Here is a 55,700-nt window from a genome sequence, read left to right on the forward strand (position 1 = left end):
CGATCGGGAAGAGCCGGCGCGGCAAACCATCACGCTGTGTCAGCGCGTGTCAATGCCGTCGTCCGCGGACCCCGGCGAAAACCGCAGTTCATCACCGGGTCGGGTGACGTCGGCGCTCCGTGCACCGATCGCACCGCGACGGACGGTCACGGCTCGGAAGTGCGGCCTCTCCACGACCGGGCCCCTGGCTCCGCGCCGGGTGGCGGCTCGCCGGCCGGGCGTCGGTCAGTCGGTGCCGGACTCCATCGCGGCGTTGTCGAGGGTCTCGTCGGCCGGCTGCGCCTCGGCCTGCGGGTTGGCGGCGATGAGCTCGGCGCCGCCGGCGACCAGGCCGGACTCGAGCTCGCCGAACAGGTAGGCCCGGCCGACCGGGATCCCGGCCCGGGCGGCGTACTGCTCGAGCTTGGCGCGGGAGTCGGCGATGTCGAGGTTGCGCATGGTCAGCTGGCCGATGCGGTCGACGGGGCCGAACGCGGCGTGCTCGACGCGCTCCATCGACAGCTTGTCGGGGTGGTAGGACAGCGCCGGGCCGCGGGTGGCCAGCACGGAGTAGTCCTCCCCGCGCCGCAGCCGCACCGTGACCTCGCCGGTGACCAGGGAGGCGACCCAGCGCTGGATGGACTCGCGCAGCATGAGCGCCTGCGGGTCCAGCCAGCGGCCCTCGTAGAGCAGGCGGCCCAGCCGGCGGCCCTCGGCGTGGTAGTTGGCGATCGTGTCCTCGTTGTGGACGGCGTTGAGCAGGCGCTCGTAGCCGATCCACAGCAGGGCCATGCCGGGTGCCTCGTAGATGCCGCGGGACTTGGCCTCGATGATCCGGTTCTCGATCTGGTCGGACATGCCGAGCCCGTGCCGGCCGCCGATCGCGTTGACCTCGTCGACCAGCGCGACCGGGTCGTCGTAGGCGCGGCCGTTGACCGCGACCGGGCGGCCGGCCTCGAAGCGGAGGGTGACGTCCTCGGGCTCGACGACGACGGCCGGGTCCCAGAAGCGGACGCCCATGATCGGCTCGACGGTCTCCAGCGGGACGTCGAGGTGCTCGAGGGTCTTCGCCTCGTGGGTGGCGCCCCAGATGTTGGCGTCGGTGGAGTACGCCTTCTCCTTGCTGTCCCGGTAGGGCAGGTCGTGCTCGACGAGCCACTGGCTCATCTCGGCGCGGCCGCCGAGCTCGCGGACGAAGTCGGCGTCGAGCCACGGCTTGTAGATCCGCAGGCCCGGGTTGGCCAGCAGGCCGTACCGGTAGAAGCGCTCGATGTCGTTGCCCTTGAAGGTCGAGCCGTCGCCCCAGATGTGGACGTCGTCGGCCTGCATCGCGCGGACGAGCATCGTGCCGGTCACGGCGCGGCCGAGCGGGGTGGTGTTGAAGTAGACCCGGCCGGCCGACCGGATGTGGAAGGCACCGCACGCGAGGGCGGCCAGGCCCTCCTCGACCAGCTCCCGCCGGCAGTCGACGGCGCGGGCGATCTCCGCGCCGTACTGCACGGCGCGGCCGGGGACGCCGGAGATGTCGGTCTCGTCGTACTGGCCGAGGTCGGCGGTGTACGTGCAGGGGACGGCCCCCTTGGCACGCATCCAGGCCACCGCCACCGAGGTGTCGAGACCCCCGGAGAAGGCGATGCCGACGCGCTCGCCGACCGGGAGGGCGGTCAGGACCTTGCTCACTCGTACTCCGTCCCCTGGGCGTGGCGCCGTCCCGAGGATGGTGTCATCCCGCCCGTCGGGGCCCGTCGGCGGCACGAGTCCCCCCTGGCGGCGTTGCAGGCGGTGCTGGCGGCTCTGGTGGAGGGGTTGGACGGGCCGGCGGAGCTCGTCAACGACCTCGCCTTCTTGCAGCTGGACCCGCGGGACGACGAGTTCCGGGCGCACGCGGTGACCCGTGCGCGCTGCACCGAGGCCGGGATCGCCTCCCTGCTGCGGGCCGCGGTGGAGGCCGCCGAGCTCCGCGAGGACGTCGACGTCGACCGGCTGGCGGGCGCGGTCCACACGGCCTACAACGGCGCTCTGGTCCTGTGGCCGCTGACCGGGGAGGGGTCGCTCCCCGACGCGCTGCGCGCGGCGGTCGACGCCGTCCTCTCCCCCCACCGATCCACCGAGGAGTGATCTGGCGCAGGAGCGGGTGGCTGACGGGACCTTGACGCATGCCGATATGGGTATACGTTGTGCGTCATGGCACGGGCCGCGACGACGTCGGACGTCTTCAACGCGATCGCCGAGCCGCAGCGCCGGGAGATCCTGGCGCTGCTGCGGGCGGGTGAGCGGCCGGTGACCGAGGTGGCCCGGGAGCTGGGGATGGCCCAGCCCGGGGCGTCGAAGCACCTGCGGGTGCTCCGGGAGGTCGGGCTGGTGCGGGACCGCAAGGCCGGCAAGCAGCGCCTGTACGGCCTCGACGCCCGTGGGCTTCGACCGGTGCACGAGTGGACCGGCGGGTTCGAGCGGTTCTGGAGCGCCGGCTTCGACCGGCTGGACGCGTACGTCCAGGACCTCAAGCAGGAGAGGCAGGAGGACTAGCGGATGAGCACGACGGGACGAGGAGCGGCGGCGCCGTCCGCGGAGGCCGACCGGGAGATCGTGATCTCCCGGGTCATCGACGCCCCGCGGGAGCTGGTGTTCGAGGCGTTCACCGAGGTGCGCCACCTGTCGCGGTGGTGGGGGCCGGAGGGGTTCACCACCACCACGCGGTCCTTCGAGTTCCGCGTCGGCGGGGAGTGGGTCTTCGTGATGCACGGGCCGGACGGGACGGACTACCAGGAGTGGATCTCCTGGACCGAGATCGTCCCGCCGGAGGTGATCGGGCTGCTGCACGGTGAGTTCCGCGGCGACCCGAACGCCTTCGAGTCGGTCCTCACGTTCGCGCCCGAGGGAGCGGCGACCCGGCTCGAGATGCGCACGGTGTTCCCCACGAAGGAGCTGCGCGACGAGGCGGTCGAGAAGTACCACGCGATCGAGGGCGGCCGGCAGACCCTGGGCAACCTGGCCGCCTACCTGGCCGAGACCGTTCGGACGGGGGCCGACGGCTGATGGCCGGGAAGGTGTTCTTCAGCGTGTCGATGTCGCTGGACGGGTTCATCGCGCCCGGGTCCCCCGAGGAGCTGATGGGGCGGCAGTGGGTGGAGCTGCAGCGGTGGGTCTTCCCGCAGCGGTTCTTCCGGCAGAACCTGAAGCTCGGCGAGGGCGGCGAGGAGGGGCGCGACAACGACATCCTGCGGGAGACGTTCGAGCGCACGGGCGCGAGCGTGATGGGCAGGCGCATGTTCGACGCCGGCGAGCAGGCGTGGCCGGAGGAGGCGCCGTTCCACACGCCGGTGTTCGTCGTGACGCACGAGGAGCGCGACCCCTGGGAGCGGCCGGGCGGGACCGCCTTCCACTTCGTGAACGACGGCATCGAGGCCGCGCTGGACCGGGCTCGCGCGGCCGCCGGGGACCGGGACGTCCGCATCGCGGGCGGCGGCGCGACGATCCTGCAGCACGTGAACGCCGGCCTGGTCGACGAGTTCACGATCGCCCTGTCGCCCGTGCTGTTCGGCACGGGGATCCGCCTGTTCGAGGGCGTGGACGCGGGCCGCGTGGCCCTCGAGCCGGTCCGCGCCGAGCCGACGCAGCGGGTGACCCACCTGACCTACGCCGTCCGGGAGCGAGCGCGTCCCTGACCGCAGCTGGGGTGGCCAGGGGGCGACGGACGCGTCGGCCTGTACGCCGGGAACCGTGATGCCTGTGTCGACCATTGTCGACAATGATTGAACAAGACGTTTGAGCAGCACCTATGCCGTTGACGGTATACGGCTGGCGATGACTGTTTTCGGTCGAGTTGCGGACTCTGTGCGGACTGCGGCGCCGCCGGCGACGACCGCGCCCTGCGCGCGCCGGCAGCAGAGCAATGGCCAGCCGTCCCTCAGGCCGCATGACGGCGCACTCGGCGAGCGGCTCACACCGAGGCCTGGCCATGGGTGCCGATCCTCGATGCAGCGCGGTCAGCGGTCGCTACCGGAGCTCGCGCGGAGCTGGCTGGCCTGCAGGTGTCCCTCGACGAGGTCGTCGGCGAGGTCGTCCGCGGTCCGGCCTGCCGCGTAGGCGTAGCCGCGGAGGACCGCGAGCGCGTCCGGCGCTGATAGCTCCAAGGCGACCATCAGCATGCCGACGGCCATCCACAACCGTCCCCGCAAGCGGGCAACGGCCGTGTCCGACCACGCCGGCAGCTCGTCCAAGGTCCACACCGACCAGTCGGCGGAGAGCTCGAGGTGGTCAGAGACGACTTCGGCGACGCGCCGGGCGTCGAAGACGTCGACGGTCGTGGCTCCGGCAGGGTCGGTGAAGAACGTGTCCATGCCACCGACCCCCCGAAGACGTCCCGGCAGGGCAAGTGCCAGCACGCTGCGCAGCGGCGTCTGGGTGACCAGCAGGTCGTGGTAGGCCGGCCAGCGGTGTGCGAGAACCTCCTGGCTGGCGAACACGGGGAGCTGGGAGTCCGCGGTTTCCAGGCACGGCCCGCTGCCGACGGTGAACTGCAGCCGCTCGGCCGTGGATGCGACCTCGCTGCTGGCTGCGAGCGGTGTCCGCCGCCCGGACCCTCCGTGGATGCTCAGCCCCACGCCGTCGGCAGGGAGCACGGCGGCCGCGGCACGGACCAGCCGCACCGGCAGCAGATCTGGATCGTCGCCGTCGGCTGCGTTGGCGTCGAGTGCGTCGACGAAGCGGATTGCGATGTCCACGGCTGGCCCCTCGGCATCCCGGTGTGGCGCCGGAGCAAGGCGCAGTCGGACCTGCCGACTTCCCTGCCCGCGCTCCCCCACGGCAAACCAGGTTCACGCAGCCCCCGCCCTGCACCGCGGAGGGCGCATGCCGTAGCGGCACCTGCTGTGGGGCTACGGCAGGGCCCGGCGCGCGTCTCCGCTGAGCCACTCGAGGACGACGATGCTGGCGTCGTCCTGCAGCTGATCGGCCTGGTGGTCCATGACCCCGCGGATGAGGCGGCGCACCGTCTCCGGGGCGGGCTTGCCGGCAGCGACGGCCGCGCTGATGACATCGGCCAGGCGCTGCTCGCCGAAGAACTCCCCGGCGGGCGAGCGGGCCTCGGTGATGCCGTCGGTGTAGAGCAGCAGCCGGTCGCCTGGCTCCAGCCGGAACTCGCAGCAGACCGGCTTGCCTTGCTGGAGGCCCAGAGGGCGGGCCGGCGGGCAGGGCGGCGGGTGCACCAGCGACGAGCCGCGCAGGATCAGCGGCTCGGGATGACCGGCGTTGATCCACCGCAGCCGGCCGGTGTCCAGGTCCAGACGAGCGAGCACGGCGGTGGCGAACTGGCTGCCGCCGATCTGGGTGGCGATGGCGGCGTTGACGGCGGCGGCGATGTCAGGCAGGTCGAGTGAATTGCGGCGGGCGTGCCGGTAGGCGTTGATCGCGACGCTGGCCAGCACCGCGGCTGGCAGTCCGTGGCCGACCGAATCGATGACCAGCAGCTCCGCGCTGCTGCCGTTGACGGCGTAGTCGAAGGAGTCGCCCCCGATGTCGTAGGCCGGTTCCAGACCGCCGGTGATGACCACCCGGTCGGTGCCGAAGGTCAGCGGCGGTAGCAGCTCCCACTGCATCTCCGCGGCCAGCGAGAGCGTCTTTCGGCGGCGTAGCCGCGCGAACACGTCGGTGTAGGCGTCGCGCACCACGAGCAGCTCGGTGACCAGGCTGACGAACGCCAGCAGGACTTCGCACTGGTCGCCGTCGGGTTCGGCCGCCAGCAGCAGCTCGCTGACGCCGACGCGCTCCAGTCCGTCCAGCAGCGGCAGCCACATCCGGTAGCCGTGCTCGCCGGCGTTCCCGACCACCTCGATGCGCCGGAACGCCTGACCGGCCAGCGTGCCCTCGATCGACAGCTCCTGGCGCTCGGGAACGCCCGCCCCGGGCAGCGGCAGCAGGGTGGCCTGCCCGTAGTCGGCGAGGTAGAGCACCATCTCCTGCGCGCCCAGCTCGGCGGCGTGGGCGGCGACGGTCGCGGCGAAGTCGTCCGGCGGCAGCAGATGGCAGGCGTGCAGCAGCGACCTGAACGCATCGGTCACCGCGTCCGTCCCTCCACACCTCGGCTCGACAGTTGCGCGGGACGTTACCCACTTCGCCGCGCATGAGACCGGGACCACCCGTGACCGAGCCCGCCTGTGCCGACCAGTCGACTCCGTTGCTGGTGGCCGTCGCAGCTGCGCCGCTGCCCTGGGTCGAGTCGCTCGGCATCGAACGCCGCGGTCAGCAGCCGCTCGATCACGTCCGTCATCTGCTGATGCACCCGAAATCCTCGCTCACGCTGTCTTCAGAGCCGCCCTCACGGCTTGCAGGCCGGATGTCCCAGCGGCCCACTGTGGAACAGCCGACAAGTCATCGACGGCGAGCCCGGTGTCCGAGCTGCAGGACCTGAGCAGCCGAGGCCCGACCTACCCGGGCCGTCCGTGCGAGCAGTGTTGCTCCTCGTTCTTCGAGCAGCGCCCTGGTCGTCAGCGTCCTCGGAAGTGTGGCCGCGTGCCGCCGTCGTAGGCGGCGCTTCTCGCGGGCGCGGGCGCGGTCTCCATGACGGCCGGCGTCGGGATCTACCTCGTCCGTGAGCTAGGTCGTCGCCCGTAGCGGCCCTTTCAGGGATACATCGTTCACCCGGACGGCCAGATGTCAGCCGCTCAGGGTTGCAACGAGAAGTTCTGCCTCTCAGGGTGCCGTGAATCCCTGCTGTCACGCGAAGGCTGAGCAGAAGACCCAGGCGGCTGAGGCCTTCAGGAGGCCGGCAAGTGATAGGAGTAGAAGCGATCCCAGTGCGCGATAGGCATCGGGACTGCATCAAGAAGAGCCCAGGGATCACTCGAACGAGTCGTCGAGCGGGGGTGCCGGATGAATGAGCGCCAGGGGCCACAGGATCCGCCAGGGCCCGGTGACGCACACGTGCTGGACCTCCTCGAGAAGCTGTCCAGTCCCGAACTGGTGGTTCTACTGCGCGGAAGATTCCGAGTCAGCGAAAGAGAAGCAGTCGCGCTGGCTCTTGCAGATCTGGTGGCTCTCGACGTGCTTGGACTGCGCGACGACGTCTTCATGGACGGTGCAAACCCGCGGCTGCCCCTGCGTCCTCCGCTGCGGACCGTCGCCGCGGTTTACCACGACACCGTCCCGCTCACCAACGAGGGCAAGCCCTGGTGGAAGCAGCAAGGTGTTGTGGGAACGAAGCTCGAGGACGGAACAACGGGGGTCCATGGAGTGATCCTCGCCGAGGCTGTCTTTGAGAAGTACATGTCGTCGCGCTTGCATATGCGACTCATCCGAGGTGGGTACATCACGCGCGAGGTTCTTCCGTCACTTCTTGCACATGGCCTGATCTTCGGGCGGCGACTGACCGCAGAGGGCGAGAACGCCCGACACGTCTGGCACACCCTTGCGGAGCAGGGTGTTGTTCTCAGCGACCAGCAATTGCTGACCAGCGTTCCAAGCCGCATATGGAAGTATGTAGCTGAGGGGTGGTCTTTGTCGGAAGTCCCGTAGGTGCTACGGATTTGCGCGCGTGCTCGGAGCAGTGGCGGGTCCGAGGAGACGTCCAGTTCGGCAAGCTCCCATGTCCGCGCCCGCAGTGAAATCAGCGGCCAACCAGCGGGATGGGGAGCGGTGTCCCTGACCCCGCCCCTAGAGACAGTTGCCTTCATGTCTGGGGCTCACAACGGGCCTGAGCGCCGTGCCCAAGGTCACCGTGAATGGCGGCCCTCGCCGATTCCGCTCCGTCCAGCTCAGGACCCGACCGAGGAACCGGCGATGCGGCGTCCGGTCGAACGGACAGGCCCTTCAGCCGGTCGCCGTGGCGCGGCGGTGACGGACCCGCACAGCGAGGATGGCCAAGGCAGTGCCCACGACACCCCAGGCGACGACGACCCAGATCCGGGGGGGCGCTGTCGGCGGCGTTGAAGTAGACGATGCGGCGGAGGGCGTCGACGCCGGCGCCGTTGCCCTCGTCACGCAGCTCTCCCTCGACCTGGCGCCCGCCACCGTGGGAGTCGTCCACCGCATCCTCGCGGGGATCTTCAAGTCCGCCGTCCGCGACCGCCGGGTCGTCGCCTCCCCGTGCGAGGGCACCAAGCTGCCGAAGACCCATCGCCGCCGCATCGAGCCGCTGGCGCTCGAGGCGGTCGAGGCGCTGACGGAGGCCGTGCCGGACGGGTACCGGGCGCTGGTCACCCTCGCGGCGGGCGCAGGGCTCCGGCAGGGTGAGGCCTTCGGGCTCACCGTCGACCGCATCGACTTCCTGCGCCGGCAGCTCACCGCGGCCGTCTGGCGACCCGCGGTGCGGCGTGCCGGGCTCAGCGGCGTCACCATGCACTCGCTGCGGCACTTCTACGCGAGCCTGCTCGTCCGGCACGGGGAGTCGGTGAAGACCGTCCAGGCCCGGCTGGGCCACGCGAGCGCGGCCGAGACGCTCGACACCTACAGCCATCTCTGGCCTGACTCGGACGACCGAACCAGGGCCGCGGTCGACTCCGTGCTCGGCCGAGTTGCGGCTCCGTGCGGACTGCCGCCCCCCGCTGACCGCATAAGTGCTGGTCAGCGGGGAACGACGGACGAGTCGGCCTGTACGCCGGGTTCTGTCCTCGGGCGCCTCGCGGCCTCCCGATGGGCGGTCATCCATCTAGGCCTGCCGTTGCCGGCAGGCTCGAGCGGTCCACCCGCAGGCTCGGGCGGGCAGCCCTCGATCGCCTGCGCAGGACGGCGGCGAGCCGCCGTCCCTCTCGACCTTGCTCCGGGTGGGGTTTACCGAGCCACACCGGTCACCCGGTGTGCGGTGGTCTCTTACACCGCCGTTTCACCCTTACCAGCGGCGAACCGCTGGCGGTCTGTTCTCTGTGGCACTGTCCCGCGGGTCACCCCGGGTCGCCGTTAGCGACCACCCTGCCCTGTGGAGCCCGGACGTTCCTCGGCGACGGGGTCTCCCCCGCCGACGCGACCGCCCAGCCGACTCGTCCGTCGTGGTGACCAGTCTAGTTCGGCGCTCAGAACGGCGGCGCGTCCGTGGTGGCGACGAGGCCGGACGGCGTGGTGACGGTGAGCGTGCCCGCCGCGTCGAGCGCGTGGTCGAGGCCGGGGGCCTGGTGCTTGCCGCGGTGGTCACCGGTGCAGAAGCCCACCAGGTTGCCGACGTCGGTCGGCCCGTCGGGCCAGCGGATCCGGTGGTCGAGCTCGCCCGCCGCGACCGGACGGCGGCACCCCGGGAACCGGCAGCGGCGGTCGCGGCGCCGGACGAAGCGGTCGAGCTCCGCGCCCGGACGGTAGCCGTCGGTCGGCTCCGGGGCACCGAGCGGCTCCCCGGCCGCGGCCGCGCGGCGCAGGCCCGGCAGGTCGGTGAGCGACACGAGCGTGCCGGAGAGGGCGTCGACCAGGGCGATCCGCGGGCGCTCCAGCAGTCCTCCCCCACCGGTGCGCACCAGCAGGTCGCCGAGCGCGGCCCGGTCGGCCGCGGCCGCGGCACGCAGTGCCCCCAGGGCGTCGGCCGCGGCGGTCACCCGTCCCGCCGGCGAGCGCTGCCAGGCCGCCTCGTCGGCGCGATCGGCGAGCTCGGCGGTGTGCACCAGGTCGCGGGCGCGCACCAGCGCCGCCTCGGCGTCGCCGAGGATCCGTTCCGCCTCCTGCACCGCTCGATCGGCCGACCTCCACCACGTCCCGTCCTCGGGCGGGTCCGTCCCGGCCGGCCCGTCGGCCGGCGGCGGGTCGGGGTCGGGGTGCAGCCCCGCCTCGAACTCCGCCCACCAGCGGTCGTCGGCGTCGGCCATCTCGCGCTGCAGCTCCAGCCAGCCCTCGTCGAGCGTGCGCTCGGCGGCGGCCACGACCTCATCGGCGGTCAGCGGGTCGGGGTCGTCGAACTCGCCGGCCTCCAGGCGGCGCTCCCAGTCGGCCTCCCACTCGGCGTGCGCGGCCCGCATCCGCTCGGTCCAGCCGGAGTCGTCGAGGCCGAGATCGGGGAACTGCTCGTCCTCGCCCAGGTCCGCCGCCGGTGGCTCGTCGGCCGGCGCCCCGGGCCCGGCGCCGGCGAGGGCGTCCAGCAGCCGGCGGGCCACCTCGGCGGGGACCACCTGGCCACCGAGCTCGGCCGGGGCGTCCCCGCCCAGGACCGTGCTCACCGGCGCGACGAGGGTGAGGGCCACCTGCACCGGCGGGAGGTCCGACGACCCCCGGCGGAGCACCAGGTCGAGCAGGACGTCGGCCATCTTCTCCCCGCGCGACCGGGTGTCGGCCGGATCGGCCGGCAGCGCACCGGCGAGGGCCTCCAGGGTGGCGACCAGTGCCTGCGCCTCGGGCACGGTGAGCCTGGCGAAGACCGCTGCCATGCCGGCGGTCTTCTCCGGCTGCAGGTGCACCCCGCGGCGCTTCACCGCCCTGGCCAGCTCGTCGGCGACGTCGCGCAGGTTGCGCCGAGCCAGCACGCGCAGCACCTTGTCGCGCAGCTGCGGCGGCGTGGTGATGGTCCGCCGGGCGGCGCGATCGGCGACCCAGCCCAGCACCTCCGTCTCGACCTCGGCCCGCACCCGGTCGTCGACGACGGTCGCGACGTGCTCGAGGAGCGGCCACCGGTGCGCCTCGGTGAGCATTCCGGCCTCCAGCGCCGCCAGGGTGCCCGGGAGGCGCTCGACGAGGAGCAGCGACTCGGACAGCAGGGCGTCCGCCCGCGACCGCGTGCAGGTGAGCCCGATCGAGAGCTCCGGGGTCGCCCACTCGCTCACCGGCTTCAGCTCGTCCGGCCGGGCCGCCCACCGCGCGGCGCTCATCGCGCCCGGCTCCCCCTGGGCCCGGTCGGCCGACGCCGGCCGGGAGGCGGCGAACTCCGCCAGGGCCCGCGCCCGCACCGCGGTCTGCCGGGCGATCTCGCGGTCCGCGGCCTGCACCACCCCCAGCGGACCGGCGGCGAGGCCGGTCTGCGCTGCGTAGGCGGGAGGCTGGTCCACGTGTTCGATCATACGTTCGATCGGAACGCCGCGGCAAGGCCTGTGGACGATGAAAGCGCTGGTCAGCGTGTCGGGCGTGTCATCCCCAGTACAGCGTGAAGCCCACCCGCCGACCGCCGTCCTCGCCCAGTGTCGCCATGTCGATCTGCTGCCTCGCCTGCTCGTCGACCGGCACGTCGGAGAGCACCTCGAGGTACCGCCGGTGCTCGCTCAGCGACGCCACGGCCGGCTCGACCCCCTCGCTCACGTCGACGACGTGCGGCGCCTCGCCGCCGAAGACCTGCACGGCGATGTACTGCACGCCCGACCACGGCTCCTCCGCCAGGTCGGGGAAGATCCACTCGTTGGCGGCGTCGGCCACCGCGTCGAGCACCGACCGGGTCAGCGCGCGGTGGTCGGCCGAGTTCAGCGCGGCCGGCGAGACGCCGGGCGGGGTCCACGTGTCCCCGCCGTGCATCGTGACCACCAGCTCCGGCCGGTGGCGCCGGATCGCACCGGCGAGGTCGCGGCGCAGGGGCGGCCCGTACTCCAGGACGCCGTCCCGGTGGTCGAGGAACTCCACCTCCCGGACGCCGACGACGGCGGCCGAGCGCCGCTCCTCCTCCTCGCGCAGCGGGCCGGCCTCGGCGGGCGGCATCCCCGCGATCCCCGCCTCGCCGCGGGTGGCCAGCAGGTAGTGCACCTCCTTGCCGGCCGCCGTCCACACGGCCACCGCGGCGGCCGCGCCGTACTCGATGTCGTCGGGGTGGGCGGCGACGACGAGCGCGCGCTGCCAGTCGTCGGGCATGGGTGCTGAAGGCATGCCGCGGAGTCTGCCGGGGTGATCAACCCCGCCGGGCGGCTCGCAGCGCGGCCGCGATGAGCGGCGCCTGCAGCGGCAGCCGCACCGCGGCCACCGCGAGCGGCAGCGGGCGGCGCGGGACCACCCGGAACGTGTGCAGGTGGGCCGGCAGGAACGCGGTCAGGAGCCCGACCGCCGCCCAACCGCCGGAGCGCCGGGTCACGGGCAGGGCGAGCAGCGCCGCCGTCCCGATCTCCGCGACCCCGGTGACCGTGACCCACGTGCGCGCGTCGCCCAGCTCCGGGGCACCAGCCACTCGTAGACGGCGGGCCGGACCAGGTGCAGGACGCCGGAGCCGCCCAGCAGGGCGGCGAGTCCGGCCGTTCGCCAGGGCGTGCGCACGACCGCCACCGTAGGCTCGGCGCCCGTGTCCGCCCTCGACCTGGTCATCGCCGCGGCCGTGGCCTTCCTCGCCGGGGGCGTCAACTCCATCGCCGGCGGCGGCTCGCTGATCCTCTTCCCCACGCTGGTCGCGCTCGGCCTCGGCACGGTCGAGGCCAACGTCACCAACTCGGTCGCGCAGTGGCCCGGCTACCTCGGCGGCGTCGCCGGGTTCCGCCAGGAGTACGTCGGCCAGCGCAGCCGCCTGGTGCGCTTCGGCCTGGTCGCCGTCCTGGGCGGCATCGCCGGGTCCGTGCTGCTGCTGACCACCCCGACCGAGGCCTTCGACCTCGTCGTCCCGGTGCTCGTCCTGCTGGCCAGCCTGCTGCTGGCCGTCCAGCCGCTGCTCAACCAGCGGCTCCGGCGCGCCGAGGAGGTGGGCCGGACCCGCGACCCCGTCTGGCTCTACGTCGCCCTCTTCCTCGCCACCACCTACGGCGGCTACTTCGGCGGCGCGCTCGGCGTGATCCTCGTCGGCGTCCTCGGCCTGGCGCTGCACCGGCTGAAGCTCGCCAACGCGCTGAAGTCCGCGCTCTCCGCGGTGACCGCCACGGTCACGGTGGTCGTCTTCGGCCTGTTCGGCCCGGTGCACTGGGGCGTCGTCGCGGTCGCCGCCCCCGCCAGCCTGCTCGGCGGGTTCCTCGGCGCGCGCCTGGCCAGCCGGATCCCGTCCACCCCGCTGCGCGTGCTCATCGTGACCTTCGGCGTCGCCGTCTCGATCTACCTCTTCCTGCGGGCCGCCTGACGGTTCATCATCGCCCGCGTGAGCGCGCTGACCGCCAGCACCGACGAGGTGCCGCCGGGCAGTGCGTTCGCGTACTGGCAGGACCTCATCTGCGACACGTTCGTGCAGCTGTCCGCCGCGCCCACGACCGAGGCGCCGTTCCGCGGCCGGATCGCGCACACCGAGGTGGGCGCGGTCGAGCTCACCACGGTGCGGGCCAGCGGCCAGCACGTGCGCCGCACCCCGCGGCTGATCGCGCGCAGTTCCGAGGAGTACGTGCTGGCCAGCATCCAGGTGGCCGGGCGCGGGACGGTCGCCCAGGACGGGCGGACGGCGCCGCTGCCCCCCGGCGCCATGGCCTTCTACGACAGCACCCGCCCCTACGCGCTGCACTTCCCCGGCTCGTTCGAGCAGCTGGTCGTGCAGGTGCCCCGCCGGCTGCTGCCCGAGGGGCCGGTGCTGCACGCGACCGGGGTGGCGCTGGGCGCCACCAGCAGCGCCCGCCTGGTGGCCGACTTCTTCCGCGGACTCGCCCGCGCGCGGGCGACCGACCCGGCCGGCAGCGCGGCCCTCGCCCCGCACGCGCTGGGCCTGCTCACCTCGGCCCTCACCCTGGCCGCCGGGACGACGGCGCCGCGCGGCGACGGGGCGACGGCGGTGGACCGCGAGCGGGTGCTGGCCCACCTCGCCGCCCGCTACGCCGACCCCCGGCTGGACGCCGACCGGGTCGCCGAGGCGTGCCACCTCTCCCGCCGCACGCTGTTCCGGCTGTTCGAGGGCGAGCCCGAGGGCCTGGGCGACGTGCTGCGCCGGCTGCGGGTGACCGCCGCCCAGGACCTGCTGCGCACGCAGCCCCGGATGCCGCTGGCCGCCGTCGCCGGGCGCTGCGGCTTCGCCGGCGAGGCGCAGTTCCACCGCACCTTCCGGGCGGTCACCGGCAGCACCCCCGCGGCCTACCGGCGGGCGGCGCTCGGCGCGCCCTGAGCTGGCACCGATCGTCAGGAACGCGGCACGCACGGCGAGTCCGCCCGGCGCCGGCGGCGCCACCGTCGCAGCATGCCGCCGCGCCCGACGGCGGCCCGATCCGGGAGGTCCGCCATGAGCTCCGCCACGCGCCCAGCACAGCCCGTCCGCGTCGCCGCCGTCCAGGCCGAGCCGCGCTGGCTCGACCTGGAGGCGGGCGTGACGCAGGTGTGCGACCTGATCGCCGAGGCCGCCGGGAACGGCGCGCAGCTCGTCGCCTTCGGCGAGACGTTCGTCCCCGGCTACCCCTGGTGGATCTGGCTGGACAGCCCCGCCTGGGGCATGCAGTTCGTGCCGCGGTACGCGGACAACGCGATGACCCGCGACGGCGAGCACATGCAGCGGATCGCCGCCGCGGCCGGCCGGCACCGGGTGCACGTCGTCCTCGGGTTCGCGGAGAAGGCCGGCGGCTCGCTGTACATGTCGCAGGCCTTCCTCGACGACACCGGGGCGGTGATCGCCGTGCGCCGCAAGCTCAAGCCCACCCACGTGGAGCGCAGCGTGTTCGGCGAGGGCGACGGCAGCGACATCCAGGTGCACGAGACCCGGCTCGGCCGGCTCGGCGGCCTCAACTGCTGGGAGCACTTCCAGCCGCTCACCAAGTACGCGATGTACAGCAAGGGCGAGCAGATCCACGTGGCCTCGTGGCCGAGCTTCTCGGTCTACCGCGGCGCGGCCACCGCGCTCGGCCCGGAGGTCAACACCGCCGCCAGCCGCGTCTACGCCGTCGAGGGGCAGACGTTCGTCGTCGCCCCCTGCTCGGTGGTGGGCCAGGCGGCGCACGACCTGTTCGCCGACACCGAGGTCAAGAAGCAGCTGCTGCTGCAGGGCGGCGGGTTCACCCGCATCTACGGGCCGGAGGGCACCGAGCTCGCCGCGCCGCTGGCCGAGGACGAGGAGGGCATCCTCTACGCCGACCTCGACCCGGCGCTGCTCGCGATCGCCAAGTCCGCCGCCGACCCGGTCGGCCACTACTCGCGGCCCGACGTCTTCCGGCTGCTGTTCAACGCCCGGCCCAACCGGGCCGTGGTCACCGAGGAGGAGCTGCCCGAGCCGTCCGACCTCGTGCCCGTCGAGCCGCCGGCGCTGCAGGGGGTGTGAGCGCTACTCCCCGCCCCGCCCGGGCTCGCCGATGGCGATCATCGCCTCGACGGCGGCCCGGGCGCGGGTGGCGGTCTCCGGGTCGACGTCGACGGCGCCCTCGCCGGTGCGCAGCGTGTGCAGCAGCTTGGCCGGGGTGATCATCTTCATGTAGCGGCAGGCGGCGCGGTCGTTCATCGGGATGAACGACGTGCCGGCGTTGAGCGCCCGCAGCTGGTGCAGGATGCCGACCTCGGTCGCCACCAGCACCTCCCGCGACGACGTCCGGGCGGCCTCCTCGACCATGCCGCCGGTGGACAGCACGCGGGTCCGGTCGGCGGGCAGGTCGCCGTGGCTGACCAGGTCGAGCACCGAGGTCGTGCAGCCGCACTCGGGGTGCACCAGGATCTCGGCGTCGGGGTGCGCGGCCACCTGGGCGCGCACGTCGGAGGGGCTGATCCCGGCGTGCACGTGGCACTCTCCCGCCCACACGTGGATGTCCTGCCGCCCGGTGACCCGCTTGACGTGGGCGCCGAGGAACTGGTCGGGGCAGAACAGGATCTCCCGGTCCTCGGGGATCGACCGGACGACGTCGGCGGCGTTGGACGACGTGCAGCAGATGTCGGTCTCGGCCTTGACCGCGGCGGTCGTGTTCACGTAGCTGACGACGACGGCGCCCGGGTGCTCGGCCTTCCACTCGCGCAGCTGCTCGGCGGTGATGCTGTCGGCCAGCGAGCAGCCGGCCGCGTGGTCGGGCAGCAGCACGGTCTTGCCCGGCGAGAGGATCTTCGCCGTCTCGGCCATGAAGTGGACGCCGCAGAAGACGATCTCGCGGGCGTCGGTCTGCGCCGCGACGCGGGAGAGGTACAGCGAGTCGCCGGTGTAGTGGGCGACGTCCTGGATCTCGGGGACCTGGTAGTTGTGCGCGAGGATCACCGCTCCGCGCTCCTCGGCCAGGGCGCGCACCTCGCGCGCCCAGGCCCGGTACTCCTCGGGCGACAACGTCCGCTCGTCGCCGACGACGGCGGGGGTGGCGGGCGCGATGGTCGCGGTCACGCGGGCTCCAGGGGTCTCGTGCGGGCCGTCACACCGGGAACGCCCGCGCCGGCCTGTCATCTTCCCGCAACGGTGCCGCGGGCCGTCGGCCCCGTCGGGAGCGCGCCCTAGGATTCCGTCGTCCGCACGACCGTTCAACCCTCAAGGACCCGACATGCGCCGCCTCGCCCCGCTCACCGCGCTCGCCGCCGCCGCGCTGCTGGCGACCGCCTGCGCCCCGCAGGAGTCGTCGAGCGACAGCTCGGCGACCTCGGGATCGGCGGCCGGCGGCTCCTGCACGCCGGAGGAGCTCGAGACCCTCGAGCCCGGGACGCTGACCATCGCCACCGACCAGCCCGCGTACGAGCCGTGGATGGTCGACGACACCCCCGAGAACGGCGAGGGCTTCGAGTCCGCCGTCGCCTACGCGGTCGCCGAGCAACTGGGCTACGCCGAGGAGGACGTCACCTGGACGCGCGTGCCGTTCAACGCCGCGATCCAGCCCGGCGACCGGCCGTTCGACTTCGACATCAACCAGTTCTCGATCACCGAGGAGCGCCGGCAGGCGGTCGACTTCTCCTCGCCGTACTACACGGTCAGCCAGGCGGTCATCACCACCGCCGGCTCGCCGGCCGACGGCGCCACCAGCCTCGAGGAGCTGCGCGGCCTGCGCCTGGGCGCCCAGGTGGCCACGACCAGCCTCGACGTCCTCACCGAGACCATCGCGCCGGAGAGCGACCCGGTCGTGTTCAACACCAACGACGACGCCAAGCTGGCCCTGCAGAACGGCCAGGTCGACGGGATCGTCGTCGACCTGCCGACGGCGTTCTTCATCACCGCCGCCGAGCTGGAGAACGGCGTGATCGTCGGCCAGATCGAGAACTCGGGCGCCGGCGGCGACGAGTTCGGCCTGCTGCTGGAGAAGGACAGCCCGCTCACCGACTGCGTCAGCCAGGCGGTGGACGCCCTGCGGGAGGACGGCACGCTCGAGGAGCTCGAGCAGCAGTGGCTGTCCGACGTCGCCGACGCGCCCGTCCTGAACTGATGCACGGCGCCCTCCCGGCGCCCAGCGACCTCGAGCTCTCCCGCCGGGCCTGGCGTGCGCGCCGGGCCCGGCGGTCCACGGGCATCGCGCTGCTCTCCACCCTGCTGTTCGCGGTGGCGGCGTACCTCGCCGTCACCCGGGCGCCGGGCTGGCCGCGGGTGCAGGCCACGTTCTTCTCGTGGTCGGTGGCGGTGGACGCGTTCCCCGAGATCCTCGAGGGGCTCTGGCTGAACCTGCAGGTGCTCGCGGTCGGCGGCGTGCTGGTGGTGCTGGTCGGCCTGCTGCTCGCGACCGTGCGCACGCTGCGCGGGCCGGCGTTCGCGCCGCTGCGGATCGTCGCGACGGCCTACGTCGACCTGTTCCGCGGCATGCCGCTGATCATCGTGCTCTACCTGGTCGGGTTCGGGTTCCCGGCGCTCGGCCTGCAGGGGGTGCCCACGTCGCCGTTCGTCCTGGGGACGGCGGCGATCGTGCTCGTCTACTCCGCCTACGTCGCCGAGGTCTTCCGGGCCGGCATCGAGTCGGTGCACCCGAGCCAGCGCGCCGCCGCGCGGTCGCTGGGCCTCACCCACCGGCAGACGATGCGCCTCGTCGTCCTGCCCCAGGCGCTGCGCACGGTGACCCCGGCGCTGCTCAACGACTTCGTCGCGCTGCAGAAGGACGTCGGGCTGATCTCGGTGCTGGGCGCCGTCGACGCCGTCCGGTCGGCGCAGATCATCGTCGGGCAGACGTTCAACTTCACGCCGTACGTCGTCGCCGGGCTGCTGTTCGTGCTGCTCGCCGTCCCCTCCGCGCGGCTGGCCGATCACGTGTCGGCGCGGGCCCGCCGGCGCCAGCAGTCGGGGTCGCTCCTGTGAGCGTCCTGGAGCTGAGGAACGTGGTGAAGGCGTTCGGCGCGAACGTCGTGCTGCGCGGCGTCGACCTCGCCGTCGACGAGCACCGGGTGGTCGCGCTGATCGGCGGCTCGGGCTCGGGCAAGTCGACGCTGCTGCGCTGCGCCAGCCTGCTGGAGACCGTCGACGACGGGCAGGTGTTCCTCGACGGCGAGGACGTCACCGACCCGCGGGTCGACGCCGACCGGGTGCGCCGGCGGATGGGTGTGGTCTTCCAGGCCTACAACCTCTTCCCGCACCTGTCCGTGCTGGACAACGTGACGCTGGCGCCCACCGTCGTCCACGGCCGGCCGAAGGCCGACGTGCGGGAGGAGGCGCTGGCGCTGCTGGAGCGCATCGGCCTGGCCGACAAGGCCGCCGAGTTCCCCGACCGGCTCTCCGGCGGCCAGCAGCAGCGGGTGGCGATCGTCCGCGCGCTCGCCGTCCGCCCCCGGGTGCTGCTGCTGGACGAGATCACCAGCGCCCTGGACCCCGAGCTGGTCGGCGAGGTGCTGGCCGTCGTCCGGGAGGTGGCGGCGCAGGGCATGACGATCCTGATGGCGACGCACGAGATGGGCTTCGCCCGGCAGGTCGCCGACACGGTGGCGTTCCTCGACGGTGGCGTGCTGCTGGAGTCCGGCCCGCCGGGGCAGGTGCTCGGCGAGCCCCAGCACCCCCGCACCCGGCAGTTCCTCAGCCGGGTGATCGACGCCGGGCGGCTATGACCGGAGGTGGCTCGTGTCGTTGACGAGGCGCACCGACGCCCGCCCGTCGGACGACCAGGCCACGGTGGACAGCGAGGCCGCCTCCAGGAACACGCGGTGCACGACCTCGTCGCCGGCGCCGAGGCCGGCGGCGAGCATGAGCTTGATCGGGGTCACGTGGCTCACGACGAGCACCGTCTCCCCGGCGTGCTCCCGCAGGATCCGCTCCCGCGCCCGCGCCACCCGGGCGCTGACGTCGGCGATCGACTCCCCGCCCGGGGCCCGCACGTCGGTGCCGCCGAAGAACCGCCGCAGGGCCAGCGGGTTGCGGGCGCGGGCCTCGTCGCCGGTCAGCCCCTCCCACTCGCCGAAGTCGAGCTCGCGCAGGTCCTGGTCGACCTCCACGGACAGCCCCAGCACCTCGGCGGCGGCCTGCGCGGTCTCGCGGCAGCGCTGCAGCGGCGAGGCGAGGATCGCGTCGATGCCCCGGCCGGCCAGCTGCCGCGCGGCCGAGGTCGCCTCGGCCCGGCCGAGGTCCGACAGCGGCAGGTCGCTGCTGCCGCTGAACCGGCGCTCGGGGGTGTGCTCGGTCTGCCCGTGCCGCAGCAGGTGGGTCAGCGTGGTGACGACGGGCTTCGGCTCGGGGGCCGGCTGGACGTCGTCCTCGACGACGACGGGCTCGAGGCCGGCGTCGCGGTGCACCGGCTTGCCGTCCATGGCGCTGTTGGCGAGCGCGTCGGCCGCGCTGTTCTGGGCCCGCGGCACCCACGTGTAGCGGACCGCACCGAGCTGCCGGGCGATCTGCCGGGCCTGCAGCGCCAGCTTCTGCATGTCGGGGTGCTTGATCTTCCAGCGCCCGCTCATCTGCTCGACGACGAGCTTGGAGTCCATGCGGACCTCGACCTCAGCTGAAGGGTCGAGGTCGAGCGCGGCCTGCAGCCCTGCCACGAGCCCGCCGTACTCGGCGACGTTGTTGGTGGCCACGCCCACCGAGGCCGCCCGCTCGGCGAGCACGCGGCCGCTGCCGGCGTCGCGGACCAGCGCGCCGTAACCGGCCGGGCCGGGGTTGCCCCGCGAGCCGCCGTCCGCCTCGACGACGAGACGACGGCCGCTCACAGACCGGACTCGCCGGTGCGCACCAGGATCCGGCCGCAGTTGTCGCACCGCACGACCTCGTGCGGGTCGGCCGCGCGGACGGCGGCGAGCTCCTTGCCGAACAGCTCGATCCGGCAGCCCTGGCACTGGCGGGCCCGCAGCAGCGCCGCGCCGGTGGTGCCGGTCTGGGTGCGGATCCGGTCGTACAGCGACAGCAGCGGAGCGGGGACGCCGCCGGCCACCTCGGCGCGGGCCGCCTCGTGCCGGGCGGTGGCGGCGGCGATGTCGGCCAGCGCCTCGTCGCGCAGCTGCTCGGCCCGCTCCCGCTCGGCGCGGGCCCGCTCCACGCCCTCGCGGGCGGAGGCCAGCGCGGCGTCGGCGGTCTCCTGGCGCTCCATGAGCTCGAGCTCCTGGTCCTCCAGGTCGCCCTGCCGCCGGGCCAGCGACTCCAGCTCGTGCTGCAGCGCGGTCACCTCGCGCGCGGGCAGGCCGCCGGCCTCCAGCCGCTGCTGGTCGCGCGCCGCCCGCGTGCGGACCACCTCGACGTCCCCCTCCAGCCGCCCGACCTCGCGCTCGAGGTCGCGGGCCTCGGTCTCGGCGCGCACCAGCTGGGCCGAGAGCTCGCGCTCGGCCTCGGCCGCCGTCTCGACCGCGGCCGCCTCGGGCAGCGTCCGCTTCCGGTGGGCCAGCTGGGTCAGCGCGACGTCCTCGGCGGCGAGTGTCAGCAGCTTCTGCTGGTCGAAGTGGTCGGCCTTCACACCGCCCAACCTATCGGCGGTGCGCCGCCTCCTCCGCCACCCCCGGCGGGGCGGACGCCAGCGGGTCGGGCAGGTCGCGCACCGTCGGGTCCTCGCGCTCGGCGGTGTAGTCGGTCTCGGCCGTCCCGTCGACGCCGTCGGCGACCCGCATCGCCCGCAGCACCACGGTCACCGCGGCGGCGACGAGCAGGTTGACCAGGAGGGCGATGAAGCCGGCGTAGACGGTGGCCTCGGTGTCGAACCCGAGCTTCGACAGCGGGAAGGCCGAGCCGCCGAAGTGCTCCCGGACGACCTCGCCGTCGGGACCGACGCGCTGGATGTTGTAGAGCATCAGGATGCCGGCGCCCATGCCGGCCACCCAGCCCGCGATCAGCCCGCCGCGGTGCAGCCACCGGGTGAACAGACCGATCGCCACGGCCGGCAGCGTCTGCAGGATGATCACGCCGCCGATCAGCTGCAGGTCGATCGAGAACTGCGGCGCGATGAACAGGATCGCCGCCACCGCGCCGACCTTGACCACCAGCGACGTCACCTTGGCGACCTGGGCCTCCTCGCGCGGCGAGGCGTCCTTGCGCAGGAACTCCTTGTAGATGTTGCGGGTGAACAGGTTGGCCGCGGCGATCGACATCACCGCCGCCGGCACCAGCGCGCCGATGCCGATGGCGGCGAACGCCACGCCGGCGAACCAGCTCGGGAACATCTCCTGGAACAGCACCGGGACGACGGTGTTGCTGTCCTCGCCGATCGGCGTCACCCCGGCCGCGATGGCCATGAAGCCGAGCAGCGCGATCAGGCCCAGCGCCAGGCTGTAGAGCGGCAGCGCGCTCATGTTGCGCTTGAGCACGTCGCGGTTGGCCGCCGCCAGCACCCCGGTGATCGAGTGCGGGTAGAGGAACAGCGCCAGCGCCGAGCCCAGGGCCAGGGTGGCGTAGTTCAGCTGCGCCGGGCCGCCCAGCAGCACCCCGCCGGTGCCGGCCGCGGTGAACTTCTCCTCCGCGGCGCCGAAGATCGCCTCCCAGCCGCCCAGCTTCACCGGGATGACGATCACCGCGACGATGATCGTCAGGTAGATGAGCGTGTCCTTGACGAACGCGATGAGCGCGGGCGCCCGCAGCCCGGAGTTGTACGTGTAGAGCGCCAGGATGATGAAGGCGACGATCAGCGGCAGCTCGCCCTCCACGCCCATCGCCTTGAGCACGGCCTCGATGCCGACGAGCTGCAGCGCGATGTAGGGCATCGTCGCGACGATGCCGGTGATCGCGACCAGCAGCGCCATCGTCGGGGAGTCGAAGCGCGACCGGACGAAGTCGGCGGGGGTCACGAAGCCGCGCACGTGGCTGACCGACCAGAGCCGGATGACCACCAGGAACACCAGCGGGTAGATGACGATCGTGTACGGGACGGCGAAGAACCCGGCCGCGCCCGCGCCGAAGACCAGCGCCGGCACCGCCACGAACGTGTACGCGGTGTAGAGGTCGCCGCCGAGCAGGAACCAGGTGATCCACGACCCGAAGCTGCGCCCGCCCAGGCCCCACTCGTCGAGGTGCATGAGGTTCTCGGCCCGCCGCCACCGCGCGGCGACGAAGCCGAGCACGGTGACCAGCAGGAACAGCACGATGACGATCGTCAGCTCGACCACGTTGACGCCGTCCACGGCTCAGCCCTCCCCGCGCGCGGCGCGCTGGGCGGCGGCCCGCTCCTCGGGGCTGCGCCGGGTCATCCGGTAGACGACCACGGTGGTGAGCACGCCGAGCCCCACCAGCAGCAGCTGGAACCAGTAGAAGAACGGCCAGCCGAACAGCCGCGGCTCGTCGCGGTTGTACAGCGGCACCAGCAGCGGGACGACGATCGGGACCAGCAGCAGCCAGTTCCACGGGCTGCGGTCGCTGCGGCGCGGGGCGACGTCCTGCGCGCCGGGCCCGGCCGGCGGTGTCGAAGCGGTGGCCACTCGTCAGCTCCTCTCCTGACCCACGTGCGCGGTCCACGGGTCGGTCCGCCGGGAGGACACGATCACCTCCACCCGACCGTCGAGGTCGCGGGCGAGGGCCTCCGCGGCGACCGGCAACCAGGGCCACTCCGTGGCGAAGTGTGCTGCATCGCAGAGCGCGGCGCCTGTCGAGGCGAGCGCTTCCGAGACCGGGTGGTGCCTGAGGTCGCTGGTCAGCAGGACGTCGGCGCCGGCGGCCGTGGCGGCGGCGTGCAGCGAGCCGCCGCTGCCCCCGCAGACCGCCACGGTGCGCACCGGCCGGCCCGGGTCGCCGGCCACGCGGATCCCGCCGGCGGTGGGCGGGAGCGCCGCGGCGGCCCGCTCGGCGAACCCGGCCAGGGTGAGGCCGTCCGCCAGCCGGCCGATCCGGCCCAGGCCCTCCCGGCTGCCCGGGGCGACCGGCTCGAGCGGGACGCAGTCGACCAGGCCCAGCGCGGCGGCGAGGGCGTCGTTGACCCCGACGTCGGCGGCGCGGTCGGCGTTGGTGTGCGCCACGAACAGGGCCGCGCCGGCCCGGACCAGCCGGTGCACCACCCGGCCCTTGGGGTCGTCGGCGGGCACGCCGTGGACGGCGGTGAGCAGCAGCGGGTGGTGGGTGACCACGAGCTGCGCGCCGAGCCCGAGCGCCTCGTCGACGACCTCCGCGACCGGGTCGACGGCGAGGAGCACCCGCGAGACCGGTTCCGACCGGTCGCCGCACACCAGGCCGACGGCGTCCCAGCTCTCGGCCAGGGCCGGGTCGTAGCGGGCCTCCAGGGCGGCGATCGCCTCGCCGAGGGTCACGGTCACCCGGCGGACCCTAGGACAGCCGCCAGGCGGCGGGCCGCCTCGGCCAGCCGGTCGGGGGTGAGCGCGGCGTAGCCCAGCACCAGGCCGGGCGGACCGGGCCGCAGCCGGTGCCAGGACAGCGGCTGGACGGCGACGCCGTCCCGCGCCGCCCGCGCGGCGAGCTCGACGTCGGAGAGGTCCCGCCCCGGCCAGGTGAGGGTCAGCTGCAGGCCGGCCGCCACCCCGTGGACGACGGCGGCGCCGAGGTCGGCTCCCAGCTCGCGGCGCAGCGCGGCGAGCAGGGCGTCGCGCCGGGCGCGCTGGCGGGTGCGCACCGCGCGCAGGTGGCGGTCGAGCTCGCCGGTGGCCAGCAGGCGGGCGAGCACCAGCTGCGGCAGCACCGGGCTGCCCAGATCGGTCGCGTGCCGGGCGGCCACCAGGTCGGCGCGCAGCGCCGGCGGGGCGAGCAGCCAGCCCAGCCGCAGGCCCGGCGCCAGCGTCTTCGAGGTGCTGCCCGTGTGCGCCACCGCCGCCGGCGCCGAGGCGTGCAGCGCCGGCACGGGCGCCCGGTCGTAGCGGTGCTCGGCGTCGTAGTCGTCCTCCACCACCAGCCGCGCGTCGGCGGCCCAGTCGAGCAGCGCGCGCCGGCGCGCGGCGGAGAGGACGACGCCGGTCGGGAACTGGTGCGCCGGCGTCACGAGGACCGTCGACTCCCCCGTCGCGGCGAGCGCGGCGACGTCCAGACCCTCCTCGTCCACCGGCACCGCGGTCGACGCCAGGCCCCAGTACGCCAGCTGGTCGCGGGCGCCGCGCGAACCGGGGTCCTCCACCGCGATCGACCGCGCGCCGCGGGCGTGCAGCACCCGCGCCAGGAGCGCCAGCGACTGGGCCACCCCGCCCACCACCAGCACGTCGTCGGCGTCGGCCCGGATGCCGCGGAAGCGGGCCAGCCACCGGGCCAGCTCGGCACGCAGGGCGGGGTGGCCGCGGGGGTCGCCGTAGCGCAGGTCCGCCGCGCCCGCGTCGCGCAGCGCCGCCCGCTCGGCCCGCAGCCACGCCGCCCGGGGGAACGCGGCCAGGTCGGGCAGGCCGGGCGACAGGTCGAACTCCGCGCCGGCCGGCGGCGGCAGGGCGGGCGGCCCCCCGGCCGGGGGCGGCGGCGCCGGCGGGCCGGCCGGCGCCGGGGCCGGGGTGCGGGTGACCACCGTGCCGGCGCCGGGGCGCCCGCCGACCAGGCCCTCGTCGGCCAGCCGCCGGTACGCCTCGACGACCACGCCGCGGGAGACGCCGAGGTCGGCGGCCAGCGTCCGGGTGGCCGGCAGCGGCGCGCCCACGACCAGCCGGCCCTCGGTCACGGCCGCCCGCACCCGGCCGACCAGCCAGTCGGTGAGGGCGCCGCGCGGTACGCCCGACGGGTCGAGGGCGAGGAAGTCGGCGCCCGGCATTGGTCCACTCCTCCGCATCGGGATTGGCCCTCAACGCCGGACCAATGGCTCCCTAGCGTGCCATCCGTGACCGCGCTCGACCTCGCCCCGCCCCTCCCCCGCACCCGTCCGACCGGCGCCGTCCTCGCCGGCGCGGCGGGCATGGCCGCCGTCGGCGGCAGCGTCGCCGTCTCCGGGCTCCTGGCCGGCGGGCCGGTGCTCACCGGCCAGGCGGTGCGCTACGCGGTCGCCTGCCTGCTGCTGCTCGCCGTCGTCCGGCTCTCCGGCCGGCGGGTCCGCCGCCCGGTCGGCGCCGAGTGGCTCTGGCTGGCCGGCGTGACCGGCGCGGGGCTGGTGCTGTTCAACCTGGCGCTGATCGCCGGGTCGCGGCACGCGGAGCCGGCGGTGCTCGGGGTGGCGGTGGCCTGCGTCCCCCTGCTGCTGGCCGTCGCCGGGCCGCTGGCCGAGGGCCGGCGCCCGGCGCGGCGGGTGCTCCTGGCCGCGGCCACGGTCACCGCGGGCGCCGCGCTGGTGGAGGGGTTCGGCCGCACCGACAGCGCCGGGCTGGGCTGGGCCGTCGTCGTCCTGGCCTGCGAGGCGGGGTTCACCCTGCTGGCGCTGCCGGTGCTCGGCCGGCACGGCCCCGAGGGCGTCTCGGTGCACACCACCTGGCTGGCCGCGGTGGCCTTCGGCGTCCTCGGGCTGGTGGGCGAGGGGCCGGCGGCGGTGCTCCGCCTGGACGCCGGCGACGTGGCGGCGCTGGCCTACCTCGCCGTCGTCGTCACCGCCCTGGCCTTCGTGCTCTGGTACGGCGCGGTGCGCCGGCTGGGTGCCGGCCGGGCCGGGCTGCTCACCGGCATCGCGCCCATCGCCGCCGCGGCCGCCGGCGTCGTGCTCGGCGGCCCGCTGCCGAGCACCACGGTCTGGCTCGGCGTCGGCGTGGTCGCCGCCGGGCTCGCCCTGGGCCTGTCCCGACGGGAGGGGTAGCCGGGTGGGAAGCTCCGGGGCGTGGCGGAACGGGGGCTCCGGGCGCCGGCCTGGCTCGAGGAGCTGCTCCGCACCGAGCGCCCACCGGTCCCCTGGCGCGACGTGGTGCGCTTCGCGGTCACCGTGCCCGCGCCGCTGGCGGTGGCGGTGCTGGTGGCCGGTGGCGTCGATCCCGGTCCCGAGCTCGGGGCCGGCATCTTCGCGACGATGGGCGCGCTCGCCGCGACCCTCGCGCCGCAGGGCGGCCCGCTGCGCGACCAGGTGCGGCGGATCGTGGCCGCGGTCTGCTTCGGCGCGCTGGGCCTGCTCGCCGGGCAGTACGCGACCGGCGGCGGCTGGCAGCCGGTGGTCGTCGTCGCGGTGCTCTCCGCGGTCGCCGGGCTGATCAGCGCCATCAACTCCGCGCTCTCCCTCGGCGCCCTGCAGCTGCTGGTGTACACCGCCCTCGCCTCGGGGCTGGTCACGTCCCTGCCGGCGGCGGCCGAGATCGGCTTCTTCTTCGCCGGGGCGGTCTGGGCCGCGCTGACCACGCTCGTGCAGGCGCGCACGGAGCCGCAGGACCCCGACCGGGCCGCCGTCGCCGACGTCTTCACCGCGACCGCCGACCTGCTCGTCGCCAGCGGCACCGAGGGCAGCGACGAGGCCCGCCGGGCCCTGACGACGGCGCTCAACGCCGCCTACGACCGGGTGATCCGCAGCCGCAGCCGCATGCCGGGGCGCACCAGGGAGCTCTCCGAGCTGGCCGGGGTGCTCAACGCCGCGGCCCCGCTGGTCGAGGGCGTCGTCGCCGCCACCCGCGCCGGCCTGCCGGCCGATCCGCAGGACGTCACGGCGGTGCACGCGCTGGGCGCCGCCGTCCGCGGCGACCGCGAGCTGCCCGAGGAGCGCCCCGAGGCGCTCGAGGACGGCCCGGCGGCCCGGCGCGCGGTGCGCCACGGCATCCGGCTGGCGTGGAACGTCGTCGGGGACCCCGAGGAGCGCTCGGAGGTCGCCGTCGTCCCGCCCGATCTCGACTGGCGGACCCGCGTGCGCGACCTGGCCGACGCGACGGTCGCCAGCCCGGACAGCCGCGCGTTCGCCCTCCGCCTGGTCCTCTGCATGACGATCGCCGAGATCGCCCGCCAGCGGCTGCCCCTCGACCGGCCCTACTGGGTGCTGCTCACCGTCGCGATCGTGCTCAAGCCCGACTTCGGGTCGGTGTTCACCCGCGCGGTGCAGCGCGGGGTCGGCACGCTGCTCGGCGTCCTCATCGGGTCGCTGCTGCTGGCCGTCATCCCGCGCAGCCCGTGGCTGCTGCTGGCCATGGCCGGCGCCGCGGCGCTGATGCCGTGGGGCCGGGCGGCCAACTTCGGCCTGTTCTCCGTCTTCCAGACCCCGCTGGTCATCCTGCTGCTCGACCTCGCCCAGCCGGGCGGGCCCGGGGTGGTCGGCGCGCGGCTGCTGGACACGCTGGTGGGCTGCGCGATCGTGCTGGTCTTCGGCTACCTGCTGTGGCCGCAGACCTGGCGTGCCCCGCTCGACGAGGCGTTGCGCGACGCCGCCCTCGCCCTCGACGGCTTCGTCGACGCCGCGTTCACCGGCGACGCCACCGACACCCGCCGGGCCCGCCGCCGCAGCTACCGGGCGCTCACCGAGCTGCAGACCCAGCTGCAGCGCCGGCTCGCCGAGCCGCCGCCGATCAGCACCCGCGCCGCGGCGTGGTGGCCGGTGATCGTGCAGCTGGAGCGGACGTCGGACGCCGTCACCGAGGCCGTCATCGCCATGCGGTCCGGCGAGCCGGTGCCCGACCTGGCCCAGGTCGCCGTGCTGCGGCGGGCGATCCGGCAGCTCGAGGAGGACGTCCGCGCGCACCGGGCGCCCGACGACGCCGAGATCCTCGCCGAGGGCGTGCTCGCCCCGGTGGCCCGCGAGGTCGACGCGGCCCGGCGCCTGGTGCGCGAGGCGGCGCCCGGCCGGTGAGCCGTCAGGCCGACTCCCGCCCGTCGCGGGGGTGCGGGACGCCCGGCACGTCGTCCGGGGTGCGGCCCCGGCGGTCCCGTCGCTCCGGCAGCCGCGGCCCGCGTTGCCCGCGGGCGATGGTGCGCCCGACCAGCGCAGCGAGCGGCAGGGACACCAGCACCCAGCCGACGAGGACCCACCCCCACCACGTCACGACCGCTCCCCCATGCTCCGAGACTGATACGTCCCGATACGCAGTGCAACCTGGCGATCGCAGATCGTGATTGCTCCACGAATGGAGCCGCGGTTGCGGCGACGCCGGACCGCCCGTCGAATGGGGCGTGCCCTCCGACCTGGTGCTGCCGCCGCTGACCGACCCGCCACCCCCGGGCTCGCGGACCGTCCGCACCGACGACGGCGTCGACCTGCACGTGGAGGTCGAGGGTGAGACCGACGGCCCGCTGACCGTCGTCCTCGCCCACGGGTTCACCGCCCGGCTGGCCGAGTGGCAGCTGCAGCGGGAGGCGCTGCGCGGCCGGGCCCGGCTGGTGCTCTTCGACCAGCGTGGCCACGGCCGCTCGAGCTGGACGCCGCTCACCGAGGCGACGATCGACCGCACCGGCCGCGACCTCGGCGAGGTGCTCGACGCGACGACGCCGGACGGGCCGGTGGTGCTGGCCGGCCACTCGATGGGCGGGATGAGCGTGATGGCGCTGGCCCGGCAGCGGCCCGAGCTGTTCGGCACCCGCGTGGTGGGCGTGTTCCTGCTGGCCACCTCGGCGGGCGGGCTGGTCGAGAGCGGCCTGCTCGGCCGGGCGGTGAAGCTCGTGCGGTGGCTCGGGCTGCTGCCGCTGTACCTGTGGCTGCTGCAGTTCTGGGCGCCGCTGCTCGAGCGGTTCCGCCGCCGCGGCACCCGGATCGGCCGCTGGTTCACCCGCCGCTACCTCTTCGGCCGGCAGGACGCCGACCCGGCGCACGTGCGCACCGTCCAGCAGCTGCTCGAGGAGACGCCGTTCCCGGTGACCGCGGCCTTCTACGCCACCTTCCTCGACCACGACGAGACCGCCTCGCTCGCCGTCCTGGCCCGGGTGCCGGTCACGATCGTGGCGGCCTCCGACGACCGGCTCACCCCGGCCGCGCACGCCCGGCGGATGGCCGGGCAGATCGGCGAGACCGCGGAGCTCGTGGTGGTCCCCGGCGCCGGCCACAGCGTCAACATGACCCGGACCGCCGAGGTCGACCGGGCGTTCCTCGACCTGCTCGACCGGGTCGAGGGCCGACTCCGCGCCGCGAGTTGAGAGGTGTTACCCGCCAGTACAGAATCGCGGTGCACCGGTCGTCGGCGGACCATGGCTTCGGCGGCCAGCCGAGAACTCGACGACGAGCCCCCGTCCTGGCCGGGCGGGGCGGCGAGGAGCTGATCGTGGACCGCATGAGCCCGACCGACGCCGGTTTCTACTACGCGGAGAGCGAGAACACGCCTCTGCACGTGGGATCGGTGGCGGTGTTCGAGGGCCCGGCACCGTCGTACGGCGACGTCGTGCGCCTGCTGCTGTCGAAGCTGCCGCTCGTGCCGCGCTACCGGCAGCGGGTGCGCGAGGTGCCGCTCAACCTCGGCCGGCCCATGTGGGTCGACGACCCGCACTTCCAGATCCTCTACCACGTGCGGCACACCGCGGTGCCGAAGCCGGGCAGCGACGAGCAGCTGCGCAACCTGGCCGGGCGGGTGCTCGGGCAGCGGCTGGACATGGCCAAGCCCCTGTGGGAGGTGTGGCTGGTCGAGGGCCTGGAGGACGACCGCTGGGCGCTGATCTCCAAGGTCCACCACTGCATGGTCGACGGCATCGCCGGCACCGACCTGATGCAGGTCATCTTCGACCTCGACCCGAACGCCCGGCACGGCGAGCCCAAGGACTGGACGGCGCAGCGCAGCCCGTCGTCGGCGGAGCTGATGGCCGGCGCGGTGTCCGACACCCTCACCCACCCGCTGCGCCAGCTGGCCTCCCTCCCCGGCGCCGGCGGCGTCTCGCGCTCGGCCAAGGGGCTGCTCGGCTCCGGCCGCACCCTGGCCTCGAGCCTGCCCGCGCTGGCCCGGCAGGCCACCACCCCGCTGGCCCGGACGCTCACCGGGCCGATCGGCCCGCACCGCCGCTGGGCGTGGACCGACGCGCAGTTCGAGGAGTTCAAGAGCGTCCGGACGGCGCTGGGCGGCACGGTGAACGACGTCGTCCTCAGCGCGATCACCCGGGGCTTCCGCGACCTGCTGCAGGGCCGGGGCGCGCTCACCGACAAGGCCGTCGTCCGGTCGATGGTGCCGGTGTCGGTGCGCCGCCCCGGTGAACGCGGATCGCTGGACAACCGGATCTCCGCCGTCTTCGTCGACCTGCCGGTGGGCGAGCCGGACGCCGCGAAGCGGCTGGACAAGGTCCGCCGGCAGATGGACGAGTACAAGAAGACGATGCAGGCGGTCGACGCCCGCTCGATCATCGCGATGGGCGACTTCGTGTTCCCGACCCTGCTGTCGATGGGTGTGCGCGCCGCGATGCAGGCCGGCCAGTTCTGGTGCCAGGCGGTGACCACCAACGTGCCGGGCCCGCGGGTGCCGCTGTACGTGCTCGGCAAGCGGATGCGCTCGGCGCACGCCTACGTGCCGATCGCCGGCGGCACCCGGCTCTCGATCGGCATCTTCTCCTACCTGAACACCATGACCTTCGGGATCAACGCCGACTTCGACGCCTTCCCCGACGTCGACGTGCTGGCCACCGGCATCCGCCGCGGCGTCGACGAGCTGAAGGAGATCGCCGCGCGCGAGCCGGCCGCCGCGGCCCAGCAGTGAGCGCCGGCGACCGGGCGCTCACCGTCGCGGTCACCGGGCCCACCGGCACCTTCGGCGCCGGGCTCGTGCCGCTGCTCGAGGCCGAGCCGCGGGTCCGGCGGGTGATCGGGCTGGCCCGCCGTCCGTTCGACCCGGCCGAGCGCGGCTGGACGAAGATGGAGTACCGGCGCGGCGACGTCCGCGACCCGGACAGCCTCGCCGAGGCGTTCCGGGGGGCCGACGTCGTGGTGCACCTGGCGTTCCTGATCACCGGCACCGCGTCGCGGCGGACGACCCGCGCGATCAACGTGGAGGGCACGCTCAACACGTTCCGTGCCGCCGCCGACGCCGGCGCCCGCCGGTTCGTGTACGCCTCGTCGGTGGCCGCCTACGGCTGGCACCGCGACAACCCCGAGCGGATCTCGGAGGACTGGCCGGTGCGCCCCGCCGACCGGCTCTTCTACGCCCAGGAGAAGGCCGAGCTGGAGGACCTGCTCGAGGGCGAGGCCGCGGCCGCGCCGCAGCTGGCCCTCTACCTGCTGCGCCCGCCGGTGGTGCTCGGCCCCAACGTCGTCGGCGGCAAGGACCTGCTGCCCGGCCCGCTGGCGCCGCTGGGCCGCCGGCTGTTCGCCCGCCCGCGGCGGCTGCCGGTGCCCGTGCCGGTCGTCGTCCCGGAGCTGCAGCTGCAGTTCGTCCACGAGGACGACGTCGGCCGGGCGCTGCTGCTGTGCGTCCTGGGTGCCGGCCCCCCGGGGGCCTACAACATCGCCGGCGACGGGATCCTCACCGCGGCCGACGTGGCGCGCGAGTTCGGGGCGCTGCCGATCGGGGTGCCGCCGGGACCGGCCCAGCTGGCCGCGCGGGCGGTGGCCCGGCTGCCGTTCCTGCCGCCGGCCGGCGAGTGGGTCGAGGCGGCCAGCCGGCCGGTGCTCATGGACACCAGCCGGGCCAGGCAGCAGCTGGGCTGGCGCCCCCGCTACACCGGGCTCGAGGCGCTGCGCGCGACGCTCGGCAGCTGAGCGAGGAAGGCCCGCACCTCGCCCGCCACGACCTCGGGGACCTGCAGCTGCGGCACGTGGCCGACGCCGGCCAGCTCCACGTAGCGCCAGTGCGGGTGCTCGGCGGCCACCGCGCGGGCGGCGGACACCGGGACCAGCCGGTCGCGGTCGCCCTGCACCAGCAGCACGGGCGCGGTGATCGCGGCCATCGCCCCGCGGTAGGCCCGCGGGTCGAGCAGGATCCCCAGCAGCGACCGGGCGGCGGCGAGGAACGCCCGGTCCATGCCCTCGACGTCCTGCCGCTCCTCGAGCAGGGTCACCGAGCGGTCGACCAGCTCGGCGGGGACGGCGTCGGGGTCGACCCCGCAGAGCTCGAGCATCTGCCGCACGCGGCGGCGCGGGGTCTGCCGCTGCCGGCGCAGCGCGAGGAAGCGCTCGCCGGCGAACGGCAGCCCGTAGAGGGCGAACTGCCCGGCGACCACCGGCTCGAGGCGCCGGCGGTCCCCGGGCAGGGCGGGGTCGAGGAGGACGACGCCGCGCACCGCGGCCGGTGCCGCGGCGGCGGTGAACAGCGAGATCATCCCGCCCATCGAGTTGCCGACCAGGACCGCCGGGGTCCCGGTCACCTCGGTGAGGAAGCGGCGCAGGACCGCGACGTTGGCCCGCACGGTCGCCCGCCGGCTGCCCGGCTCGCTGCGGCCGAAACCAGGCAGGTCGAGGGCCAGCACCCGGGCGTGCGGGGTGAGCAGCGGCGCGAGCAGGTCCCAGTTGAGGTGCGAGCCGCCGAGCCCGTGCACGAGGACGGCCGTCGGGCCGGCGTCGTCCCCGCCGTAGTCGACGACGTGGACCGGGCCGTCCCAGTCGAGGGTGCGGCTGGTTCCGAGCGGCGCGGCCATCTTCCTCCTCTGCGGACGTGTCGCCGGTCACACTGGGGCCGGACGACGCCGATGAGTCCTGCGTGTGACGCGGACCCCATCTTGGTACAGGGCTGTACCAGGGGCCGGACGACGGGAGGCGACGTGGCGCGACGGCACGACCGGAGCCCGGGGCTCCCGCTGTACCTGAGCGAGCCGACCCGGGCGGCCGCCGACTTCGGGCTGTTCCTGGCCGCCCGACCGCTGCTCCCCCGCCTGCCCAAGGGCGACGGGCACCCGGTGCTGGTGCTGCCCGGTCTGCTCGCCGACGACGCCTCGACCCGGATCCTGCGGCGGGTGCTGCGCCGGCTGGACTACCGGGTGCACGGCTGGCGCCTCGGTCGCAACATCGGCCCGACCGCGGCCTGCGTCACGGGCCTGCGCGACCGCATGGAGGACCTCTCCGACCGCTACGGCCGGCCGGTGACGCTGATCGGGTGGAGCCTCGGTGGGATCTTCGCCCGCGACCTGGCCCGCCGCAGCCCCGGGTCGGTGCGCCAGGTGATCACCCTGGGCAGCCCGTTCCGGCTGCAGCACGACGGCCAGAGCCGCGCGACGAAGGTCTTCGCGCGCTACGCGCACCTGCACGTGGAGCACCGCACGTTGCCGCTCGAGAGCGAGGCCGAGCCGCTGCCGGTGCCGTCGACCTCGATCTACTCGCACTTCGACGGCATCGTGCACTGGCGCGCCTGCCTCGACCTGCCCGGCGAGCGCTGCGAGAACATCGCGGTCATGGCCAGCCACCTCGGCCTCGGCCACCACCCCGCCGCCATCTGGGCGATCGCCGACCGGCTCGCGCAGCCCGAGGGCACCTGGTCGCCGTTCCGGCCGCCGCTGTTCCTGCGCCCGGCCTTCCCGCGCCCGGCGGACGCCGCCGACGGGCGGCCGGCGACCCCGCACGACGCCGCGGCCTAGCCGTACACCTCGCCGGAGGGCCGCCAGGCGTAGGTGCAGTCGGGCTCGCCCTCCTCGTTGGCCGACCCGTCGCCGGTGCCGACGAGCACGAAGCCGGCGGCCTCGTAGAACCGCCGCGCCCGCTCGTTGCGGGCGAAGACGTGCAGCCGCAGCCCCTCCGGCCGGGCGGCCCGGGCCGCCTCCAGCAGCGCCCGGCCCGCCCCCGCACCCCACGCGTCGGGAGCGACGTAGAGCTGCTCGAGCCAGTCCTCGTGGACGGCGGCGAAGCCGACGACGACGCCGGCCCGCTCGGCCACCCAGACCTGCTGCTCGGGGAGGACGACGCCGCGCATCCACCCGACCGTCTCGGCCTCCTCGTGCAGGTCGGGCAGCCATGGCATGCCGGCCGCGCGGGCGGCGTGGTGGACGCGCGCCAGCACGGCGGCGTCCTCGGGCCGGCCCGGGCGCAGGGCGACGTCGTCGGGCACGGGCGGGCTCACGGGCAGGCCGGCAGGCCCAGCAGGCCGCAGATGACGCCGGGGACGAGCGGCTCGAGCGTGGTGGAGACGGGCTTGACCGGCAGCGTGGTCGCGCCCGACGGCGCGCCCTGGGACAGCGCCTCGATGGCCGGGGCCGACGCGACGTCCCACGGCATGCTGGCATCGTTGATCTGGGCAACCGCCTCCAGCCCGGAGCCCTTCGGGGCGGGGGCCCGGGCCGTGCCCAGCGCCGCGCCGGCGGCGAGCAGGATCGGCCAGCGCTTCCGCCGCAGGCCGCGAGGGGCCGGCTTCTCACCGGGCCGCTGCCTGGTCGCGCACATCGCGAGCACTGTGAACTGCACCGCCTTCCTAGGCGCGGCCCGCCGCGGTCGTAGCCGCCCGGGGGTTCGCGGTCCCGGCAGATCATATTGACGGGCCCGCCCCGCAGGACCAGCATTGCTGGCCGATCGGCTGACGCAACGCACCAGTGCTCCTGCTGAACCAGGCCGTCCCTGACCCGCACAGGACGCCGACCGAGCACCCGCGGGGGGTGCCATGTCCGCACGAACGGTCTCCCGTCTGGTGGCCGGTGCCACCGCCCTCTGCTTCGCGATGGCTCCGACGGCCGCCGCCCTGGCAGCGACGCCGTCCATGCTGTACGTGGACCGGTCGAGCCCCTACTGCTCGGACACCGGGACCGGCACCGCGACGCGGCCGTTCTGCACGATCGGCAAGGGCGCGAGGACGGCCGTGGCCGGCCAGACGGTCGAGGTGGCGGCCGGCACCTACCCGGAGGTGGTGACCGTCGCGAACTCCGGGACGGCCGGCGCGCCGATCGTCCTCACCGCCGCGCAGGGGGCGACGGTGACGGTGTCGGGAGGCGCCAACGGATTCACGCTCACCGGCAAGAGCTACGTGACGGTGCGCGGGTTCACCGTCACGCGCACCAGCGGTGCCGGGATCCTGGTCAAGACGTCCTCGCACGTGGTCATCGCGGACAACGAGGTGTCCCTCGCCGGCCAGCCGGTCAGCGGCCTGATCGCGAAGGGCATCTCGCTGAGCGGGACGACGGACTCGGTGGTGTCGGGCAACCGCACGCACCACAACACCGACGCCGGGATCGGGGTGACCGCCGGGTCCACGCGCAACGTGATCACCCGGAACGAGTCCAACGCGAACGCGCGGCAGTACACCCGCGCGGCGGCCGGGATCGATCTGCGGAACAGCCCGTCGAACACGGTCGAGGCCAACCGGTTGCACGACAACGAGGACTCCGGGCTCAACATCTGGGACTCGTCGGACGGGTCCCTCGCGGTCAACAACCTGGCTTGGGACAACGGGGACCACGGCATCGACGTGCACAGCACCGCCGACAACCGGGTGGTGGCCAACACCGTCTTCCGCAACTACGACTCCGGGATCGAGATGACCGGGGCGCTGCGGACGAATCTGGCGAACAACGTCAGTGTCGACAACGGGATCGACAGCGCGCGCACCTCCGGCCAGATCCGCGTCGACGTGAACTCGATGACGACCGTGGCGGACTTCGACCTGCTGTTCCTGTCGGTCCCCACCAGCAGCCGGACCGCGTTCCTGGACTGGGGTGGGGTGAAGTACACCAGTCTCGCCGCGTTCACCGCGGCGACCGGGCAGGAGAGTCACGGCATCCAGGCCGCCCCGCGGTTCGCCGGCACGGCCTCTCCGCCCGATCTCCACCTCACCGCCGGATCCCCCGCGATCGACACGGGGAACAATGCGGCCGGCGGCGAGCCGGCCACGGACGCCGACGGCGTCGCGCGGCCGATAAACGGCACCGTCGACCGCGGCGCCTACGAGTCGCCGGCCGCCGGCGCGACCAACACCGCGCCCACGGTGAACGCCGGCAGCGACTCCGCCGTGACGAGGCCGGCCGCGGCCACGCTCGACGGCACGGTCACCGACGACGGCCTGCCCACCCCACCCGGCGCGGTCACCACCACCTGGTCGAAGGTCGCCGGCCCCGGCACCGTCACCTTCGCCGACCCCGCCGCGGGCGACACCACCGCCACCTTCGCCACCGCCGGCACCTACGTGCTGCGGCTGACCGCCGACGACGGCGCCCTGCAGGCCAGCGACGACGTCACCGTGACCGTCACCGACCCGGCGCCGACCAACACCGCGCCCACGGTGAACGCCGGCAGCGACTCCGCCGTGACGAGGCCGACCGCGGCCACGCTCGACGGCACGGTCACCGACGACGGCCTGCCCACCCCACCCGGCGCGGTCACCACCACCTGGTCGAAGGTCGCCGGCCCCGGCACCGTCACCTTCGCCGACCCCGCCGCGGGCGACACCACCGCCACCTTCGCCACCGCCGGCACCTACCTGCTGCGGCTGACCGCCGCCGACGGCGCCCTGCAGGCCAGCGACGACGTCACCGTGACCGTCACCGACCCGGCGCCGTCATCCCCCGTCGTCCTCGACATCCCGGTGCGGATCGGTGCCGACGACGCGGAGGAGCGAACCTCGACAGGGGCGGTGAACCTCACCAGCGGTGACCTGAACCTGGGGCAGGACGGCACCGCCCCGCAGACCGTCGCCATGCGGTTCTCGGGGGTGACCGTGCCCGCCGGCGCGACGATCACCGGCGCCTGGCTCCAGTTCCAGGTCGACGAGGTCTCGACCGCCGCGTGCAGCCTGACGGTGGCCGGCGAGGCGGCCGACGACGCCGCCGCGTTCACCACGATGGCCCGCGGCATCAGCTCTCGCGCGAGGACGGCGGCGACGGTCGCCTGGACGCCGGCGGCCTGGCCGACGCTCGCCGCCCGCACGGCCGACCAGCGCACGCCGGACCTGGCGCCGGTTCTCCAGGAGATCGTGCGCAGGCCGGGGTGGGCCGGCGGCAACGCCGTCGTGCTGATGGTCACCGGCACCGGTACACGCGTGGCCGAGTCCTTCGAAGGTGGCGCGGCCAGGGCGCCGGTCCTGCACATCGAGTACACCGTCTGATCGATCGAGGTGGGCGCGGCAGGGTTCGAACCTGCGACCGCTCGCTTGTAAGGCGAGAGCTCTTCCGCTGAGCTACGCGCCCCGCGCACTCAGAGTAGGGGGGCTCCGAGCGGCGAGAGGATCAGGCCGCGAGCTTCTCGACCGCGTCCTTCCAGCCGGACTGCTCGCGCACGTCGCCCGGGTTGTTCACCTCGGCGAAGGTTACGGTGCCCTCGGCGTCGAGCAGGAAGGTCGCCCGCAGGGCCATGCCGGCCTTCTCGTTGAAGACGCCGTAGGCCTGCGCGGTGGCCCCGTGCGGCCAAAAGTCCGACAGCAGCCGGAACTCGAAGCCCTCCTTCTCCCGGAAGGCCTTGAGGCTGAACACCGGGTCGGTGCTGATGGCCAGCACCTGCACGCCCGCGTCGGTGTAGACCGCCAGCTCGTCGCGCAGCTGGCACAGCTCGCCGGTGCACAGGCCCGAGAAGGCGAAGGGGTAGAACACCAGCAGGACGGGGGCGCCCCGCAGGCCGGCCAGGTCGACGACCTGCTTGTCCTGGTCGGGGAGGCTGAACTCGGGCGCGGTGTCGCCGACGGAGAGGGTCATGCGCCCGATCGTGCCCCATGCGCCGCGGAGCGCCGCAGCGAGGGCCTAGCGGCGCGTGCGGGCGGTCTTCGGGGTGACCAGGCGGATGCCGGACCAGTCCTTGGCGGCGGAGATGCTGCTGGTCTGCTGCAGGCCCGCGGTGGGCGCCACCTCGGTGACGTCGCCGGGCTCCACGTGCCCCGGCCGCCCCGACTTGGGCACCAGCAGCCACACGACGCCGTCGTCGGCCAGGGAGGTCAGCGCGTCGGTGAGGGCGTCGAAGAGGTCGCCGTCGTCCTCCCGCCACCAGAGGACGACGACGTCGGCCACCTCGTCGGTGTCCTCGTCGACCATCTCGCTGCCGGCCGCCTCGACGATGGCGTCGCGCAGGTCCTCGTCGGCGTCCTCGTCCCAGCCGAGCTCCTGCACGACCATGCCCGGCTTGATGCCCAGCCGGGCCGCCATGCCGGCGCTGCCCGAGTCGACGCTCATCCCTGCTGCTCCTCCACGGAACGGTCTCCTGCTGACCGGTTGTCTGCGACATGGTGCACGGTCTGACGCTCCGACGCGCGCGGACCTGGGATCACGCGCACCCGCACGGGGGGACCAGCGGGACGGCGGGCCCGGCGGCGACGGCGGACACGACCGGCGGGAGGAGAGCCCGCACGCTGGTCATGTCACCCCTCTCGCTCCTGCCTCGGGCCCGACCGGTCGGGCGCGTTGGGCGGAAGCGTAGGCCATGGGAGCCCGGGCGCAAGCCTCCTGCCGCGCCCGTCGCGCCGCCGGACGCGCTGGTACGGCCGCGTATCGGCCGGACACGGGTGCCTCACGTGACGGCGGAACCCCTGACGGGAGACCATGGGGGCATGAGCGCACCGCAGCAGTCGGACGGCGACCCCGCCCGCGACGCAGTAACCCCCCGCGCGGTCATCACCGACGGGCTGCCCAGCCAGCTGGTCGACACCGACCCCGACGAGACGCAGGAGTGGGTCGAGTCCCTCGACGCCGTCGTCGACCACGCCGGACGCGGCCGCGCGCGCTACCTGATGCTCAAGATGCTCGAGCGCAGCCGGGAGCAGCAGGTGGGCGTCCCCTCCCTGCGCAGCACCGACTACATCAACACGATCCCGCCGGAGCGCGAGCCCTGGTTCCCCGGCGACGAGCACGTCGAGCGGCGCATCCGCGCCTACATCCGCTGGAACGCGGCGATCATGGTGCACCGGGCCCAGCGGCCCGGGATCGCCGTCGGCGGGCACATCTCCTCCTACGCGTCCTCGGCGTCGCTGTACGAGGTCGGCTTCAACCACTTCTTCCGCGGCAAGGACCACCCCGGCGGCGGCGACCAGATCTACTTCCAGGGCCACGCCTCCCCCGGCATCTACGCCCGCGCCTTCCTCGAGGGCCGGCTCTCGGAGGAACAGCTCGACGGCTTCCGGCAGGAGGTCAGCCACCCCGGCGGCGGCCTGTCGAGCTACCCGCACCCGCGGCTGATGCCCGACTTCTGGGAGTTCCCCACCGTGTCGATGGGCCTCGGCCCGATCAACGCGATCTACCAGGCGCGGTTCAACCGCTACCTGCACTCCCGCGGCATCAAGGACACCTCCGACCAGCACGTCTGGGCGTTCCTGGGCGACGGCGAGATGGACGAGCCCGAGTCGCTCGGCGCGATCGGCCTGGCCGCGCGCGAGGAGCTGGACAACCTCACCTTCGTCGTCAACTGCAACCTGCAGCGCCTCGACGGGCCGGTCCGCGGCAACGGCAAGGTGATCCAGGAGCTCGAGTCGTTCTTCCGCGGCGCCGGCTGGAACGTGATCAAGGTGATCTGGGGTCGCGAGTGGGACCCGCTGCTCGCCGCCGACCGCGACGGCGCGCTGGTCAACCTGATGAACCAGACGCCCGACGGCGACTACCAGACCTACAAGGCCGAGGACGGCGCGTTCGTCCGCGAGCACTTCTTCGGCCGCGACCCGCGCACCCGCAAGCTCGTCGAGCACATGAGCGACAAGGAGATCTGGGACCTCTCCCGCGGCGGGCACGACTACCGCAAGCTCTATGCGGCCTACAAGGCGGCGGTGGAGCACAAGGGCCAGCCGACGGTCATCCTGGCCAAGACGATCAAGGGCTGGACGCTCGGCAGCCACTTCGAGGGCCGCAACTCGACCCACCAGATGAAGAAGCTGACCGCCGAGGACCTCGCCGCCTTCCGGGACCGGCTCTACCTCGACATCCCCGACGAGGCGCTCGACAAGACCCTGCCGCCGTACTACAAGCCCGACCCGGACGGCGACGAGATGCGGTACATGCTCGAGCGCCGCCGGCAGCTGGGCGGCTCGGTCCCCCGCCGGCGCACCGACGCCAAGCCGCTCAAGGCGCCCGACGACAAGGCGGTCGACATCCTGCGCCGGGGCTCCGGCAAGCAGGAGGTGGCGACGACGATGGCGTTCGTCCGCATGCTCAAGGAGATGCTCAAGGACCCCGAGCTCGGCCCGCGGTTCGTGCCCGTCATCCCCGACGAGGCCCGCACCTTCGGCATGGACTCGCTGTTCCCGACGCAGAAGATCTACAACCCGGCGGGCCAGCGCTACACCTCGGTCGACCGCGAGCTGATGCTGGCCTACAAGGAGTCGCAGCAGGGGCAGATCCTGCACGAGGGCATCAACGAGGCCGGCTCCGCGGCGTCGTTCACCGCCGTCGGGACCTCCTACGCCACGCACGGCGAGCACATGATCCCGATCTACATCTTCTACTCGATGTTCGGGTTCCAGCGGACCGGCGACGCGTTCTGGGCGGCCGGCGACCAGATGGCGCGCGGCTTCCTGCTCGGCGCCACCGCCGGGCGGACGACGCTCAACGGCGAGGGGCTGCAGCACGAGGACGGGCACTCGCTGCTGCTCGCGCACACCAACCCGGCGGTGGTGAGCTACGACCCGGCGTTCTCCTACGAGGTCGCGCACATCACCAAGGACGCGCTGCTGCGGATGTACGGCAACGACCCGGGCGGCCCGCTGGGCGGCCACCGCAGCCCCGACGTCTTCTACTACCTGACCGTCTACAACGAGCCGATCTCGCAGCCGGCCGAGCCGGCGGACCTGGACGTGCGCGGCCTGCTGGCCGGCATGTACAGGTACGCCGAGGGGCCGCAGGTCGAGAACGGCAAGAAGGCGCAGATCCTCGCCTCCGGCGTCGCCGTGCCGTGGGCGCTGCGGGCGCAGGAGCTGCTGGCGCAGGACTGGGGCGTCTCGGCCGACGTGTGGTCGGTGACGTCGTGGACCGAGCTGCGCCGCGAGGCGGTCGAGGCCGAGGAGCACAACCTCCTGCACCCCGAGGAGGAGGCCCGGGTCCCGTACGTCACGCAGCGGCTGCAGGAGGCCGAGGGCCCCGTCGTCGCGGTGTCCGACTGGATGCGCGCCGTCCCGGACCTGATCGCGCCGTACGCGCCGCACGGCATGCGGTCGCTGGGCACCGACGGGTTCGGCCTCTCCGACACCCGCCCGGCGCTGCGCCGGCACTTCCACGTCGACGCCGAGTCGATCGTCGTCCGGACGCTCGCCTCGCTCGCCGACTGGAACTGGCTGGACCGCGACGTCGTCCGGCAGGCCGTCGAGAAGTACCAGGTCCGCGAGGTGCAGGCCGCTCCGCAGGAGGAGCGGTCGGACCCCAGCCCCGCGACGTGACGGCCGGTGCGGAGTCCCAGGGCGGCGTTCTCCGCGCCCCGGGACTCCGCGACCGTCAGCCGGCGAGCGCGTCCAGGGCCATGCGGGCGTAGAGGGCGACGCCCGCGGGCAGCGGCTCCTCGTCGAACACCACGAGGTTGGAGTGGTTGGCCGGGGCGGTCTCCGGCTCCAGCCCGGGCGGGCAGGCGCCGAGGAAGGCCAGCGCCCCCGGCACCCGCTCGAGCACGTAGGAGAAGTCCTCGGCGCCCATGAGCGGCGCGGCCATCGGCGCGGCGGCCTGCGGGCCGAGCAGCGCGGCCGCCGTGTCGAGCACGACCGCGGCGGCGCCGGCGTCGTTGACCGTCACCGGGTAGCCCTCGACGTGCTCGAACTCGGCGGTCATCTCGTGCGCCGCGGCGATGGTCGCCGCCACCCGCTCGACGGCGGCGACGATCATCCGCCGGTTCTCCGCCGACAGCGTGCGGATCGTGCCCTCCAGGAACGCCGAGTCGGGGATGACATTGCTCGTCGACCCGGCCTCCAGGTGCGCCACGGTGACCACCGCCGGGTCGAACACGTCGACGCGGCGGGTGACCAGCGTCTGCAGCGCCAGCACGATCTCGGCGGCGACCGGGATCGGGTCGTTGGCGGTGTAGGGCATCGAGGCGTGCCCGCCGCGGCCCTTGACGGTGATCCGCCACTGGTCGGCGGCGGCCATCATCGGCCCCGGCCGCACGTTGATCGTGCCGCTCGCGAACGTCGAGGAGATGTGCAGCGCGAACGCCCCGCTCACCGGCGCCTCGGGGACGGCGTCGAGCAGCCCCTCGTCGAGCATGTAGCGGGCGCCGTGGAAGCCCTCCTCCCCCGGCTGGACCATGAACACGACCTGCCCGGCCAGCTCGTCGCGGCGGTCGGCGAGCAGCCGCGCGGCGCCGAGCAGCATGGCGACGTGGGTGTCGTGCCCGCAGGCGTGCATCGCCCCGGGGACCTCGGAGGCGAACGGCAGGCCGGTGTCCTCGTGCACCGGCAGCGCGTCCATGTCGCCGCGCAGCAGGAAGGTCGGCCCCGGGCGCGCGCCCCGCAGCACGCCGACCACCGAGCTGGTCGAGCGGCCGGTGGTCACCTCGATCGGCAGGTCGCGCAGCGCCTCCAGCACGGTGGCCTGCGTGTTCGGCAGGTGCAGCCCGATCTCGGGCCGGCGGTGCAGCCGGCGCCGCAGGTCGATGGTGCGGTCGGCGTCGGAGTAGGCGGCGGCGAGGAGGTCGGCGGCGCTGGTCGGCATGCTCCCCAGTCTCGCCGCCGCCTCAGAACGCGGCCCAGTCGGGCCGGGTGGCCGCCAGCCGCCAGACGACGACGAGCCCGCCGCCGTCGACGGTGAGCTGCCCCTCGGGCGCCCGCTCGGGCGGCCCGACCCACAGCCGGGCGTCGTCCCGCCCGAGGTCGACCCAGCCCCGCGGCGCGCGGTGCACGGCGTGCGACGGCGGCGCCGCCGGGTCGGCGGCGCGCAGGTAGGCCTGCAGCACCCGGGCGCCCGTCTCGCCGGCCACCTCGTCGTGGGTCAGCCCGGCGCCGGACCGCAGCACGGCGACGTCGCCCGCGGCGACCTCGGCGCCGTCCCCCCACGCGTGCCGCAGCGACCCGGCCAGGACGACGGCGACGACGTCGACCGCCCGGTGCTCGTGCCGCCCGTAGCCCTCCCCCGCGCCCAGCCGGTCGTCGGCCAGGCGCAGCAGCGGCCCGAGCGAGCCGTCGTCCGGCGCGGCGACCACGCGCTGGTCGAGGCTCACGGGACCACCGCCGCGTCGCGGCGGACCGGCAGCGCCGCGCGGCCGCCGGGCAGGGCGCCGAAGAGCAGCGCGACGGTCAGCGTCCAGGCCAGCCCGAACGCCCAGCCGCCGACGACGTCGGAGAAGAAGTGGACCCCCAGCCACAGCCGGGTCAGCCCCACCAGGACGACCAGGGCGACCCCCGCCGCCAGGCACACCCGCCGCGCGCCCACGCCGAGCAGCGGCCAGAGGAGCACGAGCACCACGGTGACCAGCGTGGCGATCCCCGAGGAGTGCCCGCTGGGGAAGCTGAGGGAGTCCAGCCGCGCGCCTCCCTCGTCGAAGTCCGGCCGCACCCGGCCGAAGAACTCCTTCAGCAGCGTGGTCAGCGGCCCGACGAGGACGGTCGCGGTGAGCACCCAGGCGGCGACCCACCAGGCCCGCCCCAGGACCAGCCAGGCGACGACCGGGAGCAGCACGAGGACCCGGAAGGCCGAGAGCCCGGGCGCGGTCAGCACCTGCAGCAGCCCGTTCAGCCCCGTCGCGCGGTCGTCGCCGGCGTAGACCGCCTCGCTCACCACGCCGTCGAGGTCCACCTGGGGCGCGAAGCCGGCCAGCACGCCCGCGCCCAGCACGGCCACCACGAGGTAGCCGAGGGCGGCCGCGACCAGCGCGCGGCGCCGGGCGACCGGCGAGGCACCGTCCGGGGGAACGTCCACGGGTCCACTCTCCCCGACGGGCGACGGCGTGACACGCTGACCGGGGACGACTCGACGGGGAGGACCGCACTGTGACCGGCCGGGTGAGCAACCGCCCGCCGAGCGACGCCACGCTGCGCCGGCTCGAGCGCGCCTCGGGTGCCCTCGCCACGCAGGCCGTGGCGCGCATGGACGAGCAGCTGTCGTGGTTCCGGGCGATGCCGGCCGACCAGCGCTCGTGGGTGATGCTGGTCGCGCAGAACGGCATCGCCTCGCTGGTCGAGTGGTGCCGCAACCCCGGCCGCCCGCCCAAGCTGACCGGCGAGGTGTTCGGCGCCGCGCCGCGCGAGCTGGTGCGGGCCGTCCCGCTGCGGCAGACCGTCGACCTGATCAAGGTGACCGTGGAGGTGATGGACGACCACGTCGCCTCGGTGGCCGAGCCCGGTGACGCCGAGGCGCTGCGGATCGCCGTCCTGACGTTCAGCCGCGAGGTCGCCTTCGCCACCGCGCACGTCTACGCCAGCTTCGCCGAGAACCGCGGTGCCTGGGACGCCCGCCTCGAGGCGCTCGTCGTCGACGCGCTGGTCCGCGGCGAGCGGTCCGAGGAGCTGCCCGGGCGGGCGGCGGCGCTCGGCTGGGCCACGATGAGCCCGGTCGTCGTCCTGGTCGGGGCCGCGCCGGGGGCCGGTGACGCGCACGCCGCGGTGCGCCGGGCCGCCCGCTCGATGCGCGCGGAGGTACTGGTGGGGGTGCACGCCGACCAGCTCGTCGTCGTCCTGGGCGGGCAGAGCGACCTGGAGTCGGTGGCCGAGCGGGTCAGCGACGAGTTCGGCCCCGGCCCGGTGGTGGTCGGCCCGGTGGTCGACGGGCTGAGCCGCGCGGCCGAGTCGGCCGCGGCCGCCCTGGCCGGCCTGCGGGCGGCCCCGGCCTGGCCGGGGGCGCCCCGGCCGGTCGCCGCCGACGCGCTGCTCGCGGAGCGGGCCCTTGACGGGGACCCGCTGGCCCGCGCCGCGCTCGCCGAGCGGATCGCCGGCCCCCTGCAGACCGCCGGCGGCGAGGTGCTGGAGACGGTGCGGGCGGTGCTCGCCGGCGGCGGCAACCTGGAGGCCAGCGCGCGGGCGCTGTTCGTGCACCCCAACACCGTCCGCTACCGGCTCCGGCGCGCGGCGGAGCTGACCGGGGTGTCGGCGACCGATCCGCGGGGCAGCTGGACGCTGCAGGTCGCCCTGGCGCTGGCGCAGCTGGGCCGGGACAGTTCCCTCTGGCACTGAGTGCCGTTGGTCCCACTGGTCACACCAGTGTGGTCCCTACCACGATCCGGGCCGGATCCGCGCGTCCGCCGAGTGTGCTTTGTGGGAACCCTCCAAAGATCAGCGGTGTGCTTTCGTGCCGCTCCCAGGCGCGGACGCCGGTGATCCCTGGCACGGTGAAGACGTGCTGGCCGTCCTCGCCCCCGGACAGGGTGCCCAGAAGCCCGGGATGCTCACCGACTGGCTCGACCTCCCCGGCGCGGAGCCGTTCTTCCGCTGGGCCGGGGCCATCGCCGACGCCGACCTGCTGACCCTCGGCACGTCCGGGGACGCCGAGGCGATCAAGGACACCGCGGTCACCCAGCCGCTGGTGGTCGCGATGGGCCTCTTCATCGCCCGCGAGCTCGGCGGCCTGCCCGGTCCGGTCGTGCACAGCCCGCACGCCGGCCGCGACGTCGTCATCGCCGGGCACAGCGTCGGCGAGCTCACCGCCGCGGCGCTGGCCGGCGTGCTGTCGGTCGAGGCGGCGATCGCGCTGACCGCCGTCCGCGGCCGGGCGATGGCCGCCGCCTGCGCGCAGACGCCGACCGGCATGTCCGCCGTCCTGGGTGGTGACCCCGAGGAGCTGGCGGCGGCGCTGGACCGGCACGGGCTGCAGGCCGCCAACTACAACGGCGGCGGCCAGGTCGTCGTCGCCGGGCCGCTCGACGGGCTGGCGGCCCTCAAGGCCGAGCCGCCGGCCAAGGCGCGGGTCATGGCGCTGTCGGTGGCCGGCGCCTTCCACACCTCCTACATGGGCTCGGCCCGCGAGGAGCTCGAGGGTCTGATCGGCGGGCTCCGGCCGGCCGACCCGAGCAGGCTGCTGCTGTCCAACGCCGACGGCGCGGCGGTCGAGAGCGGCGCCGAGGCGCTCACCCGCCTGGTCAGCCAGGTCACCAGCCCCGTGCGGTTCGACGCCTGCCTGGCCACCATGCGCGACCTGGGCGTGACCGCCGCGATCGAGCTGCCGCCGGCCGGCGCGCTGGCCGGGCTGGCCAAGCGGGAGTGGAAGGGCGCCGACATCGAGATCCTCGCCGTCAGCAGCCCGGCCGACCTCGACCGCGCCCGCGAGCTGATCGCCGCCGAGCGCGGCCGGCCCGAGCCCGACCACCTGCCCGACTGGCGGGTCGTCGTCGCGCCCGTGCGCGGGACGGTCAGCCCGGCCGACGTCGCCGAGGGCAGCCGGCTGCCGGCCGGCACGCCGCTGGGCGTCGTCCGCAGCCGCCGCGAGGAGGTCCACGTCTCGGCCGGCTACGACGGGGTACTGGCCGAGTGGCTCGTGCACGAGGGCGACCTGGTCGACGCAGGCGACCCGCTGGCCCGTCTCTACCCGGAGGTTTCGGCATGACCGCTCGCATCCAGCAGAGCCAGGGCGCCCCCGGCGCGCGCATCCTGGGGCTCGGCGGGTACCGGCCGCGCCGCCGGGTGACCAACCACGAGCTGGCCCAGGTCATGGACACCAACGACGAGTGGATCCAGACCCGGGTCGGCATCGCCGAGCGGCGCTGGGCCGGTGAGGACGAGACGCTCGTCGAGATGGCCGTCGCCGCCGGCGGCAAGGCGATCGCGGCCAGCGGCCTCGCCCCCGACGAGATCGACCTCGTCATCGCCGCCAGCGCCAGCCTGCGGGCGCCGATCCCGGGGGTCGGCCCGCAGATCGCCTACCGGCTCGGGGTGCCGCGGCCGGGCTCGTTCGACCTCAACGCCGGGTGCGCCGGGTTCTGCTACGCCCTCGGCCTGGTCAACGACGCCATCCGCGCCGGGTCGGCGCGCAACGGGCTGGTCATCGGCGTGGAGCGGCTGACCGACGTCACGGACACGAACGACCGGTCGACCGCGGTGATCTTCGCCGACGGCGCCGGCGCGGCCGTGGTGGGCGCCGCCGACGAGCCGGGCATCGGCCCCGTCGCGTGGGGCAGCGACGGCGACCAGCACAACGCCATCGAGATCGCGGCCGGGAAGTCGACGATGACCATGGCCGGCCAGGCCGTCTACCGCTGGGCGACCACCAAGCTCACCGAGACGCTGTTCCAGGCGATGGAGTCCGCCGGCGTCGGCCCGCAGGACATCGACGTCTTCGCCCCGCACCAGGCCAACCTGCGCATCGTCGAGTCGATGACCCGGAAGCTCGGCCTGCCCGAGCGCACCGTCGTCGCACGCGACATCGTGCAGTCCGGCAACACCTCGGCGGCGTCGATCCCGCTGGCGCTGACCGCGCTGCTGGAGTCCGGCGAGGCCAAGTCGGGCGACCTGTGCCTGGTCCTCGGCTACGGCGCCGGGCTGACCTTCGCCGGGCAGGTCCTGCGCCTGCCCTGAACCATCGATCTGCCGGGACACCCCGTCCCGGACGACGGCGGTGCGCCACCGCGGCGCGCCGCCACCATCCGAGAGAGAGGACCCCGCGTGGCCAGCACCCAGGAGATCCAGGCCGGACTCGGCGAGATCCTGGAGGAGGTGGCCGGCGTCACCCCCGCCGACGCCACCCCCGAGAAGTCCTTCACCGAGGACCTCGACGTGGACTCCCTGTCCATGGTCGAGATCGCGACCGCCGTCGAGGACAAGTTCGGCGTGGCGATCCCCGACGACGAGCTCGGCAACATCAAGACCGTCGGCGACGCCATCAGCTACATCGAGAAGAACCAAGGCTGAGGCCTCATCCCGATCGCCCGGCCATCTGAGAGGACATAGCGATGAGCACGTCAACCAGTGACGTCGTCGTCACCGGCCTCGGCGCCACCACGCCGCTCGGCGGTGACGTGGCCAGCACGTGGGAGGCGCTGCTGGCCGGGCGGTCGGGGGTCGAGCGGATCACCGACGACTGGGTCAAGGACTACCCGGCCCAGCTGGTGGCCCGCATGGCGACCGACCCGTCCGAGCAGCTCGACCGGGTCCGCGCCCGGCGGCTCGACCGCAGCCAGCAGGCCGCGGTGGTCGCCGCCGAGCAGGCGTGGGCCGAGTCCGGCGCCGCCGAGCTCGATGTCGCGCCCGAGCGGATCGCCGTCGTCTTCGGCACCGGCATCGGCGGCGCGCTGACCCTGCTCGGCCAGGACGACGTCCTGGAGGAGAAGGGCCCCAAGCGGGTCTCCCCCTTCACCATCCCGATGCTCATGCCCAACGGCCCGGCCGCGGCGGTGGGCCTCGCCATCGGCGCCAAGGGCGGCGTGCACGCGCCGGTCAGCGCCTGCGCCTCCGGCGCCGAGGCGATCCGCTGGGGCCTGGACCTGCTGCGCTTCGACCGCGCCGACGTCGTCCTGGTCGGCGGCGCCGAGGCGTGCATCCACCCGCTGCCGATGGCCGGCTTCGCCGCGATGCGCGCGATGAGCACCCGCAACGACGAGCCCCACCGGGCCTCGCGGCCGTTCGACAAGGCCCGCGACGGGTTCGTGCTGGGCGAGGGCGCCGCGGCGCTGGTGCTCGAGCGGGCCGACTCCGCCCACGGGCGCGGCGCGACCGTGCACGCCCGGCTGGCCGGCGCCGGTGCCACCGCCGACGGCTACGACCTGGTCGCCCCGCACCCCGAGGGCGAGGGCGCCGGGCGGGCGATCGGCGCGGCGCTGCGCGACGCCGGGGTCTCCCCCGCCGACATCGGGCACGTCAACGCGCACGCGACCTCCACGCCGGTCGGCGACACCGCCGAGGCGGCCGCCATCCGCTCGTCCATCGGCGACCACGTGCTGGTGACGGCGACCAAGAGCCAGACCGGCCACCTGCTCGGCGCCGCCGGCGCGCTGGAGTCGGTGTTCACCATCCTGGCGCTGCGCGACCAGGTCGTGCCCGCCACCGCCAACCTCGACGACCCGGACGACGACGCCGCCGTCCAGGCGCTCGACATCGTGCGCCACGAGCCGCGCAAGGCGCAGCTCACCGCCGCCGTGAACGACTCGTTCGGCTTCGGCGGCCACAACATCGCCCTGGTCTTCACGACGGCGTGAGCGCCCGGCAGTCCCGTCCCGAGCCCGGTTCCGTGGAGGTCGCATGACCACCCTGCAGGCAGCTGCCCCGACCTCGCCCACCACACCCGATCCCCGCGACCCCGAGGACCGGCTGCGCCGGTTCTTCGACGAGGGCTCGCTGCAGCTGCTGGTCGGCCGCGACACCTCCGGCGTCGTCGCCGGCCGCGGCACCGTGGCCGGGACGCCGACCGTCGCGTTCTGCACCGACGCCACCGTCATGGGCGGCGCCATGGGCGTCGACGGCTGCCGGCACATCGTCGACGCCATCGACGCCGCGCTGCGCGAGCGCGTGCCCGTCGTCGGCATCTGGCACTCCGGCGGCGCCCGCCTGGCCGAGGGCGTCGTCGCGCTGCACGCCGTCGGCGAGGTCTTCGAGGCGATGGTGCGGGCGTCGGGGCGGATCCCGCAGATCTCGGTGGTGCTCGGCCCCGCGGCCGGCGGCGCCGCCTACGGCCCGGCGCTCACCGACCTGGTGATCATGGGGCCGGCCGGTCGGGTGTTCGTCACCGGACCGGACGTCGTCCGCTCGGTCACCGGCGAGGTGGTCGACCAGGAGCAGCTCGGCGGGCCCGACACCCACGGCCGGCGCTCCGGCGTCGTCCACGTGGTCACCGAGTCCGAGCCCGACGCGCTGGAGACGGCGCGCCAGGCGGTGTCGCTGCTGGCCGACCAGGGCACCTTCGCGCCGGCCGAGGACGAGCCGGACGTCGACCTGCGGGCGCTGCTGCCCGAGCAGCCGCAGCGGGCCTACGACGTCAAGCCGCTGGTGGCCGCCGTCCTCGACTCCCCCGGGCTGGAGCTGCACCCGCGGTTCGCGCCGAACATCGTGACCACGCTGGGCCGGATCGCCGGGCGGACGGTGGGCGTCATCGCCAACAACCCGCTGCGGCTGGGCGGTTGCCTGGACTCGGCGTCGGCCGAGAAGGCGGCCCGGTTCGTGCGGATGTGCGACGCGTTCGGCGTCCCGCTCGTGGTGCTGGTCGACGTCCCCGGCTACCTGCCCGGCGTCGGTCAGGAGTGGGACGGCGTGGTGCGGCGCGGGGCCAAGCTGCTGCACGCCTTCGCCGAGGCCGTCGTCCCCCGGGTGACGCTGGTGACGCGCAAGTCCTACGGCGGCGCCTACATCGCGATGAACTCCCGCTCGCTGGGCGCGACGGCGGTGTTCGCGTGGCCGGGCGCGGAGGTCGCCGTCATGGGGGCCAAGGCCGCGGTCGGCATCCTGCACCGCAAGAAGCTGGCCGCCGCCCCGCCCGGGGAGCGCGACGCGCTGCACGAGCAGTTGGCCGCCGAGCACGAGCGGATCGCCGGCGGGGTGAACAGGGCCCGCGAGATCGGCGTCGTCGACGAGGTGGTGGAGCCGTCGCACACCAAGCGCCGGCTGGTGCAGGCGCTGGCGTCGGCGCCTGCCGGCCGCGGCGCCCACGGCAACATCCCGCTGTAGCCGCGGCCACGATCAGCTCACCTGATCCGAACAGGTCCTCCCTCGCGTCGCAGCGTGAGGGAGGACCTGTTGCCGTGAGGGAGGACGCGGGCGCCGGGTGAGCGGCCGCGGGACGTGGAACGGTCGCCCGGACGCCGCTTCCCCGACGGCGTCCGGACGACCGGGTTCTCACCTTACGACGGCTGCCCGCCCCTAGCGGGTGTGTCGTAGTCGGATCGTGACCTGCAGGTTCTCCTCAGACGACCTGGTGCAGCCAGGTGATCGGGCTGCCGTCGCCGGCGTGCCGGTAGACCTCCAGATCGGCGTCCCAGGCGGCGCCGAGGAGCTCGTCGACCCCGTGCCGGAACGCCTCGATGGAGGTGGCGGTCGCGGCCAGGTGGCGCAGCTGCTGCTCGGTCACCACGAGGTCGCCGTTGGCGCTCGTGGGCGCGCGGTACACACCGTGACCGGGCACGTAGGACATGCGCTCGCCGTCGTTGCCGTGGCTGGCTTCCTCGGTCACCTCGAACCGCAGCATGGGCCATGCGCGCAGGGCAGCGACCAGCTTCGCACCGGTCCCGGGCGCGCCCGTCCAGGCGACCTCGGCACGGTACGACCCGTGCGCCGCGGGCTGCTCGGCCCACGACAGGGAGACCGGCGCGCCGACGACGCGTTCGAGCGCCCACTCGACGTGCTGGCACAGCGCCTTCGGGCACGCGTGCACGAAGACGACACCCTGGGTAGACCGTCGCTGCACGAGGCACCTCCATCGACTCGATCGGTCTCGTCTTCCCCTACGGACCCATCGATTCGGTGACGCGCTGTATTCGGCAATGACGGAGCAGGGCTCCCGCAGACAGTCTGCACGATGGTGACCCTGTCGCGCCAGTGCGGATGAGGCGGAAGCGGCGAAAGTGACGCAAGGTGACGTGGTATGCGCTTTAGCGCTGGTCAGCGGCCATACCACGGCCGGTGGCCCGTCGTCCAGCGAGTCATCTCGTTCCGTGGACGCTCCACGCAACGGTGTCAAGCCACCCGCCGACGCGTCCCGACGGCGTGTCGAGCCACGCCGCCCGGCACTCACGCAGCGTAACGGTCGGCGCGCCGCCGCCGGCCGGTGACACGCCGACGTCGGGCCGACGCGTCGACCCCCGACCCGCCGGAACCGGATCGGTACCGGCCGCTAGAGTGACGTCCCAGTCCGCAGCGCGTCCAACAGCCGGCGTGCGGTGCGGGGACATCCCCGCTCGCCGGGCTCCCTTCAAGGTCGTGGGGAGTCCTCCCCTGCCGCCTGAGGAACGATCGTGACCCGCCCCGACCCGAGCCCGGATGCCGTCCAGCGCGCGTTCGAAGAGCTCGGCCGCCTGTCCTTCGCCGACCACTCGCTGCAGTCGCTCGTCCAGCTGGTCGCCGACGTCGCCGCCCGGGTGCTGCCCGGGGACCCGGCCACCTCGGTGACCATCCTCACGCAGGAGCGGCCGCGCACCGTGGCCGCCAGCCACGACCTGGCCCTCGACCTCGACCAGGTGCAGTACGCCCTCGGCGCCGGCCCGTGCCTGGAGGCCGCGTCCACCGGCCGCCCGGCGGCCTGCCCCGACACCGGCGCCGACGGCCGGTGGCCGGAGTTGGCCGCCCGCGCGGCCGAACAGGGGTGCCGCAGCGTGCTCTCCGTGCCCCTGCCGGTGCAGGAGCACGTGGGCGGCGGCCTGAACGTCTACCTGCGCGGGACCGCGCCCTCGGACGACGCCGCGCGGGCGCTGGCCGAGCGGTTCGCCTCCTACGCCGTCGTCCCCGTGTCGAACATGTACCTCTACTCCACCGCCGTCGAGCGGGTGGAGCACCTGCGGGTCGCGCTGGACTCGCGGGCGGTCATCGACCAGGCCAAGGGCATCCTCATGGAGCGCTACAAGCTCACCGCGGACCAGGCGTTCCAGGCCCTCGTCCGGGTGTCGATGGAGAGCAACACCAAGGTCCGCGAGGTGGCCGAGCGCATGGTCGAGACCGGCGAGCTGCGCCCGAGCTGAGTCAACCGCCGGGGATCAGCAGGTCCTCCCGGGGCGTCACCCGGACGGCACGGACGCCGTCGTCCGGGGTCTCCTCCCACTCGACCTCGACCACCTGCCCGGCCCGGAGGACGTCGCGCCCGGTGCTGCGGTGGACGACCGACGCCGGCACCCAGCACTGCTCGCCGGGCAGGTCGGGGACGTCGATCCAGCCACGGCCCGCGTCGTCGTCCCACCGGACGACGGTGCCGAGGGACTTCCCGCTGCGCGCCACGGCCCCAGGCTGACCCGGTGCGCGGCCGGCGGCAAGCGGTCAGGCGCTGGGGACGGTCACCCGGTCGCCGCCGGCGGTCTTGGCGCGGTACATCGCGGCATCGGCGCGGTGCAGCAGGTCGAGGACGTCGTCCCCGGCGCAGACCTGGGCGACGCCCACGCTGGCGGTGACGCCGACGGACCGGCCGGCGAGCGCCACGGCGGCGCGCAGCCGCTCGGCCAGGGAGTCGGCCGGCAGCGCCGCGCTCACCCCGGCCAGGACGGCGAACTCGTCGCCGCCGAGCCGCGCCACGGTGTCGGACTCCCGGACCGACGCGGCCAGCGCCTGCGCCACCTGCTGCAGCACCGCGTCCCCGGCGCCGTGGCCCCTGCGGTCGTTGACGCTCTTGAAGCCGTTGAGGTCCACGAGGCAGATGACCGTCGTCGACGTCTCGTCCAGCGCCAGCTCGAGCCGGCGGAGGAAAGCGCGCCGGTTGCACAGCCCGGTCAGCGGGTCGGTGGAGGCCAGTGTCTGCTGGGTGCGGATGAGCTCGACCTGGCGGTCGTGGGCGCGCCAGTAGTTCGCCGACGCCATGGCGCACACCAGGGTGAACGCCCCCATGACCACCGAGATGAAGAGCACCGCGAGCGTGATGTCCGGCAGGGCGATCAGCACGTAGCTGGCGGCCATGGCGGTCCCGACCAGCACCACCCCGCCGGGGGTGTAGGTGAACGCCATGTAGGCGAGGGTCAGGAACAGCAGGGCGAACAGCGGGCTGGAACCGCCACCGTCGATCCGCGTGCCCACGCCGACCATGGCGGTGACGCCGACGCTCCAGGAGTAGAAGAGCAACGGGCCGCGGGCGTCGCGCATCATCGCGGCCAGCGGCAGCAGGAGCAGGCAGGGCGTGAGGACGACGACGGCGGCCGCCATGCCGAACACGACCAGGGAGTCGCGCGCGGGCGAGTCGGTCAGCAGGCAGTAGCCGATGACCGCCCAGCCGCCGGCCTCGCTGAGCACGATGCCGGTCCTGACGTGCCGGACCCAGTAGGCGGCGCGGTCGTCGTCCTCGGCCAGCCGCCGGTAGAGCGCGGTCCGCAGGGCGGCGAGCAGCCGCGGGACGGCGCGGCCGCGCCCCCGTCCCGCCTGCGGTACCCCCGTCGGTCCTGCCACGTGCGGAGGATCGGGAGGGGCGCCGCCGTCCTTGACCGGTCTCACCCGTCGGGGGGTGGCGCCGCACCCCGGCGCCGTGCCGAGGGTCACAGGCCTGCCACCCGCGGACGGCGGGTAGCCCGCTCCCATGGCTGCAGAGCACGCCGCGCGCCGGCAGGGCATGGCCGGGGACGGGCGCGAGCAGGTGGCGGCGCTGGTACTGCCCGCGTGGGACGCCTTCCTGGCCCAGGCAGCGGAGGTCGACCTGGACCGCCGGAGCCGGCTGCCGGGCTGGCGGGCGCACGAGGTCTGCGTCCACCTGGGCCTGTGGCCGGAGAACACGGCCATGGCCGACCTGATCGCGTCCGCGCGGTCCGGCGGCACCGGGGAGCAACCGGACGTCGACGCGGTCAACGCCCGCGTCACCGCCGCCCACCGCGACGCCTCCCGCGCGGAGGTCCTGGCCGGGCTGCGCCGCAACCGCGACGCCACCGAGCGCTACCTGACCGAGGAGCCGGTCGAGCTCGACACGGCACCGACGGTCTCCGTGGTCGGGCGGCTCCCTCTGCTCTCCGTCGTCCTCGGTCAGGCCTACGAGCTGGCGGTGCACGGCCTCGACCTGGCCGACGCCGGCGCTCCCCCCGTGCCGGAGGACGTGCTGCAGGCCGGGCTCGCGGCGCTCGCCGACGTGACCGGCGCGCTGGCCGCGTCGTGCGGCATCACCGGCGGGGCGACGCTGGCCACCCCGGACGGCGGCTGGCGGTTCGCGGCCGACCGGGACGGCTGGACGGTCACCCGCGTGCCCGCCGGCCGGATCGACGGCGCCGCGGTCGAGGCCGCGGCCGACCTGCTGCTGGAGGCGGCGTCCGGGCGGGCCAACCCGGTCCCGGCCGTGGCGCGGCGCCGGCTCAAGGTGCACGACGTCCCGGGGCTGCTGCGGCTGGCGCCGATCGTGCAGGCCGTGCCGGGGATCCCGGGCGGACCGATCCTCCAGCTCGCGGCCCGGACGATGGGCGGCGCCGGCGGGGTGCTCGGCCGGCTGTTCGGCCGCGGTTAGCCCTCGTCGGGCGTGGTCCGGCGGTGGCGTCGTCGCCACACCAGCCCGGCCGCGACGAGGACGGCGACGACCGCCGGGACGACGGTGAACACGGTGCCCTGCTCGATCATCAGCGGCGCCGCCGCCCCGATGCCCACCTGCACCACCGTGCCCGGGACGACCCCGAGCGCCGTCGCGGCCGCGTACGGCACCGGGCGGATCATGGTGAGGCCGGCCGCGTAGCTCAGCGGCGTGAACGGCACGACGGGGATGAGCCGGGCGGTGAGCACGGGGACGAAGCCCCGCTCCCCCACGAGTCGGTCGACGCGCGCCACCCACCGGCCGGCGAGCCGGGTGGCGGCGTCGCGGCCCAGCCACCGGCTCAGCGCGAAGGCGCCCAGGCCCCCGAGCATCGCGCCGCCCAGCGCCACGGCGAGGCCGGGCCAGAACCCGGCGACGACACCGATGAGCACCGAGATGGCGGTGCGGGGCACCGGGGCCAGCAGGGCGACGCCGAGCGCCAGCGACAGGACGACGAGGCCGAGGCTGCCGGCGGCGTCGAGCCGCGCTCGCACCACGTCCAGCGACGGCAGGTCGACGACGAGGGCCGCCACCCCGCCGGCGACGAGGACGAGCAGCAGGGCGCCCGCGCGGACCCAGGTCCGCTCCGCCGCTGCCCGCACCGGTCCATGGTGCGGGACGGGGTGCATCCGGCGGCCGGGGCGGGGCCGAAGAGCGAACTGTGTTCCTCCTCGTCCTGGCCGTGCCCGGATTTCTGGTCGTGGTGGTCGGCTACGCGATCGGATCGGCGGTCTTCAGCCCGCTCGGGCCGCAGCGGGCGGAGGCGGCCGGCTGGATCACCGGGGTGGCGCTGCTCGTCGCCGTGACGTGGGGTGCGCGGGCCTGGTGGCGGCGCCGGGGGCGGCGTGACTGACCGCGGGCCGGCTGTGGCATCGTCGTCGGTGCTCGCGGGGCGGTAGCTCAGCCGGTCAGAGCTGCGGACTCATAATCCGCCGGTCGTGGGTTCGAGCCCCACCCGCCCCACCGCAGTGACCTGCGTCTTCTCGTCTGCAGGCCGTTCGATGATGTGCCCACGGTGCCACAGTGGTTGCCATCTCACCCCCACAGTGCCTCTCCCATGCGCCGGGTGGCGTCCTCTGCCAACTCCGGGACGACGTGGCTGTAGACGCCGAGAGTGAGGGAAATCTGCGAGTGGCCGAGGATGTCCATCGCC

The 55,700-nt window shown here is 74.5% G+C and carries 55 protein-coding genes, 2 tRNA genes, 1 other RNA gene and 1 pseudogene (1 of these 59 only partly in view); 30 read left to right on the top strand and 29 right to left on the bottom strand.

From position 1 onward, the window contains the following. Positions 1 to 225: 225 nt before the first annotated feature. Positions 226 to 1,659: an argininosuccinate synthase gene (argG, locus tag ACI797_RS02295; RefSeq protein ID WP_456856909.1), complete on the bottom strand. Its 1,434-nt coding sequence runs from the start codon at positions 1,657 to 1,659 to the stop codon at positions 226 to 228. An 84-nt stretch (positions 1,660 to 1,743) separates the two neighbouring features. Here argG and ACI797_RS02300 point away from each other — a divergent pair, with 84 nt between their 5' ends. From ACI797_RS02300 to ACI797_RS02315, 4 genes are all read left to right on the top strand, one after another. Continuing rightward, positions 1,744 to 2,097, top strand: a complete 354-nt coding sequence (locus ACI797_RS02300) for a TetR family transcriptional regulator C-terminal domain-containing protein (protein WP_456856974.1) — start codon at positions 1,744 to 1,746, stop codon at positions 2,095 to 2,097. Between the two features lie 66 nt (positions 2,098 to 2,163). Continuing rightward, positions 2,164 to 2,505, top strand: coding sequence for an ArsR/SmtB family transcription factor (locus tag ACI797_RS02305; protein ID WP_456856910.1), 342 nt, complete (start codon positions 2,164 to 2,166; stop codon positions 2,503 to 2,505). A gap of 3 nt (positions 2,506 to 2,508) precedes the next feature. Next, positions 2,509 to 3,015, top strand: coding sequence for an SRPBCC family protein (locus tag ACI797_RS02310; protein ID WP_456856911.1), 507 nt, complete (start codon positions 2,509 to 2,511; stop codon positions 3,013 to 3,015). Further along, positions 3,015 to 3,644, top strand: a complete 630-nt coding sequence (locus ACI797_RS02315; protein ID WP_456856912.1) for a dihydrofolate reductase family protein — start codon at positions 3,015 to 3,017, stop codon at positions 3,642 to 3,644. Before ACI797_RS02310 ends, ACI797_RS02315 begins: the two co-directional genes overlap by 1 nt. Before the next feature lie 321 nt (positions 3,645 to 3,965). On the opposite strand, the gene ACI797_RS02320 is transcribed toward ACI797_RS02315, so the two are convergent. After that, positions 3,966 to 4,784, bottom strand: coding sequence for an ANTAR domain-containing protein (locus tag ACI797_RS02320; protein WP_456856913.1), 819 nt, complete (start codon positions 4,782 to 4,784; stop codon positions 3,966 to 3,968). A gap of 72 nt (positions 4,785 to 4,856) precedes the next feature. Continuing rightward, positions 4,857 to 6,038: a PP2C family protein-serine/threonine phosphatase gene (locus ACI797_RS02325; RefSeq protein WP_456856914.1), complete on the bottom strand. Its 1,182-nt coding sequence runs from the start codon at positions 6,036 to 6,038 to the stop codon at positions 4,857 to 4,859. An 862-nt stretch (positions 6,039 to 6,900) separates the two neighbouring features. Between ACI797_RS02325 and ACI797_RS02330 the strand changes: the two genes are divergently transcribed. Both ACI797_RS02330 and ACI797_RS02335 read left to right on the top strand, forming a co-directional pair. After that, on the top strand, positions 6,901 to 7,491 hold the full coding sequence (locus ACI797_RS02330; protein ID WP_456856915.1) for a hypothetical protein: 591 nt from the start codon (positions 6,901 to 6,903) through the stop codon (positions 7,489 to 7,491). Between the two features lie 820 nt (positions 7,492 to 8,311). Then, positions 8,312 to 8,374, top strand: a pseudogene (locus tag ACI797_RS02335) (hypothetical protein); the annotation flags it as partial. A 178-nt stretch (positions 8,375 to 8,552) separates the two neighbouring features. Here the strand turns inward: ACI797_RS02335 and rnpB are convergent. The 4 genes from rnpB to ACI797_RS02355 form a co-directional block, all read right to left on the bottom strand. Next, an RNA gene (gene rnpB, locus ACI797_RS02340) (RNase P RNA component class A) lies at positions 8,553 to 8,954 on the bottom strand. Between the two features lie 30 nt (positions 8,955 to 8,984). Then, positions 8,985 to 10,931 carry a DUF222 domain-containing protein gene (locus tag ACI797_RS02345; RefSeq protein ID WP_456856916.1) on the bottom strand — a complete coding sequence of 649 codons (1,947 nt, stop codon included), beginning with the start codon at positions 10,929 to 10,931 and terminating at the stop codon, positions 8,985 to 8,987. Positions 10,932 to 11,010: 79 nt separating this feature from the next. Then, positions 11,011 to 11,733 carry a PIG-L deacetylase family protein gene (locus ACI797_RS02350; RefSeq protein WP_456856917.1) on the bottom strand — a complete coding sequence of 241 codons (723 nt, stop codon included), beginning with the start codon at positions 11,731 to 11,733 and terminating at the stop codon, positions 11,011 to 11,013. 22 nt (positions 11,734 to 11,755) lie between these two features. Next, complete coding sequence (locus ACI797_RS02355; RefSeq protein WP_456856918.1) at positions 11,756 to 12,028, bottom strand: DoxX family protein; 273 nt, start codon at positions 12,026 to 12,028, stop codon at positions 11,756 to 11,758. 111 nt (positions 12,029 to 12,139) lie between these two features. Here ACI797_RS02355 and ACI797_RS02360 point away from each other — a divergent pair, with 111 nt between their 5' ends. The 3 genes from ACI797_RS02360 to ACI797_RS02370 all read left to right on the top strand — a co-directional run bounded on the left by ACI797_RS02360 (position 12,140) and on the right by ACI797_RS02370 (position 15,001). Continuing rightward, positions 12,140 to 12,898: a sulfite exporter TauE/SafE family protein gene (locus tag ACI797_RS02360; protein ID WP_456856919.1), complete on the top strand. Its 759-nt coding sequence runs from the start codon at positions 12,140 to 12,142 to the stop codon at positions 12,896 to 12,898. A gap of 18 nt (positions 12,899 to 12,916) precedes the next feature. Next, entirely contained in the window at positions 12,917 to 13,861 is a 945-nt protein-coding gene (locus tag ACI797_RS02365; RefSeq protein ID WP_456856920.1) for an AraC-like ligand-binding domain-containing protein, read from the top strand. Positions 13,862 to 13,975: 114 nt separating this feature from the next. After that, the gene (locus tag ACI797_RS02370; protein ID WP_456856921.1) at positions 13,976 to 15,001 is read left to right on the top strand and encodes a carbon-nitrogen hydrolase family protein; all 1,026 of its coding nucleotides are present in this window, start codon (positions 13,976 to 13,978) and stop codon (positions 14,999 to 15,001) included. A gap of 3 nt (positions 15,002 to 15,004) precedes the next feature. Here the strand turns inward: ACI797_RS02370 and nadA are convergent, their stop codons facing one another. Next, on the bottom strand, positions 15,005 to 16,036 hold the full coding sequence (gene nadA, locus ACI797_RS02375) for a quinolinate synthase NadA (protein WP_456856922.1): 1,032 nt from the start codon (positions 16,034 to 16,036) through the stop codon (positions 15,005 to 15,007). Between the two features lie 154 nt (positions 16,037 to 16,190). On the opposite strand from nadA, the gene ACI797_RS02380 reads away from it, so the two are divergent. The 3 genes from ACI797_RS02380 to ACI797_RS02390 are packed head-to-tail and all read left to right on the top strand — an operon-like array spanning position 16,191 to position 18,657. Then, positions 16,191 to 17,060 (top strand): ABC transporter substrate-binding protein, encoded by an 870-nt coding sequence (locus ACI797_RS02380; protein WP_456856923.1) that lies wholly within the window; start codon positions 16,191 to 16,193, stop codon positions 17,058 to 17,060. Next, a complete protein-coding gene (locus ACI797_RS02385; RefSeq protein ID WP_456856924.1) occupies positions 17,060 to 17,917 on the top strand; it encodes an amino acid ABC transporter permease in 858 nt (285 codons plus the stop codon). The genes ACI797_RS02380 and ACI797_RS02385 overlap by 1 nt, the downstream gene beginning before the upstream one ends. Continuing rightward, entirely contained in the window at positions 17,914 to 18,657 is a 744-nt protein-coding gene (locus ACI797_RS02390) for an amino acid ABC transporter ATP-binding protein (protein ID WP_456856925.1), read from the top strand. Before ACI797_RS02385 ends, ACI797_RS02390 begins: the two co-directional genes overlap by 4 nt. On the opposite strand, the gene ACI797_RS02395 is transcribed toward ACI797_RS02390, so the two are convergent. From ACI797_RS02395 to pdxR, 6 genes are read right to left on the bottom strand one after another with little or no spacing between them, the layout of a single operon-like run. Then, positions 18,652 to 19,752, bottom strand: a complete 1,101-nt coding sequence (locus tag ACI797_RS02395) for a bifunctional RNase H/acid phosphatase (protein ID WP_456856926.1) — start codon at positions 19,750 to 19,752, stop codon at positions 18,652 to 18,654. The two genes, ACI797_RS02390 and ACI797_RS02395, sit on opposite strands and share 6 nt — an antisense overlap. Further along, positions 19,749 to 20,489, bottom strand: a complete 741-nt coding sequence (locus ACI797_RS02400) for a zinc ribbon domain-containing protein (protein WP_456856927.1) — start codon at positions 20,487 to 20,489, stop codon at positions 19,749 to 19,751. The genes ACI797_RS02395 and ACI797_RS02400 overlap by 4 nt, the downstream gene beginning before the upstream one ends. 10 nt (positions 20,490 to 20,499) lie before the next feature. After that, the gene (gene mctP, locus ACI797_RS02405) at positions 20,500 to 22,143 is read right to left on the bottom strand and encodes a monocarboxylate uptake permease MctP (protein ID WP_456856928.1); all 1,644 of its coding nucleotides are present in this window, start codon (positions 22,141 to 22,143) and stop codon (positions 20,500 to 20,502) included. 3 nt (positions 22,144 to 22,146) lie between these two features. Next, complete coding sequence (locus ACI797_RS02410; RefSeq protein WP_456856929.1) at positions 22,147 to 22,437, bottom strand: DUF3311 domain-containing protein; 291 nt, start codon at positions 22,435 to 22,437, stop codon at positions 22,147 to 22,149. Positions 22,438 to 22,440: 3 nt separating this feature from the next. After that, positions 22,441 to 23,265, bottom strand: a complete 825-nt coding sequence (locus ACI797_RS02415) for a Nif3-like dinuclear metal center hexameric protein (protein WP_456856930.1) — start codon at positions 23,263 to 23,265, stop codon at positions 22,441 to 22,443. Then, the gene (pdxR, locus tag ACI797_RS02420) at positions 23,262 to 24,689 is read right to left on the bottom strand and encodes a MocR-like pyridoxine biosynthesis transcription factor PdxR (RefSeq protein ID WP_456856931.1); all 1,428 of its coding nucleotides are present in this window, start codon (positions 24,687 to 24,689) and stop codon (positions 23,262 to 23,264) included. The genes ACI797_RS02415 and pdxR overlap by 4 nt, the downstream gene beginning before the upstream one ends. A gap of 66 nt (positions 24,690 to 24,755) precedes the next feature. On the opposite strand from pdxR, the gene ACI797_RS02425 reads away from it, so the two are divergent. After that, positions 24,756 to 25,655 (top strand): DMT family transporter, encoded by a 900-nt coding sequence (locus tag ACI797_RS02425; protein WP_456856932.1) that lies wholly within the window; start codon positions 24,756 to 24,758, stop codon positions 25,653 to 25,655. A gap of 21 nt (positions 25,656 to 25,676) precedes the next feature. Then, positions 25,677 to 27,614, top strand: a complete 1,938-nt coding sequence (locus ACI797_RS02430) for an FUSC family protein (RefSeq protein ID WP_456856933.1) — start codon at positions 25,677 to 25,679, stop codon at positions 27,612 to 27,614. 4 nt (positions 27,615 to 27,618) lie between these two features. Here the strand turns inward: ACI797_RS02430 and ACI797_RS02435 are convergent, their stop codons facing one another. Next, entirely contained in the window at positions 27,619 to 27,807 is a 189-nt protein-coding gene (locus tag ACI797_RS02435) for a hypothetical protein (protein ID WP_456856934.1), read from the bottom strand. A gap of 127 nt (positions 27,808 to 27,934) precedes the next feature. On the opposite strand from ACI797_RS02435, the gene ACI797_RS02440 reads away from it, so the two are divergent. From ACI797_RS02440 to ACI797_RS02450, 3 genes are all read left to right on the top strand, one after another. After that, positions 27,935 to 28,891 (top strand): alpha/beta fold hydrolase, encoded by a 957-nt coding sequence (locus ACI797_RS02440; RefSeq protein ID WP_456856935.1) that lies wholly within the window; start codon positions 27,935 to 27,937, stop codon positions 28,889 to 28,891. A 134-nt stretch (positions 28,892 to 29,025) separates the two neighbouring features. After that, positions 29,026 to 30,429 carry a WS/DGAT/MGAT family O-acyltransferase gene (locus ACI797_RS02445; protein ID WP_456856936.1) on the top strand — a complete coding sequence of 468 codons (1,404 nt, stop codon included), beginning with the start codon at positions 29,026 to 29,028 and terminating at the stop codon, positions 30,427 to 30,429. Continuing rightward, entirely contained in the window at positions 30,426 to 31,427 is a 1,002-nt protein-coding gene (locus ACI797_RS02450; RefSeq protein ID WP_456856937.1) for an NAD-dependent epimerase/dehydratase family protein, read from the top strand. Before ACI797_RS02445 ends, ACI797_RS02450 begins: the two co-directional genes overlap by 4 nt. Here ACI797_RS02450 and ACI797_RS02455 read toward each other — a convergent pair. Then, positions 31,385 to 32,302, bottom strand: coding sequence for an alpha/beta fold hydrolase (locus ACI797_RS02455; protein ID WP_456856938.1), 918 nt, complete (start codon positions 32,300 to 32,302; stop codon positions 31,385 to 31,387). The two genes, ACI797_RS02450 and ACI797_RS02455, sit on opposite strands and share 43 nt — an antisense overlap. Positions 32,303 to 32,425: 123 nt before the next feature. On the opposite strand from ACI797_RS02455, the gene ACI797_RS02460 reads away from it, so the two are divergent. After that, the gene (locus ACI797_RS02460) at positions 32,426 to 33,235 is read left to right on the top strand and encodes an alpha/beta hydrolase (RefSeq protein ID WP_456856939.1); all 810 of its coding nucleotides are present in this window, start codon (positions 32,426 to 32,428) and stop codon (positions 33,233 to 33,235) included. Here ACI797_RS02460 and ACI797_RS02465 read toward each other — a convergent pair. Together ACI797_RS02465 and ACI797_RS02470 are read right to left on the bottom strand one after the other, a co-directional pair. Next, a complete protein-coding gene (locus ACI797_RS02465; RefSeq protein ID WP_456856940.1) occupies positions 33,232 to 33,714 on the bottom strand; it encodes an N-acetyltransferase family protein in 483 nt (160 codons plus the stop codon). The genes ACI797_RS02460 and ACI797_RS02465 overlap by 4 nt on opposite strands. After that, complete coding sequence (locus tag ACI797_RS02470; protein ID WP_456856941.1) at positions 33,711 to 34,034, bottom strand: hypothetical protein; 324 nt, start codon at positions 34,032 to 34,034, stop codon at positions 33,711 to 33,713. The genes ACI797_RS02465 and ACI797_RS02470 overlap by 4 nt, the downstream gene beginning before the upstream one ends. A 214-nt stretch (positions 34,035 to 34,248) precedes the next feature. On the opposite strand from ACI797_RS02470, the gene ACI797_RS02475 reads away from it, so the two are divergent. Continuing rightward, the gene (locus ACI797_RS02475; RefSeq protein ID WP_456856942.1) at positions 34,249 to 36,681 is read left to right on the top strand and encodes a right-handed parallel beta-helix repeat-containing protein; all 2,433 of its coding nucleotides are present in this window, start codon (positions 34,249 to 34,251) and stop codon (positions 36,679 to 36,681) included. Between the two features lie 10 nt (positions 36,682 to 36,691). Here the strand turns inward: ACI797_RS02475 and ACI797_RS02480 are convergent. The 3 genes from ACI797_RS02480 to ACI797_RS02490 form a co-directional block, all read right to left on the bottom strand. After that, positions 36,692 to 36,763 (bottom strand) — tRNA-Val (locus ACI797_RS02480). Positions 36,764 to 36,802: 39 nt separating this feature from the next. Next, on the bottom strand, positions 36,803 to 37,264 hold the full coding sequence (locus ACI797_RS02485) for a peroxiredoxin (protein WP_456856943.1): 462 nt from the start codon (positions 37,262 to 37,264) through the stop codon (positions 36,803 to 36,805). Between the two features lie 45 nt (positions 37,265 to 37,309). After that, complete coding sequence (locus tag ACI797_RS02490; protein WP_456541391.1) at positions 37,310 to 37,735, bottom strand: DUF3052 domain-containing protein; 426 nt, start codon at positions 37,733 to 37,735, stop codon at positions 37,310 to 37,312. A gap of 374 nt (positions 37,736 to 38,109) precedes the next feature. Between ACI797_RS02490 and aceE the strand changes: the two genes are divergently transcribed. After that, on the top strand, positions 38,110 to 40,917 hold the full coding sequence (gene aceE / locus ACI797_RS02495; protein WP_456856944.1) for a pyruvate dehydrogenase (acetyl-transferring), homodimeric type: 2,808 nt from the start codon (positions 38,110 to 38,112) through the stop codon (positions 40,915 to 40,917). Positions 40,918 to 40,972: 55 nt separating this feature from the next. On the opposite strand, the gene ACI797_RS02500 is transcribed toward aceE, so the two are convergent. Genes ACI797_RS02500 through ACI797_RS02510 form a run of 3 tightly spaced genes read right to left on the bottom strand, consistent with a single transcriptional unit; the run spans position 40,973 to position 43,381 of the window. Further along, positions 40,973 to 42,178: a M20 metallopeptidase family protein gene (locus ACI797_RS02500; protein ID WP_456541389.1), complete on the bottom strand. Its 1,206-nt coding sequence runs from the start codon at positions 42,176 to 42,178 to the stop codon at positions 40,973 to 40,975. Between the two features lie 22 nt (positions 42,179 to 42,200). After that, positions 42,201 to 42,683, bottom strand: coding sequence for a pirin family protein (locus ACI797_RS02505; RefSeq protein ID WP_456856945.1), 483 nt, complete (start codon positions 42,681 to 42,683; stop codon positions 42,201 to 42,203). Then, positions 42,680 to 43,381, bottom strand: coding sequence for a phosphatase PAP2 family protein (locus ACI797_RS02510; protein WP_456856946.1), 702 nt, complete (start codon positions 43,379 to 43,381; stop codon positions 42,680 to 42,682). The genes ACI797_RS02505 and ACI797_RS02510 overlap by 4 nt, the downstream gene beginning before the upstream one ends. A gap of 71 nt (positions 43,382 to 43,452) precedes the next feature. Between ACI797_RS02510 and ACI797_RS02515 the strand changes: the two genes are divergently transcribed. The 6 genes from ACI797_RS02515 to ACI797_RS02540 all read left to right on the top strand — a co-directional run bounded on the left by ACI797_RS02515 (position 43,453) and on the right by ACI797_RS02540 (position 50,043). Further along, a complete protein-coding gene (locus tag ACI797_RS02515) occupies positions 43,453 to 44,631 on the top strand; it encodes a PucR family transcriptional regulator (protein WP_456856947.1) in 1,179 nt (392 codons plus the stop codon). Positions 44,632 to 44,794: 163 nt separating this feature from the next. After that, positions 44,795 to 45,997 carry an acyltransferase domain-containing protein gene (locus ACI797_RS02520; protein WP_456856948.1) on the top strand — a complete coding sequence of 401 codons (1,203 nt, stop codon included), beginning with the start codon at positions 44,795 to 44,797 and terminating at the stop codon, positions 45,995 to 45,997. Then, on the top strand, positions 45,994 to 46,965 hold the full coding sequence (locus tag ACI797_RS02525) for a beta-ketoacyl-ACP synthase III (RefSeq protein WP_456856949.1): 972 nt from the start codon (positions 45,994 to 45,996) through the stop codon (positions 46,963 to 46,965). Before ACI797_RS02520 ends, ACI797_RS02525 begins: the two co-directional genes overlap by 4 nt. 87 nt (positions 46,966 to 47,052) lie before the next feature. Then, positions 47,053 to 47,298, top strand: a complete 246-nt coding sequence (locus tag ACI797_RS02530; protein ID WP_456541383.1) for an acyl carrier protein — start codon at positions 47,053 to 47,055, stop codon at positions 47,296 to 47,298. A 41-nt stretch (positions 47,299 to 47,339) separates the two neighbouring features. Further along, on the top strand, positions 47,340 to 48,581 hold the full coding sequence (locus tag ACI797_RS02535; RefSeq protein ID WP_456856950.1) for a beta-ketoacyl-[acyl-carrier-protein] synthase family protein: 1,242 nt from the start codon (positions 47,340 to 47,342) through the stop codon (positions 48,579 to 48,581). Positions 48,582 to 48,624: 43 nt separating this feature from the next. Further along, positions 48,625 to 50,043, top strand: coding sequence for an acyl-CoA carboxylase subunit beta (locus tag ACI797_RS02540; protein WP_456856951.1), 1,419 nt, complete (start codon positions 48,625 to 48,627; stop codon positions 50,041 to 50,043). Between the two features lie 235 nt (positions 50,044 to 50,278). Here the strand turns inward: ACI797_RS02540 and ACI797_RS02545 are convergent, their stop codons facing one another. Further along, complete coding sequence (locus tag ACI797_RS02545) at positions 50,279 to 50,779, bottom strand: DUF3145 domain-containing protein (RefSeq protein WP_456541380.1); 501 nt, start codon at positions 50,777 to 50,779, stop codon at positions 50,279 to 50,281. Between the two features lie 547 nt (positions 50,780 to 51,326). Between ACI797_RS02545 and ACI797_RS02550 the strand changes: the two genes are divergently transcribed. After that, complete coding sequence (locus tag ACI797_RS02550) at positions 51,327 to 52,046, top strand: ANTAR domain-containing protein (RefSeq protein WP_456856952.1); 720 nt, start codon at positions 51,327 to 51,329, stop codon at positions 52,044 to 52,046. A gap of 1 nt (position 52,047) precedes the next feature. On the opposite strand, the gene ACI797_RS02555 is transcribed toward ACI797_RS02550, so the two are convergent. Further along, complete coding sequence (locus tag ACI797_RS02555; RefSeq protein WP_456856953.1) at positions 52,048 to 52,299, bottom strand: hypothetical protein; 252 nt, start codon at positions 52,297 to 52,299, stop codon at positions 52,048 to 52,050. A gap of 39 nt (positions 52,300 to 52,338) precedes the next feature. After that, the gene (locus tag ACI797_RS02560) at positions 52,339 to 53,451 is read right to left on the bottom strand and encodes a diguanylate cyclase domain-containing protein (protein ID WP_456856954.1); all 1,113 of its coding nucleotides are present in this window, start codon (positions 53,449 to 53,451) and stop codon (positions 52,339 to 52,341) included. Between the two features lie 127 nt (positions 53,452 to 53,578). Between ACI797_RS02560 and ACI797_RS02565 the strand changes: the two genes are divergently transcribed. Next, positions 53,579 to 54,487, top strand: a complete 909-nt coding sequence (locus ACI797_RS02565; protein ID WP_456856955.1) for a maleylpyruvate isomerase N-terminal domain-containing protein — start codon at positions 53,579 to 53,581, stop codon at positions 54,485 to 54,487. Here ACI797_RS02565 and ACI797_RS02570 read toward each other — a convergent pair. Then, a complete protein-coding gene (locus ACI797_RS02570; RefSeq protein WP_456856956.1) occupies positions 54,484 to 55,149 on the bottom strand; it encodes a TVP38/TMEM64 family protein in 666 nt (221 codons plus the stop codon). The genes ACI797_RS02565 and ACI797_RS02570 overlap by 4 nt on opposite strands. A 59-nt stretch (positions 55,150 to 55,208) precedes the next feature. Between ACI797_RS02570 and ACI797_RS02575 the strand changes: the two genes are divergently transcribed. Next, on the top strand, positions 55,209 to 55,400 hold the full coding sequence (locus ACI797_RS02575) for a hypothetical protein (protein WP_456856957.1): 192 nt from the start codon (positions 55,209 to 55,211) through the stop codon (positions 55,398 to 55,400). A gap of 36 nt (positions 55,401 to 55,436) precedes the next feature. Continuing rightward, positions 55,437 to 55,510 (top strand) — tRNA-Ile (locus ACI797_RS02580). Between the two features lie 72 nt (positions 55,511 to 55,582). On the opposite strand, the gene ACI797_RS02585 is transcribed toward ACI797_RS02580, so the two are convergent. Continuing rightward, a protein-coding gene (locus tag ACI797_RS02585) for a site-specific integrase (protein WP_456856958.1) crosses the window boundary here: on the bottom strand, positions 55,583 to 55,700 show its final stretch. Its footprint extends 467 nt past the window's final position; 118 of the gene's 585 nt are visible here — the last part of the coding sequence; its start codon lies off the right edge, out of view; it ends in the stop codon at positions 55,583 to 55,585.

The sequence above is a fragment of the Geodermatophilus sp. SYSU D00691 genome (assembly GCF_054050275.1).

Coding starts and splice junctions, on each gene's coding strand:
- ACI797_RS02305 (WP_456856910.1), top strand. CDS start 2,164: ATGGCACGGGCCGCGACGACGTCGGACGTCTTCAACGCGATCGCCGAG.
- ACI797_RS02310 (WP_456856911.1), top strand. CDS start 2,509: ATGAGCACGACGGGACGAGGAGCGGCGGCGCCGTCCGCGGAGGCCGAC.
- ACI797_RS02315 (WP_456856912.1), top strand. CDS start 3,015: ATGGCCGGGAAGGTGTTCTTCAGCGTGTCGATGTCGCTGGACGGGTTC.
- ACI797_RS02350 (WP_456856917.1), bottom strand. CDS start 11,733: ATGCCTTCAGCACCCATGCCCGACGACTGGCAGCGCGCGCTCGTCGTC.
- ACI797_RS02370 (WP_456856921.1), top strand. CDS start 13,976: ATGAGCTCCGCCACGCGCCCAGCACAGCCCGTCCGCGTCGCCGCCGTC.
- ACI797_RS02380 (WP_456856923.1), top strand. CDS start 16,191: ATGCGCCGCCTCGCCCCGCTCACCGCGCTCGCCGCCGCCGCGCTGCTG.
- ACI797_RS02385 (WP_456856924.1), top strand. CDS start 17,060: ATGCACGGCGCCCTCCCGGCGCCCAGCGACCTCGAGCTCTCCCGCCGG.
- pdxR (WP_456856931.1), bottom strand. CDS start 24,689: ATGCCGGGCGCCGACTTCCTCGCCCTCGACCCGTCGGGCGTACCGCGC.
- ACI797_RS02445 (WP_456856936.1), top strand. CDS start 29,026: ATGAGCCCGACCGACGCCGGTTTCTACTACGCGGAGAGCGAGAACACG.
- ACI797_RS02455 (WP_456856938.1), bottom strand. CDS start 32,302: ATGGCCGCGCCGCTCGGAACCAGCCGCACCCTCGACTGGGACGGCCCG.
- ACI797_RS02470 (WP_456856941.1), bottom strand. CDS start 34,034: ATGTGCGCGACCAGGCAGCGGCCCGGTGAGAAGCCGGCCCCTCGCGGC.
- ACI797_RS02475 (WP_456856942.1), top strand. CDS start 34,249: ATGTCCGCACGAACGGTCTCCCGTCTGGTGGCCGGTGCCACCGCCCTC.
- ACI797_RS02485 (WP_456856943.1), bottom strand. CDS start 37,264: ATGACCCTCTCCGTCGGCGACACCGCGCCCGAGTTCAGCCTCCCCGAC.
- ACI797_RS02490 (WP_456541391.1), bottom strand. CDS start 37,735: ATGAGCGTCGACTCGGGCAGCGCCGGCATGGCGGCCCGGCTGGGCATC.
- aceE (WP_456856944.1), top strand. CDS start 38,110: ATGAGCGCACCGCAGCAGTCGGACGGCGACCCCGCCCGCGACGCAGTA.
- ACI797_RS02500 (WP_456541389.1), bottom strand. CDS start 42,178: ATGCCGACCAGCGCCGCCGACCTCCTCGCCGCCGCCTACTCCGACGCC.
- ACI797_RS02525 (WP_456856949.1), top strand. CDS start 45,994: ATGACCGCTCGCATCCAGCAGAGCCAGGGCGCCCCCGGCGCGCGCATC.
- ACI797_RS02535 (WP_456856950.1), top strand. CDS start 47,340: ATGAGCACGTCAACCAGTGACGTCGTCGTCACCGGCCTCGGCGCCACC.
- ACI797_RS02540 (WP_456856951.1), top strand. CDS start 48,625: ATGACCACCCTGCAGGCAGCTGCCCCGACCTCGCCCACCACACCCGAT.
- ACI797_RS02565 (WP_456856955.1), top strand. CDS start 53,579: ATGGCTGCAGAGCACGCCGCGCGCCGGCAGGGCATGGCCGGGGACGGG.